Origin of the sequence: Nonomuraea sp. NPDC049486, assembly GCF_040676925.1 — a bacterium.
GTDB lineage: Bacteria > Actinomycetota > Actinomycetes > Streptosporangiales > Streptosporangiaceae > Nonomuraea > Nonomuraea ferruginea.
The window spans coordinates 337,975-392,734 of sequence record NZ_JBFAPV010000007.1 but is presented as its reverse complement, the minus strand read 5'-3'; the positions used below and the strand labels follow the sequence as shown (position 1 = coordinate 392,734).

Sequence of the window (54,760 nt, the reverse complement as noted above, 5' to 3'; positions counted from 1 at the left end):
CTGGGCATGGCCAACCGCGCCAACTCCGACTGGAACCGTACGAGCTCCCTCGTCCACCTCTACTCCGGGGCGAACTACACCGGCTGCACGGCCGTGACCCGCGCCGGCTCCAAGGGCAACTTCTTCGCCACCTACCGCGAGTTCTTCGAGTCCGTCCGCATCGGCGGCCCCAACGGCCCGTCGTGCGGCACGCCGCCCGGCGAGGACTCCCCCACCGTCTCTACGAGATGACCGGCTCTTCGAGATGACGGCCGCGCCCCCGGCCGGCGAACGGCCGGGGGCGTCGCTCAGCGGATGAAGCGGTCGACGTAGTCGGCGCCCAGCCCCACCTCGGCGTAGTGGCGGCGGGCGTTCTCGATCTTGGAGAAGACGTCCTCCACGCCGGTGGGGTTGCCGTCCGGGTCGACGTAGATGTACGCGCCCGTGACGTGGAACAGGGTCCGCATCTCCTCGACGCCCTCGGGGACTTCGAGGGTGTGGATGTCGCCCGGCGGCTCGAAGGCGTAGCTGCCCTCCTCGGCCCACCAGTCGTGCTCCAGGTAGTGCCAGCGGCCCCGGAGCGTCGTCGCGTGGACGGGGCCGGCGTGGCGGTGGCGCGACAGGATGCCGGACCTCCTGACCCGCAGGATGTTGACGAAGTAGCCCTGGGTCGCGCTGAGCAGGAGCGGCCTGAAGGTCACGTCGGGCGCCTGCGGCACCCAGAGGCGCTCGTCGCACTCGACGTCCAGCGCGCCGAGCTCGACGAGGTCGTCCACGGTGTTCGGCAGGAGGGGGCCGCGGTAGGGGATCGCGGCTTCGTCGCGGATCCTGCCGGCGTCCGGAGTGTCCGTCATGATGGTCGGTCCTTTCTCGATCGGCGCAGGCGGGAACGCCGCCGGTGCTCCCGTACGGGAGCCGGCGCCGGAAGGGTCGTGCTATCGGTGGTTGTCGGACGGCAGGGGCTTGCCCCACCAGGCGGCGGGCCGGGCCCAGCCCAGGTCTCGCGACGCCCGCTCGGCGGCCTCGACGGTGAGCTCGGCCAGCCGGTTGGCGGGGTCGAGTATGACGTCGCGCAGGCCGCTCACGGACAGGGCGCCCTCGAGTTCGTTGCGGAAGTTGAACACCGGGGCGCCGACGGCGGCGATGCCCGGGGTGACGTTCTGGTCGGAGACGGCGTAGCCGCGCTGGCGCGTGACCTTGACCTCTTCGTTGATCTCGGCCGCGGTGGGCCCGTCCTTCGAGCCGTTCTCCGCGAAGTCGAGCAGCCACTCCCGATAGACGTCCTCGGGAGAGAACGCCAGGATCGCCATCGGCCCGGCGCCCAGGTGGAGCGGCATGGAGCCGCCCAGCTGCAGGGCCAGGCTCTGCACCCGGCGGCCGTCGAGGCGCTCCACGCAGACGGCGTCGAGACCGCGCCGGATGCACAGGAAGACCGTCTCGCCGCTCTCGTCGTGGAGGTGCTGCATGTGCGGCAGGGCCGCACGGCGCACGTCCATCCGGCGGACCGCGCCGGAGCCGAGACGGAACAGGTGCAGGCCGATCCCCCACTGACCGCGGGTGCCTGACTCGACCCAGCCGAGGGAGGCGAGGTTGCGCAGCAGCCGGTGGATGGTGCTGCGCGGCTCCCCCAGGGTCTCGGCGAGCTCCGCCGCGCTGACCCACTCGCGCTGGGCGAGGATCTCCAGGATGGCGGACGCCTTGTCGAGCAGGCCGACCGGCTCCCCGTCACTGGTGGAGGGGGTGCCTGGCGAAGCCTGTCCTCTCATGGAACAACCCTATCTTGGTGGTCGCGTGACAATAGTCGGATCAACGATCGGGAAAGTCGTCCTCCCGGTGGAAGGTCCCGTCGACCGTGATGCCTCCGTCGACGGGCAGCACCACCCCGGTGACGAACGCCGCCTGAGGGGAGACCAGGAAGGCCACGGCGTCCGCGACCTCCTCCGGCCTGCCGAACCTGCCCAGCGGGGTGCGCCGCAGCAGGGTCTCCTCGTCGAGGACGCCCATGACCAGCCCGGAGCGGAACATGTCCGTGTCCATGTAGCCCGGCGCCACCGCGTTCACCCGGATGCCGCGCCGCCCCCACTCGACCGCCAGCACCCGGGTGAGCCCCGAGACGCCGGTCTTGGCCGTGGTGTAAGCGAGCCGCAGCGGCAGGCCGAAGGTCGACCCCACCGACGCCAGGTTGACGATCGCGGCCCGGGGACTGCGTTCCAGCAGCGGGAAGGCCGCGCGGGAACAGCGCATGGCGCCGCCGAGGTGGACGTCGAGCTCCTTCATGAAGCCCTCGGTCGGGAAGCTCTCGGCCGCCGCCCGCGCGATCACGCCGGCGTTGTTGACCAGCGCGTCCAGCCGCCCGAAGCGGGAGCGCACCTCCTCCAGCAGCCGCCCGACGCTGTCGTCGTCGGTGACGTCGGCGTGCACCCCGACGGCCGTGCCGCCTTCCTTCGCCACCACGTCGGCCGCCGCGGCGGCGCCTTCGCCGTTCAGGTCGGCGATCACGAGGTCGAAGCCGTCCGCGGCCAGCTTGACCGCGATGGCGGCGCCCAGCCCGCGGGCGGCGCCGGTGACGAGGGCGACGGGCCGAGCCGTCTCAGCGGACATCGGAGGTCATCCTCCCCGACTTCAGGAACGCGCGGGCCTCTTCGGCGATGCCCGGCCCGTCGAGACGGTAGTGGCGGTAGAGATGGGTCGGCGGGCCGATGGGAGCGTACTCGTCGCGGATGCCGTGCCGCAGCAGGGGCACGCCGATCCCGTGGTCGGTGAGCGTCTCGGCGACCGCGCCGCCGAGCCCGCCGTAGACGTTGTGCTCCTCGACCGTCATCAGCCCGCGTGACCCCTCGGCGGCGGCCACGACCGCGGCCTCGTCCAGCGGCTTGATCGTGTGCAGGTCGATCACGCCGACGCTGTGGCCCTCGGCGCGCAGCTCCTCCGCCGCCAGCAGCGACGGATGCACCGTCGTGCCGGTGGCGATGATGGTGAGGTCGTCGCCCGTGGCGTGCACGATCGCCTGACCCGGCCGGATCCGCTCGTCGTCCGGCTCGTACACCAGCGGCTCGCGGCCGCGGCCCATCCGGAAGTAGACCGGCAGCGGGTGGTCGGCGTACGCCTTCAGGAGCACGCCCATCGCCACGTGGTCGGCGGGCGCGACGACCGTCATGTTCGCGATCGTACGCATGATCGCGATGTCTTCCGTCGCGTGGTGCGAGGTGCCGTAGAAGCCGAAGGTGATGCCGGAGTGGTGGCCGATGAGCCGGACCGGCTGCCGGGTGTAGGCGATGTCGGTGCGGATCTGCTCGCAGCACAGCAGGGCCAGGAACGAGGCGAAGCCGGTGACGTACGGCCGCAGCCCGGTGGTGGCCAGACCGGCGGCGACGGACACCGAGTTCTGCTCGCTCACCCCGAGCTGCAGGAACCGGTCGGGATGGCGCTCGTGGAACGCCCACAGGCCGTTGGAGAACGACAGGTCCGGCGTGAGCACGACGACCGGCTCGCCGTCGTCGACCAGGGCGCCCAGCTGCTCTCCGAGCGCGAGCAGGCCCGGCGACTTGAGCAGCATGCTGGGGATGTGCCAGGAGCCCTCCGCGAGCGGCTGCCCATCGGCTCCGCGCGGGACGAGGCTGTCGGTGTTCAGGTTCACTTCTCGCCCTTCAGTTCCCGGATGACCGCGGCCTCGTCCTGCTCGGCGAGCCAGCCGAGATGCCAGCCGAAGTCGCGCTCCATGAAGCCGACGCCCTTGCCCTTGACGGTGTGCGCGATGACGGCCGTGGGCTTGGCCGGCTCGCCGTCGCGGAGCCGCAGCAGCGTGTCGAGCAGCGCCGGCACGTCGTGGCCGTCGACCTCCACGACGTCCCAGCCGAAGGCCCGCCAGCGGTCGGCGAGCGGCTCGATCGTGATGATGTCGTCGACCTTGCCGTCGAGGCAGTAGCCGTTGCGGTCGACGATCGCCACCAGGTTGCCCAGGCCGTAGTGACCGGCCGCCGCGGCGGCCTCCCAGATCTGGCCCTCGTGCAGCTCGCCGTCGCCGAGCAGGGCGTAGACGTTGAAGTCACGCCCGGTCATGCGGGCGCCCAGCGCCATGCCGAGGCCGACGGAGAGGTTGTGGCCGAGCGAGCCCGAGCTGAAGTCGCAGCCCGGGACCTTGGTCATGTCCGGGTGGTCGCCGAGCGGGTTGCCGAGGCGCGTGTAGCCGTCGAGCAGCTCGGGGTCGAAGAACCCGTGGTCGGCCAGGATCGGGTAGAGCCCGACGGCGGCATGGCCCTTGCCCATGACGAAACGGTCGCGATCCGGCCACTGAGGGTCTCCGTGGCGCAGGCGCAGCACCCCGTAGTACAAGGTCGCGAGGATCTCCGCGCACGAGAACGTCGACGAGTAGTGACCCGTCTTCGCGATCGAGATCAGGCGGACGGTCTCGAGGCGGACGAACTGGGCGCGCTCGCGGATCCGCTCGACCACCTCCGATGAGGTCGTGAGGGACGCGCCTTCACTTGCGGGCATGCAGTCGATTCCTTTTCATGAGGTCAGACCATCGGCGGCCTAGCCATCCAGAGCTGCCTGGTCCCACTATGAACGATGTACAAGGCTCAGTCAATGACACATACTCTCAAGCCATGAGAGTAGACAACAACTCTGTCTCATTCAACGAATGTGTGTCCTACTCATTGACATCGCCCGTTCTGGTTGCCACGCTGCTCGTCATCGCCCCGACCCAACGGAAGGAACGCCATGGAGGCGCTGGTCTACGCCGGTCCCGGCGCGGTCGAGATCCGCGACGTGCCCGAGCCCGAGCCGGGTCCGGGCGAGGTCCTCGTGGAAGTCGGCCACGTCGGCGTCTGCGGGACCGATCACCTCCTGGTCCGCGGCGGCCTGGCACGGGTCCGGCCGGGGGTGGTGATCGGTCACGAGATGGCCGGGCGCGCCGTCGGCGGGGACCTCGGCCGGGCGGGGCTCCGGCCCGGCGACCCGGTCGCCGTCGAGCCGCTCATCAGCTGCGGGACCTGCCGCACCTGCCGCCGCGGGCACCGGCACATCTGCGAGGCGCTCGGGCTCTACGGCATCGACCGCGACGGCGGCGCGGCGAGCCACGTGGTGGTCGCGGCCGACCGCCTGCACCGGCTGCCTGACGGCGTCCCGCCGCGGGTCGCGGCGCTCGCCGAGCCGCTCTCGGTGGCGGTCCACATGGTCTCCCGCGCCGGTGTGGCGGTCGGCGACGTCGTCATGATCTTCGGCGGCGGGCCCATCGGCGCGCTGCTGGGCCTCGTGGCCCGGCTGTCCGGCGCCTCCGCCGTGCTGGTCGCCGAGCCGCGCGCGGACCGGCGGGAGCTGCTGGCGGAGCTCGGCATGACCGTCACCGACCCGCTCGGCGCCGACGTGGCCTCCTGGTGCGAGAGCCGCGCGCCCGGCGGGGTGGACGTGAGCTTCGAGGTGTCGGGGGCCGACTCCTCCTACGCGGCCGCGGCCGAGGTCACCAGGCCCCGCGGCACCGTCCTGGTGGGCGCGCTCACCGACCGGCCGGCCCGGGTGCCCATGTCCCAGGTGATGCTCAAGGCGCAGACGCTGGTGGGCTCCCGCGTCTACACCGGCGACCACATGGCCCGCGCCGTCAACCTCATGGGTACGGCGGGGCTGCCCCTGGAAGCGCTGGTCAGCGACGTGGTGCCGGTGCGCGAGGCGCCCGGCCGCGTCTTCGGCGACGGGCCCGCGGGGCTGATGAAGACCCTGATCGCGGCGGGTGACGTGTCATGACCGTCCTGGTGGCGGGCGCCTCGGGCGTCATCGGCCAGGCCGCGGTCGAACGCTTCCTGGCCGACGGGACCGACGTCGTCGCCCTGTCGCGGCGGCCTCCCGACGTGGCTCCCCACCCCCGGCTCCGGCACGTCGCCGTGGACCTGACGGACGCCGCCGCGTGCCGGGACGTCCTGGGGCGGCTGGCGGGCGTGACGCACGTCGTCTACGCGGCGCTGTTCGAGAAGCCGGGGCTCGTGGCCGGGTGGCTGCAGGAAGACCAGATGCGCACCAACCTGGCCATGCTCACGAACCTCGTCGAAGCGCTCGTCGGCGCGCCCCGGCCGGTCCTGCGCCACGTCAGCCTCATGCAGGGCGCCAAGGCGTACGGCGGGCACGTCCATCCGCCCCGCCGGATCCCGTCACGCGAGCGGGAGCCGCGCGACCCCCATCCGAACTTCTACTGGCTGCAGGAGGACCACCTCAGGCAGGCGGCCGACCGGCACGGCTTCGACCTCACGATCTTCCGCCCCCAGATGCTGGTCGGCGGAGCCACCGGCTCGGCGATGAACGTGGTCCCCGTCATCGGCGTCTACGCGGCGCTCTGCGCGAGACTCGGCCTCCCGTTCGGCTTCCCCGGCGGGCGGTCCTACGTCTGGGAGGCGGTCGACGCGCGGATCGTGGCCTCGGCGCTGTCGTGGGCCCGCTCGTCGCCCGCCGCCCGGGGAGAGACCTTCAACATCACGAACGGCGACGTCTTCGAGTGGCGGGACCTGTGGCCCGCCATCGCGGCGGAGCTCGGCATGGAGCCGGCGGCCGACACACCCCGGGCGCTCGCGGACTTCCTGCCCCGGCACGAGCACGTGTGGAAGGAGATCGTGCGGGAGCACGGGCTGCGCCCGACGCCCCTGCCGGCCTTACTCGGCGAGTCCCACCACTACGCGGACAAGTGCTTCGCGTACGGGTCGGAGAAGCCGATGCCGCCGAAGTTCCTGAGCACCGTCAAGCTGCGCCGGGCGGGCTTCCACGACTGCCTCGACACCGAGGAGTCGTTCCGGTACTGGCTCGCTCACCTGCGCAAACGCCATATCTTGCCCTATATACACCCTTGAAATCTCATTCCCACTCTGATGTCATATGTCCACTGAGTTGGACAAACGGCTCCAGCAAACGGTCCACGTCCCGCTTAGCGCTACGTCGGGATCGAATGCGACGGCATCTCTTCGTACGACGCCATAAGACAGGAGAAGACGTGATCGCACAGTCGGCCCGTCGGTTCAGCAGGATCCGCGCGCTCGCCGCCATGGGCGCCCTGGCGGCCGTGGTCGCCGCATGCGGGTCCAGCCCTTCCACCGACCAGGCGGGCACGCCCGCGGAGGGCGACCCGTTCAAGGTGGGCATCGTCGCCCTCGACGCGACGCAGATCACCGCGCTCAACGAGCGCACCGCCGCCCAGAAGAAGATGAAGAGCATCGGCTGGGAGACCACGGAGATCAACTCCGACGGCGACCCCGCCAAGGCCATCTCCGCGATGCAGAACCTCGTGCAGAGCGGCGTGAACGCCATCATCGTGCAGACCTACACTCCCGACCAGCTGTCCGCCGGCCTCGCGGCCGCGAAGGCGGCCGACATCCCGGTCTTCTCGACCGCGGGCGGGCTGGCCGGAGGCGGGGAGGCCGGCGCGGTCGAGCTCGTCGCGGCGGCCAACGTCAACGACGAGGTGATCGCGGCGATCAAGGACAAGCCGAAGGTCGAGCTGCTCCAGCTGCGCTACACCCCCGGCGCCCCGTGCCGGTCCAGGGCCGAGGACCTCGACGCCAAGCTCGAAGGGCTGTCCAACGTCAACGTCACCCGCCAGGAAGTGAAGATCCCCGGCGGCGAGCAGTCGGCCCAGGAGGCCACCTCCGCCTGGCTGCAGGCGCACCCCGACGACGGGCAGACGACCTTCATGATCTGGCCGTGCTTCTCCGAGGCCGCCATCGGCGCGGTGTCCGCCGAGAAGCAGGCCGGCCGCGGCCCCTACCCGCTCTACACCTGGGACATCTCGAAGCCCGCGATCCAGGCCATCCAGGACGGCTACGCGACCGGCGTGCTGTGGATCCAGGTCGACAAGGCCGGCGAGCAGATCGTGGAAATGATCAAGGAGTGGCGTGACGCGGGCGGCTCGTGGCAGCCCAAGGACGTCACCGCGCCCAGCGTCCTGCTGACCAAGGACAACATCGAGCAGACGCTCCAGGAGAACCCGGATCTCCTCAGCTAGCGGTACCGGGACCCACCACCAAGGCCTGACGAGGGAGGCGAGTCATACGTGATGGCGACAGGGCATCCGGCCGCGCGGGCGGCCGGAGACGATCCGGCGCCCCTGCTGTCGGTGCGGGGCGCGGTGAAGAACTACGGCCTCGTCCAGGCCTTGCGCGGTGCCGACCTCACCGTCGGGCGCGGGGAGGTGCACGGGCTGCTCGGCGCCAACGGCGCCGGGAAGTCCACCCTGGTGAAGATCCTCGCCGGCCTCGCCAAGCCGGACGAGGGAGACTTCGCCATCGACGGCGCCCCGTTCCGCCCCGGCAGCATCCGCGAGGCGGCGGCGGCCGGCGTGCGCCTGGCCCACCAGGAGCTCGCCATCGTCCCGGCGCTCAGCGTGCGCCAGAACCTCCACCTCGGCCGCTACCTCCATCCCGAACTGGCCGGCGCCAAGGAACGCGAGCGCGCGTACACGGAGCTGTTCGAGGAATGGGGGCTGGACATCTCGCTGGACGCCGTCATGCGCGAGCTGTCCCCCGCCCACCAGGCGACCGTGGCGCTGGCCAAGACGCTGGTCGGCAGCGGACGCCTGCTCATCCTCGACGAGCCGACCGCCTCGCTCGGCCCGAAGGAGGTGAGCGGGCTGTTCTCCATCATCCGCCGCCGCGTCGAGGCCGGCGCGGGCGTCATCTTCGTGAGTCACCGGCTTGGCGAGGTCAGCCGGCTGTGCGACGCCATCACCGTGCTGCGCAACGGCCAGCGGGTGCACGACGGCCCGATGGAGGGCGTCGACGAGCACGCGCTCGCCGATCTCATCGCCCACGACGCGGGCGGTGACCGGCGCCGCGCCGAACGCACCACGACGGCCCCGGCCGCCTCGGTCAAGAAGAGCGCGAGCCCTGACGGGCCGCTGCTCACGGTCAGCGGTCTCCGGCTGCAGAACCGCGTGGACGACGTCTCGTTCGAGGTGAACCCCGGCGAGATCGTCGGCATCGCGGGCCTCGTCGGCGCCGGCCGGACCGAGGTGCTGGAGGCGCTGGTAGGGCTCCGCCGGGTCGTGTCCGGCGAGATCAGCCTCGGCGGCCGGGCCTACCAGCCCCGCGACCCGGCCAGGGCGCTGAAGCAGGGCGTCGTCCTGGTGCCGGAGGAACGCCTGGCCCAGGCGATCTTCACCCAGCGGGACATCGTGTTCAACTTCTCCAGCTCCCGTTTCCGCACGCTGGGCGGCGGGCCGGGAGGCATCCTGAGCAGGCGGTCCCGCTACCGGGAGTCGGCCCAGCGGCTCGCCGAGTCGCTGCGGCTCAAGGCGCGGTCGCTGAACGACTCGATCATGTCGCTCAGCGGCGGCAACCAGCAGAAGGTGGTGCTCGGCCGGGCGACCGTCGACGGGCTGCGCCTGCTCCTGCTGGACGAGCCCACCCGGGGCGTGGACGTCGGCGCCCGTTACGACTTCCAGCAGATGGTGCGCGGCCTCGCCGACCAGGGCGTCGGCGTCGTCTACGTCTCCTCCGAGCTGGCCGAGCTGGAGTACTGCGATCGCATCGTGGTCATGGTCGAGGGCCGCGCCACGGTGCAGTTCGACAACGACGACGGTTTCGACGAGGACGAGCTGACCCGCCTCTGCTTCCTGCGCGCCGGCGCGGCCGCCGTCGAGCAGGCATAGAAAGACGATCCAGGAGAGTTCCATGAACACCGTCCGTCACACCGCGGCTGGCCAGCAGCCCGCCGCGCCGCCACCTGGCTCGCATCGGGCTGAGCAGGCGGGCGCGAGCTCGATGACGCTGAAGGCCGTCAAGTTCCTCGGCCGTTACGGCACGCTGCTCGTCCTCATCCTGCTCGTCCTCGTCTTCTCCTTCCTGGACGGCAGCCGCTTCCTGTCGTTCACCAACTTCCAGAACATCCTCCTGCAGTCGACGATCTCGGTCGTGATCGCGCTCGGCCTCACGGTGGTCCTGGTGGTGGGCGAGTTCGACCTGAGCATCGGCTACACGGCCAGCCTCGCCGGCGTGCTCACGGCGGGCCTGTACGCGGGCTCCGCCGGGGGCAAACTCGGCGCCATCGGGCTGGTCATCGCCGTGGGGGCGCTGGTCGGCCTGGTGAACGGCCTCATCGTGACCAAACTGGGCGTCAACGCGCTGGTCGGCACCTTGGGCATAGGCAGCGTCGTCATGGGCGCCACCTACATCGTCACCGCCGGCGTGCCGCAGAGCCTGGACGCCTCCGGGATGGACCTGATCCAGGTCTACCTGGGCAAGCTGGGCCCGATCCCGTGGCCGATCGTCATCCTCTTCGTGGTCGCCGGGGTGCTCTGGCTGCTGCTCAACCGCACCTCGCTCGGCCTGGAGTGGCAGGCCGTCGGCGGCAACAGGACCGCCGCCGAACTGAGCGGCATCCGCGTGCACCGGGTGGTCATCTTCGCGTTCGTCGTGTGCGGCGTCCTCGCCGCCGCCGGCGGCGTGCTGATCACGGCGAACGTCGGCAGCGGGCAGATCGCGGGCGGCCAGGGCTACCTGCTGTCCTCGTTCGCGGCGGCCTTCCTCGGCTCCGCGTGCCTGCGCGACGGCGAGTTCCACGTCGTCGGCACCGTGATCGGCGTGGTCACCGTGGCCGTCGGCTTCAACGGCATGGCGATCCACGGCGTGTCCACGTCCGCGCAGTTCATCTTCCAGGGCCTGCTGCTCATCGCGGCCGTCGGCATGAGCACCAGCGCCCGGCGCATGGTGTCCGGAAGGAGAGCAGGCCACTGATGAGCGTTCCCGAAGGCCGCAGGCTGATCGTCGGCATCGACAAGGGGACCACCGTCACCAAGGCGGCGGTCTTCGACGAGACCGGCAACGAGCTGGCCCGCGCGGCCCGCTTCATCGAGGTGCTCAGCCCTCGGCGGGGCTGGCACGAGGAAGATCCCGCGGTGAGCCTGCGCAGCACGATGGACGCCGTGGCCGAGGCGGTCGCCGCGCTGCCCGGCCGCGCCTCCGACATCGCCGCGGTGAGCGTGTCCGGTCACATGACCGGCGCCTGGCTGCTCGACGAGACCGGCCGGCCGGTGCGCAACGCGATCGCCTGGCCGGACGCGCGCACGCTGGACACGCTGACGGCTTTCGAGGCGAGCCCGCCGTACGAGGAGTACCTCGACATCTCGGCCACCAGCGCGCTGCCCGGCATGACGATGCTCCTGCTCGGGCATCTGGCCAGGCACGAGCCGGACGTGATCGCCAGGACCCGCTACTTCGCCTGCGCCAAGGACTACGTCCAGTCGTTCCTGACCGGGCGCGTCGTCACCGACCCGACCGACGTGTCCCTGATGCCCGGCGACATCGCCACGGGCCGGATCTCGCCGCGGCTCATGGAGCTGGTCGGGGCGGAGGCGTTCCTCTCCCGGGCGCCGGAGGTGCGCCCGTCCGGGGAGATCATCGGTACGGTCACCCGCGAGGCGTCGCTGGCCACCGGCATCCCCGAGGGCACGCCGGTCGCCAACGGACTCGGCGACGCCATCTCCGCCATGCTCGGCACCGGGGTCGTCATGCCCGGCCAGGCAGTCTCGGTCCTGGGCACGAGCTGGCTGAACCAGATGGTCAACCGCTACCTGGACGACGACCTGCGCGGGGTCGGCTGGGTGTACCCGTCGCCCGACGGCGAGCACTGGATCCGGTGCCTGGCCCACACCGCGGGCGCGGGCACGTTCGACTGGGCCGTGCGCACGTTCTGCCGCGACCTCGCCGGCGGCGCCGAGTCCGACTTCGCCGCCGTCGAGGCCGAGGCGCTGGCGTCGGAGGAGGCCGGCCACGGCCTCACGTTCCTGCCGTACCTCTCTCCCGCCGGCGTCCAGGCGCCCTTCAAGGACGGGAACGTGCGCGGGGTGATGCTCGGCCTGGAGCACGGGACGACCCGCGGCGACATCCTCCGCGCCGTCTACGAGGGCCAGGTGTACGCCGCCATGGACTGCTACCGGCGGCAGGGCGACGACCTGAGCCTGCTCAGGCTGACCGGCGGCGGCGCGCGCAGCCGGGTCTGGCGGCAGACCTTCAGCAACGCGCTCCAGGTGCCGGTCGAGCTGGTGACCACCAGCGAGTCGGCCGCGCTCGGCGTCGCCATCCTCGCGTCCGTGAGCGTCGGCATCTGGAAGGACCTGGAGACCGCGGTGTCGGAGATGGTCCGCACCGTCGGCCGGGTCGAGCCGGACCCCGGGCTGGCCGAGCCCCACCGGGAGGCGTTCGACCGCTTCCTCCGCGCGCAGGCGGCGGCGCGCGAGCTGTTCGCCGGCTTCGGCCGCGCAGGCAACCAAGGAAAGGACTGATCGTGTACACCGCAGAACCGGCAGGGCTGGTCCGCACGGTGCTCGGTGACGTGTCACCCGAGTCCCTGGGAGCGATGCTCATCCACGAGCACCTGCTGACGGCGCCGCCGGCCTACGCCGTTCACCGGGATCCCGACCTGGAGTTCGGCACCGCGGAGGGCGCCGCCGCCGAGGTCTCCGACTTCGTCGAGGCCGGCGGCGGCGGGCTGGTCGAGCTCACCACGGTCGACTACGGCCGCGACGTCACGGCCGCGCTGTCCGCCGCCAGGGCCACCGGCGCCCACATCGTCCAGGGCACCGGCCTGCAGAAGGGCATCTACTACCCGGCCGGCACGTCCAGGCGGACCAGCGAGGAGCTGGCCGCCGGCTTCGTCACCGACATCCTGACGGGGTTCGGCCCGGAGAACACCCGGGCCGGCGCCATCAAGGCCGGGACCTGCTCCACCGAGGAGATGTGGGACGTCGAGCGCAAGGTCCTCACGGCGGCGGCCATCGCCGCCAAGGAGACCGGGGCGCCGATCCTGACCCACACCCAGGCGGGCCGCCTGGGCCACGAGCAGCTCGACGTCTTCGAGGCCGCCGGGCTCGACCTGGGTCAGGTGTGCGTCGGCCACCTCGACCGCAACCTCGAAGCCGACTACCTCCTCTCGCTGGCCCGCCGCGGCGCCTGGCTCGGGCTCGACCAGTGGACCAAGGACAAGTACGGCCACGACACCGACCGGGCCGCGATGGTCCGGCGCCTCGTGGACGCCGGCCACACCCGGGTGATGGTCTCCGGCGACCTCGGCCGCGGCTCCTACCAGCGCGCCTACGGCGGCTCGCCGGGGCTCGGCCCCTGCCTCGACGCCATCAGGAAGGCCCTGGGCGACGAGCTGGCCGAGCTGACCCTGGTCGCCAACCCGGCCGGGTTCCTCGCCTTCAGGGAGGTCACGCGATGACGCGGGCAGTGCTCTTCGACCTCGACGGGACGCTCGTCGACTCCCGTCCCGCGATCCTGGACTGCTACCGGGCGGCACTCGCGCCCGTCCCCCAGGGCTGGGAGTCCCTGCTGGAGCTCGGTCTCGGCCGGGTGATGCGCTGGCGGATGCGCGAGGTGATGGCCGAGGTCGCGGGCGAGCGCGCCCCCGAGTGCGTGTCCCGGTACGAGCGCCACTACCTGGAGGACGGTCACCGGAAGGTCGTCCTCTACCGGGGGGCGGCCGACATGCTCGACGCGCTGCGCGGGCAGGGGCTGCGGCTCGGCATCGTGACGAACAAGGGCCGGGAGCGGACCGAGCACGACCTGCGCCACGTGCACGGCGCGCGTGACCTGCTGCCGCTGTTCGACGTGGTGGTCACCACCGAGGACACCGTCGAGCGCAAGCCGTCGCCCGAGCCGATCCTGCACGGGCTGCGCCGCGCCGGATGGTCGGCCGGCGACTGCGCCTACGTGGGTGACGGCCCGCACGACGCCGAGGCGGCCATCGCCGCCGGGACCGCGTTCGTCGGCGCCGGCTGGGGCTACTACCCGGATGAGCTCGCGTCGGCCCGGCCCGCGCTGGCCGTCGCCGCCGCCCCGGGTGATCTCGCCGGACTCCTGCCCGGCGGCCGGTGAGCGCCGCCATGGCGTCGTTCACGTTCACCCCGCTCACGCCGTCCGCCTTCCTGGAGCGGTCCGGGGCCGTCTTCCGCGACCGGATCGCGGTGATCGACGGCGCCAGGCGGCTCACGTACGGTGAGTTCCTCGATCGGGCGCGGCGGCTCACCGGGGCGCTGGCGGATCTCGGCGTCGAGCCCGGCGACCGGGTGGCGGCGCTCTGCGTCAACAGCCACGTGATGCTGGAGCTGCACAACGGGGTGCCGATGCGCGGCGCGGTGCTGGTGCCGCTCAACATCCGGCTGTCGGCCGGGGAGCTGGCGCACATCGTCGAACACTCCGGCGCGCGCGTCCTGGTCGCCACGGACGAGCTGGCCGGGCGTGCCCGCGAGGTCGCCGCCGCGACCGGGGTCCGGCTCGTCCTGGCGGGCGGCCCCGGTGACGAGTACGAAGAGCTGCTCGCCGCCGCCGAGCCCCGTCTCGCGGCCTGCGAGGACGAGCGCGGGCTGCTGGCGATCAACTACACGAGCGGCACCACGGGGCGCCCGAAGGGGGTCATGTACCACCACCGGGGCGCCTACCTGCAGACGCTGGCCATGGCGTTCCACGCCGGGCTCGGCCCCGCCAGCGCCTACCTGTGGACGCTGCCCATGTTCCACTGCGACGGCTGGTGCTTCACCTGGGCCGTCACCGCGGCCGGCGGCACCCACGTCTGCCTGCGGGCCGTGGACCCGGCCGAGATCTGGCGGCTGCTGCGCGAGGAGGACGTCTCCCATTTCAGCGCCGCGCCGACCGTACTCACCATGATCGCGAACGCGCCCGAGGCGCGGGCGGGCGCCCCGCTCGGCCGGACCGTGCGCGTGCAGACGGGCGGCGCGCCGCCGACCCCGGCCCTGCTCGCCCGCATGGCCGGGCTGCGCATGGAGGTCACCCATCTGTACGGGCTCACCGAGACGTTCGGACCGGTGGCCGTCAACCAGTGGCAGCCGCAATGGGACGCCCTCTCCGCCGGCGGGCAGGCCGAGCTCAAGGCCCGCCAGGGCGTGGGCAACGTGATCGCGGAACAGGTGCGCGTCGTCGACGGGTCCGGCGCGGACGTGCCGGCCGACGGCGAGACGGTGGGCGAGATCGTGGTCCGCGGCAACGACGTGATGCTCGGCTACTACCGCGACGAGCAGGCCACCGCCGAGGTGGACGCCGGCGGCTGGCTGCGCACCGGGGACCTGGCCGTGCGGCACCCCGACGGCTATCTGGAGATCCGCGACCGGTCCAAGGACATCATCATCTCCGGCGGCGAGAACATCGCCTCCGTCGAGGTGGAGCGGGTCCTCGACGGTCACCCGTCCGTGCTGGAGTCGGCCGTGGTCGGCGTGCCCGACGAGAAGTGGGGCCAGGTGCCCGTGGCCTTCGTCGCGCTCCGGCCGGAGGCGCCCCCGGTGACCGAGGACGACGTCATCGCGTACGTCCGCGAGCGGATCGCCCGCTTCAAGGCGCCCAGGAAGGTGGTCTTCGGGGAACTGCCCAAGACCTCGACGGGGAAGATCCAGAAGAACGTGCTCCGCGCGGGCGGGGAGCATCCATGAGTTCCTGCACGCCACTCCTCGTCGCGGCGGGGCCGCACACGCTCAAGGAGGGCATCCGCACATGACCACGACCAGGCCCGCGGCGCTGGTGACCGGCGCCTCCCGGGGCATCGGCCTCGCCATCGCCGAGCGCCTCGCCGCCGCCGGGCATGACCTGACCATCTGCGCTCGCGGCGGCGACGCGCTCTCCGCCGCGGGCGTCAGGCTCGCCGCGCTCGGGGCGGCCGTCCGCGCCGAGCCCGCGGACATGGCGGCCGAGGACGACGTGCGACGGCTCGCCAGGGCGCACGAGGACGCGTACGGGCGGCTCGACGTGCTGGTGGTGGCGGCGGGGGTCGGCACGGCGGGGCCGGTGGACACCGCGCCCCTGCACCGGTTCGACAAGCAGTTCGCCGTCAACGTCCGGGCCCCGTACACGCTGGTGCAGGCGCTGCTGCCGACGCTCAGGGCGACCGCGGCGGCACGGCCGGACCACGGCGTGAAGATCATCATGCTGTCGTCGCTCACCGGGGCCTTCCCCGAGCCGGGCCTGGCCGCGTACGGGGCTTCGAAGGCGGCGCTCATCTCGCTGTGCCGGTCGCTGAACGCGGAGCTCTCCGCCGACGGCGTCACGGCCACCGCCATCTGCCCCGGTTACGTCGACACCGACATGTCCGCGTGGGTGCACGACCGGATCGACCCCGCCGACATGATCCGCACGGCGGACGTGGCCGAGCTGGCGATGAGCCTGACGCGGCTCTCCTCCAGGGCCGTCGTGTCGGAGCTGGTGGTCACCAGGCCCGGAGGGCAGCTCCACCGGGCCTGAAAGGATCACGCCCATGAGAGGATTTCTCCGGTTATATGGGCATGGAGGGCGAAATGTTCGCAGTTTCCTTGGGTGACGGCGCGGAACTGCGGCCGCTGGAGCCCTGGCACGCCGGGGAGTTCCTGAGCCACATCGACCGGGGCCGGGAGTTCATCGGGCGGTACGTCGGGCTCCCCGACTCCGTCACGGACCTGGATTCCAGCCTGGCGTTCCTGCGGGCGTACGCGGAGAAGGCCGCCTCCGACACCGGGCGGGTCTACGGCATCTGGGTGGACGGCCAACTGGCCGGCGGCGTCCTGTTCAGGACGATGGACGTCCCGAAGGGCACCGCCGAGGCGGGCTGCTGGCTGGAGCCGTCGGCGGCCGGCCGGGGGCTGGTGACCAAGGCGGTGCGGGCGATCATCGACTGGGCCGTCGAGGAGCGCGGCATCCACCGCGTGGAGTGGGTGGTCTCGTCGGAGAACGCGGCCAGCATCGCCGTCGCCCGGCGGCTCGGCATGACCAAGGACGGCGTGCTGCGCGAGAGCTACCCCTACCGCGGCCGGCGGCACGACATGGAGGTCTGGTCGGTGCTGGCGCCGGAGTGGCGGGCCGGCTGGAGCGACTGATCGGCCCCGGTGGCGACGCCCTGTCCGGGATCGGCGCGGAAGTGGATCGATTCCGTTCGAGTCCGTCCGCGCCCCTGTTGGACACCTCGGCCGGGCGGCTTCTCTGGTTCCCGTCCGGCGGAACGGCCGCCGGACACCGAGGGAGGAATCCAGAGATGAACACCCGTACCCGCACCGCGTCCTCCGCCGCCAAGGGGCTCCTCGCGGGAGCGATGCTCCTGACGGGGCTGCTCGCCGGGACCCCCGCCGCGCACGCCGACCACCAGTCGTGCAGCAACCGGACCGACGTCCCCGGGGTCTGCCTGAAAGTGGTGAACGAAGGGCTGCGCGTCACCTACGCCGAGGCCTACCACGACGGCCGCACCGGCGCCTGGACCGGGCACATCGACCTGCATCGCGAAGGCCGGCACACGATCCAGCGGGGCGACCACACCCCGCCCCAGGCGGCGATCTGGAGCGGGGTGGACGACTACACCGCCGGGTCGAGGATCTGCGCGCAGGGCTGGGAGAAGGTCGGATCCGGCTGGCGTCCCAAGGGCCGCACCTGCTTCGAAGTGCGCTGATCACCGCACCTGCTTCCAAGTGCGCTGATCACCGCACCTGCTTCCAAGTGCGCTGATCACCGCACACCGCCCTGAGCCCGCCCGGGTCCGGCCACGGCCGGACCCGGGCTGGGCAGGCGAAAACCCCACGAAAGTGGATCAGTTCGCCGATAAAGTGCAGCGGTGAGCGACTTGGAGGCCCTCGTCATCGCCCGGCGCCTGCGCGTCCCCGTCGACGCCCCCGCCGGCGCCGCCCCGGGCTGGGGAGAGGCCGCCGCCCGGCAGCTCGACGCCGCGCTGCTGACCGTCGGCTTCACCTGCTCGCCCGCCCTGCTCGGACGACTGTCGCAACTGCCCGGCGAGGCCGTACTGGATCTGGGCGTACGGGTCCTCGCCGCGGTCAGGACCCTGGCCGGCGACCACGTCCTCCACAACGCCTACTTCGTCGACTTCCCCGGGAACGTGCCCGACACCCTGGAGTTCTGGGCCGGCCTGCTCCGCCAGGCGCTGCTCGACCCGGTGACCGCCGAGCGCGCGCGGCCGGAGATCGTCGACCTGCTGGACTTCCCCGCGTACGGCCGCTACCAGCACACCTACGCCGACCTGCTGGCCGCGCACGCCGAGCTGGTCCCGCTGGCCTCCGACCGGGTGACGGTGCGGCCTGGAGGAGGAGACCCGCGCGCTGTTCCTCTCGATGGCCGGCTCCGAGACCCCTCTCGCCGAGGAGGACCTGGCGGCGCTGCGCCTGCTGGCCGCGAGCTGCGCCGACGAGCCGGAGCGCATCCCGGTGCGCGAGAACCGCGCCGTGCTCAACGAGGCGCGGCCGGCCGCCGGGCGACCGCCGCTGGTGGACACGGTGACCGACGTGCTCCGGCTGGCCTGCGCCCTTTCCGGCGGGGACGTCACGCTGGCCACCCCCACGCGGTTCCGGTCCTTCCGCCGCGCCGAGCGCCGCGCGCTGCTGCGGGCCCTGGACGCGGTGGCCACCCCCGCCAAGCTCGGCGACGTGCCACGCCACCGGGAGCGGTGGAAGCGGCTCGGCGAGCGGCTGCACCCGCACGAGTACCCGCTGCTGCCGCGCGCCGCCCAGGTCTTCGAGGTGGCCAGGGGTACGCGCGAGGCCGCGAGCCTTGACAGCCGGGTCGAGGCCGCCCTGGCGGAGGGCCGCCCCGCCGAGGCCGTCACGCTGCTCGCCAACGCGCCCGGCGCGCTGCTGCGCCGCCTGGACCACCTGCTGCGCCTCAGCCCGTCCGCGCGGGACGTGCTGGACGCGGCGGCGCGGGCCGCGGCGCACGCGTCCGGCCGCGTGCTGCTGTCGCTGCGCGAGCACGTGCAGAACCGCCTGTCCCCCACCCCCGGCCGCGTCTTCACCAACCGGCACGGCCGGGCCTTCACCACGCCCGACTCCCGCCCGCCGCTGGACCGGAAGGTGCTGGCGCACGCGCTGGCCCTCCTGGACGAGGAGATCACCCGCCGCCTCCCGGACCCCGGCGCGCTGATCGTCGACCCCGACATGCTCGGCGTGGCCCTGCCCCTGTCGGGCAAGGCCGTCGCGCCCGGTCTCGGCATGCTGCCCCGCGGCTCGATCTCACCGGTGGACGGCGAGCTGCTCCGGTTCTTCGTGCACTGGCGCCAGGCCGCGCGCCGCACCGACTACGACCTGTCCGCGCTCATGCTGGACGACTCGTACGGCGACGAGATCCACGTGTCGTGGACCAACTACAGCAGTGGCTTCGCGCGGTATTCCGGCGACCTCACGGAGGCGCCGGAAGGCGCGTCGGAGTTCGTCGACATCCGGCTCGCCGCCGCCACCCGGTCGATCATCATCCCCCAGGTCCACGTCTACGCGGGGGAACCGTTCGACGAGGCCGCCGAGGCGTTCTTCGGCTACATGACGAGGAACGACGAGCAGCGGGGCCTCCCTTTCGAGCCGCGCACCGTACGGATGAAGTCCGATCTGCGCGGCTCCGGCCGGGTCGCGCTGCCCCTGGCCTTCCTGCGCGACGGCGACGGCGCCTGGCGGGTGAAGTGGCTGCACCTCTACCTGAAGGGATATCCGGACTTCAACCAGGTGGAGGGCAACCGGGTCACCGCCTCGCTGCTGGTGCGCTCGATCGTGGAGCGCGAGTATCTGACGGTCCGCTACCTGGCCGACCGGCTGCGCGCCAAGGGCTCTTCGGCGGCGCACACCACCTATCTCGGGCCGGCGGCGCCGGCGGAGCTGCCGGAGGGGACGCGCGTGGTCACGCCCGCGACCCTGCACGAGCTGATCCCCGCCTGATCCCCGCCTGGTACTGTGAAGATCGCGAGGCCATGGGAGGGCTTCCTTCTCAAAACTCTTTTGGATCCAGCCTTCCCGCTCTCCTCGCCCGTACGTCGTCAGCGCGCGATGTCCCGCCGCAGCGGCGCCGCCACGGCGACGGCGGCCGCGACCAGGGCGTAGGCGACCAGCACGGCGCCGCCCGCCGCGGCCGGAAGCAGGGCCGTGGCGGAGGTGCCGGTCTGGGTGGCGACGGCCTCCGACAGATAGGTGAATCCGGTCAGCGCCGCCGTGGCGCCGCCCGGCAGGAAGGGGTAGAGCTCCTTGACGCCCGGGACGAGCATCAGCGCGGTCTCGACCATGTAGAAGTACGCCCCGACGGCGAGGAGCGCGAGCACCTGGTTGCGCAGGAGCGCGCCCACCGCCACCCCCAGCAGGGTGTAGACCGCCATGGTCAGGGCGATGCGGCCGAGCAGGACCGCGACGGTGCCTACGGGCAGCCCGAGGGTGACCCCCTTGAGCGCCGCCGCCCCGAGGAGCGCGCCGCCCGCCACGGCCGTGGCCAGCAAGCCGTAGGCGAGCCCCGCGACGGTGTAGGCCGCCAGCTTGGCGGCGAGCCACGTCCAGCGCCTGGGCGCGAACAGCGCCGTGGCGGTGATGGTCCCGTGACGGTACTCGGCGGCCACGGCGTTGGTGCCGAGCAGAGCGGGGGCGAACACGGTGAAGCCCAGCAGGCCGAGCAGGACGCGGGTGCCCTCCTCGGTTTCGAGGCCGGGCAGCGGCGGGGTGAAGTTCTCCGGGCCGACGAGCGCGGCCAGGCCGATGAGCGCCCCGCTGCCCAGCGCCGCCAGCAGGCCCCACAGCCAGAGCCTGGTGCTCGTCAGGCGCGTCCACTCCGCCGCGACCAGCGTCATCATGGGGAACCTCCGGTGAGATGCAGGAACGTCTGTTCGAGGGTGGGGCGCTCGGGGGTGATCTCGTGCAGGACCACCCCGTACGAGGCCGCCAAGGTGGCGATCTCGGCGGTGGTCAGGCCGTGGACACGCAGGACACCGGGACGCGGCTGGCCCACCTGGGTCCCGCGCTCCGCCAGCCGGGCCGCGAACAGCTCCGCCTGCGGGGAGTGGATCACCACCGCCGCGCTCCCGTACAGCTCGGCCATGGGCCGGTCGAGGACCAGCCGGCCGTCGCGGATCACCACGACGTGGTCGGCCAGATGCTCGACCTCGCCGAGCACGTGGCTGGAGACCAGGACGGTGCGGCCCTCAGCGGCCATGGCGCGCAGGAACCCGCGCAGCCAGGCGATGCCCTCGGGGTCGAGACCGTTGCCCGGCTCGTCGAGCAGCAGCACCCCGGGGTCGCCGAGCAGCGCGGTGGCGAGGTTGAGCCGCTGCCGCATGCCGGTGGACAGGGTGCGCGTGGCGCGGTCGCCGAACGCCGACACCCCGGTCAGGTCGGCGACCTCCGCGACCCGGGCCGCGCCGTGGCGGCCCATGCGGGCGTAGATCCGCAGGTGGTCGCGGGCGGTGCAGGCCGGGTGGAAGCCCGCGCCGTCCAGCACGGCGCCGACGGTCGCCGACGGCCTGGCCAGGTCGGAGTAGCGCCTGCCTGCGTAGGTGACGGTGCCGGAGCCGGGCGCGACCAGGTCGAGCATCATCCGCATGGTGGTGGTCTTGCCGGCGCCGTTGGGCCCGAGGAAGCCCGTCACGGCGCCGGGCGCGACGTCGAAGCTGAGGCCGGTGACGGCGGCGACCGGCCCGAACGTCTTCGTCAGGCCGCGCACCTCGACCTTCATGCCCGCGCCGCCGTCAGGTCGTGGTGGAGCCGCCGGGCGTCGGGGACGCCGAGGATCAGCTCGTCATAGCCGGCCACCCGGTCCTTGAGCACGACGCGCACGCCGGGGACCTCGCGCCGGGCGGCGGCCAGGCGCCGGACGCCGCCGGGGGACGTCCACGTGCCGAGCTTGACGACGCCGGAGACGAGCAGGCCCGAGTGGAAGCCGGTGAGGGCGGCGAGCGGCCGGTCGAGGTGGTGCACCTCGGCGATGGCCGCCAGCGGCACGCTCACGACGCCGGTCCTGGTGAACAGCCGCGCCCACGGGGCGAAACGCAGGGTCAGCGTGCCCTGGCCGATTTCTACGTGCATCATCTTTGTGCCTCCTCAACTATCTGTTCTATAAGTTGTATATCAGATAGACTGCGGATGTGCACCTGACCCTCGACCTCGACAGCGAGGTCCCGATCTACCAGCAGATCCGCGACCGGATCGTGGAGGCCATCGCCCGCAGGCAGGCCGGGGAAGGCGACCCGCTGCCCTCCACCCGCCAGCTCGCCGCCGACTTCGGCGTCAACTTCCATACGGTGAACAAGGCGTACGACCTGCTGCGGCAGCAGGGCGTCATCCGGATCAACCGCAAGAGCGGCGCGGTCGTACGGCGGGACGCCGGCAGCGGCCCGCCCGAGGCCCCCTTCACCGAAGACTGGGAGGAACGCATGCGTGTGCTACTGGCCGAGGCCACCGTCCACGGCATGGACCGTCAGGACGTGCTGCGCCGGTGCGCGGCCATGCTGGACGGCTTCGGAGAGCCGGCATGACCCCGTTCATCGTCACCGCGCTCGTCTCCGTGCTCGTCTCCGTCGCCCTGATCACCTGCCTCATGCTGGCGCTGCCCGCGCTGGCCAGGCCGGCCCTGCCCTTCGGCGTGCGGGTGCCCGCCGACCGCGCGGGCGATCCGGCCGTGGTCGGCCAGCGGCGCCGCTTCGCCCGCCTGGTGATCGTGGTGGGCGTGGTCGCCGCCGTGATGGCCGTCCCCGTGCTGCTCGTCACGGGCTACGCGGCCGGGGTCACCGTCACGGTGTCGGCGGTGATCGTCGCGGACCTGCTGCTCTACTACCTCGCCCACCGCCGGGTCAGCGCCGCCAAGCGGGCCGGCGCGTGGTCGGCCGGGCGCCGCCAGGGCGTCACCGTCGACACCACCTTCCGCACCGATCCCGTCCGGGTGCCGTGGAAGCACGGGCTGCCCGCGCTGGGGGTCTTGCTGATCACCGGAGGCATCGGCTGGTCACGCCTGGGCGGGCTGCCCGCCACGCTGCCGCTCTACCTCGGGTTCGCCATCGACCCCGGGGAGCGCGTGGCCACGACCCCGCTGCGGGTCTTCGAGCCGCTGCTCTACCAGGTCGCGGTCCTCGTGGTCGTCGTCGCGCTGGTCGTGGTCGTGCTGCGCGCCCGTCCCGACCTCGACGCCGCCCGCCCTCGGGGGTCGGCCCGCCGCTACCGCCTCTACCTGCGCGGCGTCGCGTCGATGTCGCTGCTGGCCGCCGCCTGCCTCAACCTGAGCCTGCTCGTCGGGGCGCTCCAGCTGTGGGACGTGGTCACGCCGGGCATCGGCTGGCAGGTGGCCGCGTACGTGCCGCTCGTCGCGCTCCTGGCCGGCTGGGTCGGCTGGGAGATCAAGGCCGGGCAGGCCGGGCACCGCCTGCCCGCCCTGCCCGGCGAGGAGGACGAGGATTCCGGGATCGAGCAGCGCGACGACGACCGCCACTGGTTCCTGGCCGGCGCGGTCTACGCCAACCGCCGCGACCCCGCCCTGCTGGTGCACGCCCGCCTGGGGACCGGCTCGTGGACGCTCAACCTCGGGCACCCGATCGCCTGGCTCCTGCTCGGCGTCCTCGCGGTCGCTCTCCTCGTGCTCGGCGCGCTCTCGCTGTCCGGCGTCGTCGACCTGCCCCGGCGGCACAGCCTGTGGTGACGGTTTCCCCTTGGCCGGGCTGGGCAGGCGGCCAGAAAGGACCACCTGCCCAGAGAACGAACGGCACGGACACGCCCGGTCCCGACGAGCGCGTCCTGTCCCAACAGGATCTGGCCGAGGAAGGCGAGCGCAAGGGCTGGGCGCCGGCCCGTGGATGGGGGGCCACGCTTCCTGCTCGCCGGGAGCACGTTGCATACTGCAAGGAGACGCGAGGGCGGGGGTGACCGCCATGGGCCTTTCACACGAGGAACGCCAGACGCTTCAGGAGATCGAGGAGCGGCTGGCCTTCGACGATCCGGACCTCGACGCCCTCCTGTCCGGGTCCCAGCAGGGGCACGCGAAGGAGGTGCCGGTGGCCTTCTGGTGGGTGCTCGCCATCGTGGCCTACGTCGTGTTCCTGATCGGCGTGGTCATGACCGTGGCCGCCCCGCAGAACGCCTGCCAGGGCGGCGGGAGCGGCTGCGATCATCCGGCGGTCCGCACGTCCCAGACCGGCCCGTAGTCGCCGCGCGGGCAACCGTCCGGTTGCCAGGCCACGAGGAGGCAGTCATGAGGGTGAGGACGGCGGCCTGGCTCGCGGCGCTGGCCCTGGGCCTCGCAGGCTGCGGGGCCTCAACCGCCGGTGGGCCGACCACGGCCGCCACGCCACCGCCGCCGACGGCCGAACCGTCTCCCGCGCCGTGCCGCACCGCCGAGCCCGTGGTCGCCCTCGGCGACGCCGTCGATCCCCTGCCGGTCGCCTGGACGTCGGCCGAGCCGGTGAGCGACGGCCACGGCCTGCTGGTCACGTGGACGTCCGGCGTGGCGCCGTGCCGGGTGCTCGACCGGGTGGACGTCTCGTACGGGACGGACACGGTCGAGGTGACGCTGTACGAGGGCTCGGACCCGGACGTGCGCGACCCGGTGTGCGTGGAGATCGCGATCGAGAAGCAGACGCTGGTCAAGCTGCGTGAGCCCGTCGCGGGGCGCGAGATCGTCGACGGGGCGGGCCCGAGCCCTTCGTAGCGGTGAACCGCCGCTCCGGGGGCAGGGGGCGGGGATGAACAGGAAGGACGACGATCCCGACGACGAGTTCTTCGCGCCCGTGCTCCGCGAGCCGCCGCCTCCCGAGGAGGTCAGCCGCTCCGGCGTGGTGAGCGACACCGGCGTGCCCGAGGTCCCCGGCGGCGGCCGGGGAGACCGGGACGAGAGCCCGCCGCCCTCGAACGCGTCGAGCTACCGCCTGCTCGGCGCGGCGCTCGTGCTGCTCGCCGGGGTCGTGCTGGCCGTGCTGGCCCTGCTGGCCGGGATGCCGTGGCCGGCGCTCGTCCCGGCCGCCGTGGCGCTGGTAGCGGCGGGCTACCTGATCCGGGTGAGCGTACGCCGCTCCCGGTCGGGAGGCGGCCCGCCCGCCTTCGGGTAGTCAGCGGGGTTGATCGCCGGGATTTCCGCGCACAGGAGGTACGACAGGCCGCAGACCTCCCTCCCACGGTTGTCAGCGGGGTTCGTCGCCGGGGTTTCCGCGCACCGGCTGGTACGTGGCCGCGCGGAACAGGAACGAGGCCCACGAGCGGTAGGGCCGCCAGTGGTCGGCCAGCTTCCGGTAGGCCGCGGCGGGCGCGTCCTCGGGCAGGCCGTACACCTCGCGGAGGATCGCGAACAGGCGGGGCTCGTCGCCGGGGAAGGCGTCGGGGGCGCCGGCGCCGCGGATCAGGATCAGCCCGGCGGAGAACGGGCCCACGCCGGGCAGGGCGCGCAGCTCGGCCAGGGCCTGCTCCGGGGCGAGGGAGCGCAGGTGCTCGGCGGTGAGGACGCCGTCGAGCGCGGCGCGGGCCAGGCCGCGGATCCGCTCCTCCTTCTGCGCGGGCAGGCCGAGGCCGCCGGCCTCCAGGAGCGTCACGGGCGGCGGGAAGACGGCGTGCTCGCGGCCGTCCACGGCGACCGTCGCCCCGTACCGCTCGGCGATGCGCTGCTTGATGCGGGCGGCGATGAGCATCGACGAGCGCTGCACGATCACCGCCCAGCACGCCGCCTCCCACGGACTCCAGAAGCACACCGGCCGCAGGCCGGGGCTGCGGCGCTGCAGGTCGCCCAGCACCGGGTCGGCCTCGCCGAGCGCGGCGAACCCCGAGCCGTCCACGTCGAGGGAGAGGATGCGCGCGACCTCGCCCCGGATCCCCGCGCCGACCGGCCGCGTCGTGGCCACGGCGACCCCGCCCGGCGCGGCGGTCACGGACACGCCGATCGGCAGCCAGTCGGTCTCCGGGCAGAACCCGAACCGCAGCGCCCGCCCGTCGGAGGGCAGGGCGCTGGTCGCCGGCCAGTCCTCGACGAAGCGCAGCGAGGCGCCGAAGTCGAACGGTCCGCCGGCGATGATCGTGAATCCGAACGAGGTCATGCGCCGTATCGTAGGAGCTCGCCCGGACAGCGCCGTTAATCCGCCCTCCGAGCGCAGGTCCACCTAACAGATTTTCACCGCGCCCGGGTTTGCCCGCTCCGGTCCACGGAAGGGGCTACACGTGGCACGCATAGCGATCGTGGGCACCGGCTTCGGCGGGTACACCTGCGCGAAACTTCTGGAGCGCTGGCTCAGGCCTGGCGAGGCGGAGATCGTACTGATCACGCCGAAGGACTACACGCTGTACCTCCCGCTGCTGCCACAGGTGGCCGGCGGGGTGCTGCAGCCCCGCTCGATCGTGACGCCGCTGCACACGCGGCTGCGGCGCAGCAAGCTGCTGCCGGGCGTGGCGCACCAGGTGGACCTGGACGCCCGCGCCGTGGACGTCCTCAGGATCGACGGCGAGCCGGTGCGGGTGCCGTACGACGTGCTCGTGCTGGCCCCCGGCAGCATGACGCGGACGTTCGACATCCCGGGCCTGCAGGAGTACGCGCGCGGCATGAAGACGCTGGCCGAGGCGGTCTACCTGCGCGACCACTCGATCGCCCAGCTCGAACTGGCCGCCTCCTCCAATGACCCGGAGGAGCGGGCCGCGCGGTGCGGGTTCGTGGTGGTGGGCGCCGGCTACTCGGGCGTCGAGACGGCGGCCACGCTCCAGCTCGTCACCCGCCGGGCGATGGCCCGCTTCCCGCGGCTCGACCCCGGGCTGCTGCGCTGGACGCTGATCGACATCGCGCCCAAGGTGATGCCCGAGCTGGGCCCCGAGCTGGGCGCGGCGGCGACGCGGCTGCTGGAGGAGCGCGGGGTCGAGGTGCGACTCGGCGTCACGCTCGACCGGATCACCGTGGACACCGCGAAGCTGACCGACGGCACCACGCTGCCCTCCCGCACGGTCATCTGGACGGCGGGGGTGACGCCCAGGCCGGTGGTGTCCAGCCTCGGCACCGAGACGGTCAAGGGCCGCCTGGTCGTGGGCGCCGATCTGAGGGTGCCGGGCTGCGACGGCGTGTTCGGGCTGGGCGACGCCGCGGCGGTGCCCGACCTGACGGCCGAGCCGGGGACGCCCTGCGCGCCGACCGCGCAGCACGCCCACCGGCAGGCGAGGACCGCGGCGCGGAACGTGCTGGCGGCCCTGCGCGGCGGCAAGCTGCGTGAGTATCGTCACCGCGACCTCGGCCTGGTGGTCGACCTCGGCGGCTCGGACGCGGTGGCCAGGCCGTTCGGGATCGACCTCAAGGGGCCGCTGGCGCAGCTCGTCACCCGCGGCTATCACCTGCTGACGACGCCGTCGGGCCGCTCTCGGCTGCGCGTGAGCGGCGACTGGCTGCTCAACATGATGGCCCCCGACGACCTGATCAGGCTCGACTTCCTCAAGGACACCCCCGGCACGCTGGAGGACCTGGAGCACATGCCGATCACGCCGCGCGCGCGCCGGATCAGCGTGACCGAGGAGCCAGCGGGATCCCGACCGTGATCTCCTTGCCGAGCTTGTGGTCGCCGAGCAGGTCGAGGTCGTCGCCGCTCCAGAACCGGCCCGGGTCGTACCAGTTGGGCCTGCGGCCCGGCGGCAGCAGCCCCATCTCCTGGTAGGTGACGGCCACCACCTCGGCGCAGTAGGCGTTCTCCAGCGCCCGCTCCCCCGCGACCCGGCGCGGGCGCGGCAGCCGGCCGCCCACCCAGCGGGCCGCCAGCCTGGCGGTCGACGGGAACGGGGTGCCGTCGAGCCGGGCCACCGCGCGCAGCGCGGCGTCCTCCATCTCGCGGGTCGCCTGCGGCTCCAGCTGGCGCAGCCACGCGCGCTGGCCGTAGCGGTCGGCCCAGACCGTCACCGCGTCGCGCAGGTCGTGCAGCTGCACGCCGCGGTGGTGGGTGCCCGACCACAGGTCGAGCAGCGACTTGCCGAGCTCGGCGTGGAACATCATGGGCGGCAGGTCCTCGATGACGATCGCCATGCCCACGTGGTTGACCGGGCTGTTGGTCATGGTCTGGATGGCCCGGTCGGGGACGGTCCGGCCGCGGAAGATCCACAGGTCGCCCGTCCGGGTGAGCTCAACCGCCTCGTCGAGAGTCAGCATGGGGCTAGCCTAGGCACATGCGCTGGTGGAAGATACTCGGCCTGGCGGGGGTCGCGGGCGTCGCGGCCACGGGAGTGGCGATCGCGCGCGCCGAGCGCCGCCGCCGCGCCTACACGCCGGAGGAGATCAGGGTACGGCTGCGCGAGCGGGTCGAGGGTCAGCCCGAGGGCCGCAGGTCGTAGACGAAGACCACGTCCGGATAGGCCGGGTTGTCCACGTATCCCTGCACGCTGCCCAGGTAGGCCCGCCGGTAGTTGACCACCCACGGCATGGCCGCCGCGGCCTGCTGGTCCAGCACCCTCCTGGTGGCCCTGGCGAACGCCTGCTGCGCCGTCCGCTGGTCCGTCACGGTCAGCTCGGGCAGCGAGTCCAGCAGTTTGTCGGTGGTCGGGTCGTTCAGGTAGGAGAGGTTGAACACGGGCGGCTCGGCGCTGTGGAAGACGTTGCCGAACCACGAGTAGCCGTCGGCGTAGTCCGGCCACCAGTACATCGCGAAGATGTCCTGGCCGCCCTTCTTGCCCAGCTCCCACTGGTCGATCCAGGGCATCGCCCGGACCCTGAGCGTGACGTTCAGCGTCTTGAGGTCGCGGCGCAGCCGTTTGACCAGGACCTGCTGGTCGCTGTCACCCTCGGTGTAGGTGAGGGTGAGCCGCAGCGGCCTGCCCTGCGGCCCGTACCCCGCCTGCCGGAGCAGCTCGCCCGCGCCCGCGAGGTCCTGCCGGGGCACCCGGCCCGGCACGTGGCCGAGCAGTCCTTCCGGCACCACGCCGCTGTGCGGGCTGACGCCGCCGCGCAGCGCCCGGACCGCCCCCCGGTAGTCGACGGCCTTCTGCACCGCGCGCCGCACCCGCTGGTCGGACATGGGCCCCTCGGCGGTGTTGAACAGCAGCATTGCAGTCTGGAACGAGGGCCGCTCGGAGGTGCGCAGCCCCGGCGCGGCCTCCGCCCGGGCGAACAGCCTCGGCTCCAGCCGGCGCAGGAAGCTGACCTCGCCCTGCAGCAGGAGCTGCCAGGCGCGCCGCTGGTCGGGTATCACGCGGAACTTGACCGTGCGGTAGTGCGGCTGGTCCCAGCCTCCCCAGTAGTCGTCGTACGCCTTGAGCGTCAGCTCGGTCTCGGCCCCGTCCTTCCAGGTGTCCACCTTGTACGGCCCGGTCCCGGCGTCCCGGCCGGCCTGGAACCACTTCCCCAGGTCGGGGGCCGCCTCGGTGTCGTAGATGTAGGCCGCGTAGGCGGAGGAGGCCGCCAGGTCGAGCGGCACCGGGTAGCGCAGCGCGAACGTGAGCGTATGAGGGTCCTCGACTCTGATGGAGGAGACCGCGTCCCAGATGTAGTAGGCGCCGGCCTTGGTGGACATGGTCCGCTCGATGGACTGCTTGACGGCGGTGGCGTCCATGGGCCGCCCGGTGTGGAAGGTGACGTCCTGGCGCAGCGTGAACGTCCAGGAGCGGCCGTCGGCGGTGGTCCGCCACGAGGTGGCCAGGCGGGGTGAGCTCTTCTTGGTGACCGGGTTCCAGAGGGTGAGCGTCTCGTAGACGTTCTGCAGGGCGACGACCTCGTTGGAGTAGGACGTGCCGGGATCCAGATCCGTGACCACGTCGCCGTGCTGGACGTAGACGAACGCCGATTCCCCCAGCCGCGGCTGCCGCACCACTGCCGGTGCCGAGCACGCCGTGAGGAGCAGCACCAGCGTGGCGACCGCTGCGAGACGACGGCGCAACGCATCTCCCTCTATGACCGATCTCCTGGGAGAACCTACTAGACGATCATGGCCCGATGGCCGAAACCACCGAAAAATTGGGCAATCCGGAGATCGAATTGCTATTCTCGTGCCTTGTCCCGTCCGGGGTTGCCAGCAGGGGACCGACCGGAGTGAGGTGCCATGGGTCGTAGCCGAACGATCCGCCTGAAGATCATCGGCCTACTGCTGGTTCCGCTGGCCTCGATGGTGGTGTTGTGGGGGGTTATCACCGCCGTCACGGCGGGCGAGAGTCTGGAGCTGAGGCAGTATCAGACGCTCTGGACGAACCTGCGACACCCGGCGTACAAGCTCGGCAACGAGCTGCAGCGCGAGCGCCTCGCCTCCGTTCAGCTCCTGGGCGCCGGCGTGTCGGCCGACAGGTCGGCGCTCATCGAGCAGCGCTCACGCAGCGACAGGGCGAAGGAGGAGTTCAAGAAGTCCTCGGGCAAGTCCCGGGATACCTCGGAGGCGATCCGCAAGCAGGTGGACGCGGTGTACACGCAGCTCGACAGGCTCGACGCGGTCAGGGGAGAGATCGACACGGGCCTGTCCGACCGTCTGCGCACGGTGGAGGGGTACAACACGATCCTCGACGCCCTCTTCGACCTGCACCGGCGGGTCGGCTACATCGACGACCTGCCGATCTACGAGCAGTCCAGGATCGTCATCGACCTCGGCTACGCCAAGGAGCTGCTCACCCGCGAGCAGGCACTGGGCCTGGGCACCACCACGGTGGCCGAGCGCAGGCTGTTCACCCGGCTGGTGGGCAACCGGCGCTTCCTCATCGACCACTCGCTCGGCCAGCTGGACCCGAGCCTGCGCGAGACTCAGGTGTCGATCATCACCTCGCCCGTCTACCAGCGGATGCGGCTGATGGAGGACCAGATCGTCGCGGGCGGCTCGCCGCGCGGATGGCTGGACACCACCGAGTCTCTGGCGAAGTCTTTCCAAGAGGCCCAGATGCGCGCGAGCATGATCCTGCAGGAGCGCTCAGAGCCGGTGGCCGACGCCGGGCTCACCCGGGCGCTGCTGCTGGCCGGGACATGCTTCGCGCTGATCCTGGTCTCGATCGCGTTCTCGCTGCGGATGGGCAACCGCCTGTCCAAGGAACTGGCCAATCTCCGCGGGGCGGCGCTGGAGGTGGCCCAGGAGCGGCTGCCCGAGGTCGTCGCCAAGCTGCGGAAGGGGGAGACGGTTGACGTGCCCGAGCTCTCCGTCGCCAGCACGACCGTCGAGATCGACGACGTCGGCCAGGCCTTCTCCACGGTCCAGCAGACCGCGGTCGAGGCGGCCGTCGGCCAGGCGCAGCTGCGTGACGGCGTCGGCCACGTGTTCCGCAACCTCGCCAGGCGCAGCCAGGCGCTGCTGCACCGCCAGCGCATCCAGCTGGAGGGCATGCAGCACCGCGCCACCGACCCCGACGACCTCGACGACCTGTTCCGGCTCGACCACCTGGCCACCCGGATGCGCCGGCACGCCGAGGGCCTGATCATCCTGTCGGGCGCCACCCCCGGCCGCGGCTGGAGCAAGCCCGTGCCGATGCTGGACGTGGCCCGCGGCGCCGCCGCCGAGGTGGAGGACTACCAGCGGGTGATCGTCGACCCGATGCCGGCCCAGCGTCTGGCCGGGCCCGTGGTCGGCGACGTGATCCACCTGGTGGCCGAGCTCATCGAGAACGCCACCGTCTACTCTCCCCCGCACACCTCGGTGATCGTGCGAGGCGAGGTGGCGGCCCGCGGCTTCGCCTTCCACGTGGAGGACCGGGGGCTCGGGATGAGTGACGAGCAGCTGGCCGAGTACAACGAGCGGCTGGCCAGCCCGCCCGAGTTCGACCTGGCCGACAGCGAGCGGCTCGGTCTCTTCGTCGTTTCCCGCCTGGCCGCCAGGCATGACATTCGCGTGATGTTGCGCGATTCACCATATGGAGGGACCACCGCCATCGTGCTGATCCCGGCAGAACACGTAACAGATCCTCCGGACGAGCCGGAGGAGCCCACCGCGGCCCCGGCCCGCCCGATCCGGGTGGTGCAAGGTGAGTAGAGACGAGCGCTGGCTGGACGAGGACGCCGGTCCGATCGTCCCCGCCTACTTACTCACCCGGGGCCGGACGGTGCCCGCGAGCGAGGCCATCGACCTCATCGCCGTCATCATCACCTCCGGCGGCCTGACGCCGCCGGTCGGGCTCGGTCCCGAGCATCTGATCATCCTGCAGAAGTGCACCAAGCCGACGCGGCTGGTGGACGTCGCCGCGGAGCTGAACCTGCCCATCGGCGTGGTCCGGGTCCTCGTCGGCGACCTGCACCAGCAGAAGCTCGTCCAGGTGGAGTCGCCGCCTCCGGCGCCCGACGCCACGGTGCTCCTGGAGGTCATCGACGGGCTGAAGGCTCTCTGAGCACGTCCTCGGCCCGGTGGCAGGCGACCCGGCGCCCGTCCTGTCCCTCCTGATGCCCTCCTAGGTCCCGCAGCGCGGGCGCGCGATCGCACTCCGTCACCGCCATCGGGCAACGCGGCCGGAACGGGCAGCCCGTCTCCGCCGGCCTCACCTCCGCGCGCCCCCGCGCCACGGGCGGCTCTCCCCCCAGCTTCGGGACGGCGTCGCGCAGCGCCAGCGTGTACGGGTGAGCGGGCCTGGCGAGCAGGTCGGCCGTGGGGCCCGACTCGACCACGCGGCCCGCGAAGAGCACGTGCGAGGTGCGGCACAGCTTCCCCACCACGGCCAGGTTGTGCGTGATCAGCAGGCGTTCCGCCGCCAGCCCCGCGATCAGGTCGAGGATCCTGGCCTGGACCGTCACGTCCAGGGCGCTGGTGGGCTCGTCGAGGATGAGCAGTTTCGGGTTCACGGCGAGCGCGCGGGCGATGACCACCCGCTGGCGCTGGCCGCCGGAGAGCTGGTGCGGCCTGCGGCTCGCCAGCGCGGGGTCGAGGCCGACCTGTTCGAGCAGCTCGGGGACGCGGTGGCGGGCGTCCCGGGGCAGCGCCTCGGCTATGGAGTTGCCGACGCGCATGCGGGGGTCCAGGGCCTCGGCCTGGAAGACGGGCTGGACGTCGCCGCGGAAGCGCCTCATGTCCACTTTTTTCAGGTTCTGGTCCCCGTACAGGATATTTCCGGACATGGGGGTGAGGAGGCCGAGGAAGGCGCGCGCCAGCGTCGACTTGCCCGACCCGCTCTCTCCGATCAGGCCGACCCCGCCCCCGGTGATGTCCAGGGTGACGTCGTGGACCACGGGGGTGCGGCCGTACCCGAGCGTCACCCGCTCCGCCCTCAGCAGGCTCCCCGACGATGTCACGGCAGCGCCTCCAGCAGTTCGCGGGTGTAGGGGTGGGCCGGCTCGGCCAGCACGCGGGCGGCGGGGCCGCTCTCCACGACCTCGCCGGCGCGCATGACCAGCACCCGGTGGGCGATGGTGGAGACCAGGGCCAGGTCGTGCGAGACCAGCAGCAGCGCCAGCCCGCGCTCGGCGCAGAGCGTGCGCAGCACGGCGACCACCTCGGCCTGCACGGTCACGTCCAGCGCGCTGGTCGGCTCGTCGGCCAGGATCGCCTCCGCGCCCAGCGCGATGGCCAGCGCGATCGCGAACCGCTGCGCCTGCCCGCCGGAGACCTCGTGCGGGTAGCGGCGCAGGATGGCCGGGTCGAGCAGGACGGCCTCGACCGCCTCGGCCATGACCCGCTCCGCGTCGCCGACGCCGTGCAGCCTGAGCGCCCGGCGCATCAGCGTGCCGAGCCGGAGGGTGGGGCTGAGCGCGGCCTGCGGCGACTGCATGACGAGCGCCACCCTGGCTCCCCTGATCGCGCGCAGCTCGGCCGGCGAGGCGCTCGTCACGTCCACCCCGGCCACCCGGATCCGCCCGCCGACCTCGGCGCCCTCGGTGAGCCCGAGCAGCGCCAGCAGCGTGGTGGACTTGCCGGAGCCGCTCTCCCCCACGATCGCCACGCACTCGCCGGGGGCCACGTCCAGCTCCGGCACCCTAGCTACGACCCGCCCGCCGTAGCTCACCCGGAGGTCGCGTACCTCGATCACTTCACGATCCTCCGCGGGTCCAGCGCGTTGCGCAGCCCTTCGCCCAGCACGTTGAACGCGAACGCGGTCAGCAGGATCGCCAGCCCGGGGAAGGTGACGACCCACCAGTTCGTGGTGAACAGCGACTGCCCCTGCTCCACCATCAGCCCCCACTCCGCCGTCGGCTCCTGGGCGCCCAGCCCCAGGTACGACAGCGCCGCGGCGGTGAGGATGACCCCGCCGCCGTCGAGCGAGACCTGGACCAGGACAGGCGTCAGCGAGTTCGGCAGCACGTGCCGCAGGATGATCATGGGCGCGGGCACGCCCAGGCAGCGCGCGGCGTCCACGTACGGGCGGGTGGCGATGGAGGCGGCCATCGACGCCGACAGTCGCGCGTACCACGGCCACCAGGTGACCGCGATGGCCACGATCACGGTGGTGACGCTCGGCTGCAGCACGACCGCCAGGGCCACCGACAGCAGCAGCGCGGGGAAGGCCAGGAACACGTCCGTGATCCGCATGATCACGTCTCTGACCCAGCCGCCCGCGTACCCGGCCACGACGCCCAGCAGGACGCCCGTGGTGGCCGAGACCGCCAGCACGGTCACGGCGATGAACAGCGACGTCCGCCCGCCGTACAGCACCCGGGTGAGCACGTCGCGGCCGGCGGCGTCGGTGCCGAACCAGTGCGCGGCGTCCGGCGCCCGCAGCGCGGCGAACGGGTCCACCTCGTCCGGCGGGTAGGGGGCGAGCCAGGGCGCGAGCAGGGCGGCCAGCGCGATGAGCGCGATCAGCACCGCCCCGGCGAGTGCGAACCGGTCGGTGACCCTCGGCAGGGTGCGGCGCAGCGGCGCCGCCTCGGGCAGCGCGCTCACCGGGCCCTCGCCCTCGGGTCGACGACGCCCTGCAGCAGGTCCACCACGAGGTTGGCGAGCACGTACATCAGCGCGACCAGCAGGGTGACGCCCGCGACCGCCGGGGTGTCGGAGCTGGAGATGGCGTTGACCGCGTAGCGGCCCAGGCCGGGCCAGTTGAAGACGGCCTCGACCAGGAACCCGTTCACGATCGCGTACGCGAACACCAGCGCGATCAGCGACAGCACCGGGTTGAGCGCGGGCCGCAGCGCGAACCGGGTCAGGATGGTCGTCTCGCGGAAGCCGAGCGCCCGCTCCAGCCGGGCGTGGTCCTGCGACGCCTCCTCGATGAGCGTGGCGCGCACCATCTGCGCGATCACCCCCGCCGGGTACGCGGCCACGACCAGGGCCGGGAGCACCAGATGCGCCAGCGTGCTGGTGAGGATCGGCCAGTTGCCGGTGATGAGCGCGTCCACGACGGTGATGTTCGTCCAGAGCGTCAGCGGGCTGGTGGTGTCGAGCGCGCTGTCGTACTCCCCGGCGACCGGGAACCAGCCCAGGTTGCTGGCGAAGACCGTCTGCAGGGCCAGCGCCAGCCAGAACACCGGCAGCGACACCGCGAGCATGCTGGTCAGCCGGACCGAGAAGTCAGGGAAGCGGCCCCTGAACCGGGCGGCCAGCACGCCGACGGGGATGCCTGCCACGACGGCGATCACCAGGCCGGCCCCGACCAGCTCCAGGCTGGCCGGGAAGGCGTGGTACAGATCCTCCAGCACCGGCCGCCGGGTGTGCAGGCTGGTCTGCCAGTCGCCCGTCACCAGATCCCTGACGTAGTTGCCGAGCTGCACCCAGAGCGGGTCGTCCAGCCCGAAGCGGGCGCGCACCTCGGCGAGCTGCTCGGGCGTGGCCTTGGGCCCGGCGTAGGCGACCGCCGGATCGCCGGGCACCATCCTCGTGATCACGAAGGTGAGGGCGACCACGCCGGCCATGACCAGGAGTGCCTGGCCCAGCCGGCGGATCAGGTAGCGCGGCATCGGTCAGCTGGCGGGCTTGAGGTCGTAGAAGGAGACCACGTTCGGGTAGGCCGGGTTGTCGACGTACCCGAGCACGTCTGCGGTGAGCGCGCGCTGGTAGGTCTGCACGTACGGCACCGCGACCGCCGCCTCGTCCTGGATGATCTTCTTCTGCAGGTCGGCGTAGGCCTGGTCGGCCGCCAGCTGGTCGGTGGCGGTGAGCTGCGGCAGGCCGTCGATCGCCTTGTCGATCGCCTCGTCCTTCAGGTACGACAGGTTGAACGAGACCTCGTCCGCGCTGCGGAAGACGTTGAGGAACCACGAGTACGGGTCGGCGTAGTCGGGGAACCAGTACATGACGAAGATGTCCTGGTCGCCCTTCTTGCCCCGGTCCCACTGCGCGTTCCAGGCCATCGCCCGCGCTTCGATGGTGACGTTGACCTTCTTCAGCGCCGCGGTGAGCAGGGTGACCAGCAGCTTCTGGTCCTCGTCGCCCTGGGCGTAGGTGAGCGTGAGCTTCAGCTCGGCGTTGTCCGGGCCGTACCCGGCGTCCTGCAGCAGCTCCTGCGCCTTGGCCAGGTCCTGCTTGGGCTCCATGCCCGTGGTGTGGCCGAGCAGCCCGGGCGGCACCAGACCGCCGGCCTTCTGCGCGGAGCCCTTGAGCGCCGCCACCAGGCCGTCGTAGTCGATGGCGTGCTGCAGAGCCTGCCGGACGCGCACGTCCTTCGTCGGCCCCTCCGCCGTGTTGAACAGCACCAGCAGGTTCTGGAACGACGGCGTCTGCTTGGCCTGCACGCCCTCGGTCATGCCCGCCTGCTCGAACAGCTGCGGGTTGAGCCGCTGCACGAAGTTGACCTCGCCGCGCTGGAGGAGCTGCCACGCCGTGGTGATCTCCGGCGTGACGCGGAAGGCGACCTTCTTGTACTGCTCCGGCCGCCAGCCGCCCCAGTAGTCGTCGAACGCCTTCAGCGTCAGCTCGGTCTCCTGGCCCTTCTGCCACGAGTCGATCGTGTACGGGCCGGTGCCGGCGTCCAGCTTGCCGTTCTTGACGTCGTCCTCGTTCTTCTCCAGCGCCTCGGCGTCGTAGATGTGGGCGGCGTACCCGGAGGAGGTGATGAGGTCCATCGGGGCCGCGTACTTGAGCGTGAACTTCAGCGTCGAGGCGTCCGGCGTCTCGATCTTGTCGACCGCGCTCCAGATGTAGGCGGCGCCGCCGCCGGACTTCATCGTGCGCTCGATGGCCTTCTTGGCGGCCTCGGCGTCGAGCGTGGCGCCGGTGTGGAACTTCACGCCCTGGCGCAGCTTGAACGTCCACTCCTTGCCCTCGTCCGCCGAGGACCACTCGGTGGCCAGGCGCGGCCGGACCTCCTTGGCCTCGGCGTCGTAGCGGGTGAGGCCCTCGTAGATGCTGGTCATGGCGATGATCTCGTTGGAGTACGAGGTCGCCGGGTCCCAGTCGGTCACCACGTCCAGGTTGGGGGCGTAGACGAAGGTGGCGTCGTTCTCGGTGGACTGGGTGGCCTGCGTTCCGCCGGTGCTCGGCTGGGGGGTGCCGCCGGCGCCGCGTACCTGGCCGCCCGCGCACGCGGATGCGGCCAGGGCGACGACACCGGCGATCCCGGCTACGAGCAGACGCTTGTGCCAGCGCATGGGGGGATCCTTTCGAATTGTCACCGGGTGAGGGGTCCGGCGGCTTTGGCGTGTATCCGCACGGCGGGCTCCGCGAGGTAGCTGAGCGGCACCTCCAGGAGGTCGACGATCTGGACCCGGTCAGGGTCCGCGCCCGCCGCCACGGCACGTGCTGCGGCCTCCCGCCTCACCCTTTCGATCGCCTTTGTCCGGCTTTCACCCGCAGGCATGATCGTATCGACTCTGCCGCTCGCCAGGGCGATGGCGGCGCCGACGGCGTTGGCCACCTCGGCGTGCTCCGGGCGGATGACGCGGCTCACGCCGGGGATCCGCTCGGGCAGCAGGAAAGCGCCGCCACCCACCGCCACCAGGGGACGGCCGGTGCGGCCGAGCGTCATGCGGTCCACGGCGTCAGCGGCCAGCGCGTCGGTGGCGGCGATCGCCCTTTGCAGAGTGTCGCGGAAATCTTCCGATATGTCGCCCAGGTCCCAGGTGACGCCCGGCGGCCGCCGCCCGGCCGCGACCGCCGCGTCCGTGAGCGTCGCCGTGCCGCCGCCGAACACCAGCGCCTCCTCCGCGATCCGGTAGCCCACCGAGTCGGGACCGGCCTTCGCGCCGCGCACGACGGTGCCGCCGCCCAGCGCGATGGCCAGGATGTCCGGCATGCGGAAGTTGGTGAGCACGCCGCCGATCTCCACGGCCGCCGCCGACTCGCGCGGGAACCCTCCGGTCAGCACCCCGAGGTCGGTGGAGGTGCCGCCGACGTCCGCGACGACCGCGTCCGGCACGCCCGACAGGAACGCGGCGCCGCGCAGCGAGTTCGCCGGGCCGGAGCCGATGGTCGACACCGGCAGCCGCGCCGCGTGCTCCAGGGTCATCAGCGTGCCGTCGTTCTGCGCCAGGTAGGGGGTGGCCGCCAGCCCGCGTTCGGCCAGCGCGGCCGTCAGCGCATTCGTGACGTGCCCGGCGACCTCGTACAGGGCGGCGTTGAGCACGGTCGCGTTCTCGCGCTCCAGCAGCCCGAGCGAGCCGATCTCGTGGCTGACCGAGACCGGCAGCCCGTACTCGCTCCTGATCAGCTCCTCGGCGGCCCGCTCGTGGTCGGCCGTGGCCGGGCTGAACACGGCGGTGACCGCCACCGCGTCGGCCTCCACCCCGTCCAGGAAGCGGCGGATCGAGCCGGGGTCGAGCCGGCCGATCTCGCGCCCGTCCACGTAGTGACCGCCGGGCACCACGGCCTCGCCGGCCGAGACGACCTCGCGCAGGCCGTCGGGCCAGTCGGAGAGCGGCGGGACGGCCGTGGTGGCGGGGGCGCCCAGCCGCAGCACGGCCACCCGGCCCAGGTTCCTGCGCTCCAGGATCGCGTTGGTGGCGTGGGTGGTGCCGAGCATCACCCGGCCGATCCGGCCGTGGGCGTGCGGGCCCAGCTCGTCCAGCACCGCGTCCAGCGCGGCGCGCAGCCCTTCGGTGACGTCCCGGCTGGTCGGCCGCTTGGCCTTGGCGATCACCCGGTCGCCGGAGTCGAGCACCACCGCGTCGGTGTTGGTGCCGCCGACGTCGATGCCGATCCGCAGGTCCGGCTCAGCCATGCGCCAGCTCCTCCACGGGAACGTAGTCCAGGTCGTAGCCGAACGCCCGCGGCCCGGCCGTGTCCAGCCCCTTCCGGGTGCGCCACAGCGGGTCGCACGGCCAGGCGAGCACGGTGACCCGCTGGCCGTAACGCAGGCCCTCGGTCTGGATCGCGGCCGCGGTCTCGGTGTCGACCACCGTGATCAGATCCGGCACCATCGCCCTGACCTGGTTGTCCTCGACGGCGACCAGGTTCTCGTTCTGCAGCTCCAGGACGAGCGTGCGGCCGCGGTCGTCGCCGGTGCCCTCGATCGTGGCGGTGCCCCTGACGAACCCGCCGGTGGTGCGCCGCTCCACGTCGTTCAGCTTGCCGGTGATCAGCCTGACCGCGCCCAGCTCGGCGGCCAGGGCGGTCAGCGGGTCCGTCGCGTCCTCGGTGGCCCAGCCGATCTCCAGCGCGCGCGTGACCGTGCCCTCGACGACCGCGCCCCGCGCCCGCCCGGCGGTGAGTACGTAGTCGGCCATCAGCGCCGAGGAGCCCGCGGCCACGCAGACCGCCCGCGCCAGCCGCTCCGACCACAGGCCGTCCACCGGCCGGATCGTCACCACGTTGCCCGCCACGTCCGACATGATCACCAGGTCGGCGGGCAGCCCCGCGACGTACATGGAGACCATCTGGACCTCGGGGAACGCCCGGCCCATGCCGTCGGCGTCGAGCAGCGGCAGCCCGAGCTGGGCGGCCCAGGCCACCGGCGCGACCCCGTTGGAGCCGCCGATCTCCGACGACATCACGGCCGCGGGCGGCCTGCCGAAGAGCCGTTCGACCTCCTCGGCGATGCGCTTCGGCTCGTCCTCGCCGTGGATCATCTCGTGGCTCACGGTCGGCGCCCCGATCCCGGACAGCGGCACCACCAGCGCGTCGGGGGGTAACTCGGCCAGCCGCACGAGCGGCACCGGCCCGTACGCCCTGATGGCCCGTACGGCGGCCAGCGAGCCGGCGCGCACGTCACCGCCGCCGCCGGTGCCGAGCACGGCGCATCCCCGCGCCAGGGCCGGAATGTCAGTTTCGCGGATGCTCATATGGGGCCCCAACCAAGCACATACACCGGCATTGCGCCAGTCACGCTCTCGCATCGGGCCCTTCACTGGTAGACCTGAGAACAGGTTCCCGGCCGGAGGAGGGCAGGATGCGGATCTCGGTGGCGGCCGACAGCCTGGACGGGGTCGCGGAGCGGCTGGTGGCCGTTTTGCGGCGGCGCGGCCACGAGGTGGTCACGCACGGCGCGCTCAACGGCGACGAGCGCGACGGCTGGGCCTGGGCGTCCGAGGCGGCGGCCCGCGACGTCGCCGAGGGCCGCGCCGACCAGGCGGTGGTGTGCTGCTGGACCGGCACCGGCGCGTCCATCGCGGCCAACAAGGTGCCCGGCGTCAGGGCCGCGCTCTGCGTCGACTCCTACACGGCCGACGGCGCCCGCAAGTGGAACGACGCCAACGTGCTCGCCCTCAGCCTCCGCCTCACCTCGGACGTCCTCCTCGACGAGATCCTCGACGCCTGGCTGCGCGGCACCCCGAGCACCGACGAAACCGACCAGGCCAACGTCGCCCACCTCGACCACATCTGACCCCCTCACCCCCGGACGGCGGCGCCCCGCAAAACGTCGGTGCCGCGCGAACCACCCCAAAATCACCCCACCGAACCCGGACGGTGAGGGCCGCAAAACGTCGGTGCCGCGCTTTAGGGTGCAGGGCATGACAGACGTCCTGCTGCGCGGCGGCCGGCCCTGGGGGGTCGGCGGCCCCGCCGACGTCCTCGTCCGCGACGGCGTGATCGAGGTCGTCGCGCCGTCCGTCGACGCCCCCGGCGCGCGGGTCGTCGACGTCGCGGGGCAGCTCGTGCTGCCCGGCCTGGTCGACGCCCACTGCCATCTCGACAAGACCCTCTACGGCGGCCCCTGGGTGCCCCACTCGGCCGATGACACCCTCGCCGGCCGCATCGGCAACGACCTGGCCCGCCGCGGCGAGCTGGGCGTCCCGAGCGTGCCGCGCATGGTGTCCCTGCTGCGGGCGATGAGCTCGTACGGCACCACCAGCGTGCGCAGCCACACCGACATCGACCCGCAGACCGGGTTGCGCGGCGTGGAGGCGGTCAGGGAGGCGGCCGCGCAGGTGCCGGTCGACGTGACCCAGGTGGCGTTCCCGCAACACGGCCTGCTCACCAACCCCGGCACCGCCGAGCTGCTGGAGGAGGCGCTCAAGAGCGGCGTGGAGGCGGTCGGCGGCCTCGACCCGGCGGGCATCGACCGCGACCCGGTGCGCCACCTCGACCTGATCTTCGGCCTGGCCGACCGCTACGGCGCCCACGTCGACATCCACCTGCACGACGGCGGCTCGCTGGGCGCGTGGGAGGTGGAGCTGATCACCGAGCGCACCCGCGTGCTCGGCCTGGCGGGCCGGGTCACGATCAGCCACGCGTACGCGCTCGGCCAGGTCGACGCCGCCCAGGCGGGCAAGCTGGCGGAGGGACTCGCCGGGGCGGGCGTGGCGGTCTGCACCGCCGCCGTCTACAGCTTCCCGGTGCCGCCGGTCAAGACGCTGCGGGCGGCCGGCGTCACGGTGGCGTGCGGCCACGACGGCATCCGCGACCTGTGGGGCCCGTTCGGCAGCGGCGACATGCTGGAGCGGGCCATGCATCTGGCCTACCGCAGCACGTTCCGCCGTGACGACGACATCGAGCTGGCCCTGGAGGCCGCCACCCACGGCGGCGCCCGCGCGCTCGGCCTGCGCCGCTACGGGCTCGCGCCGGGCGATCGGGCCGACCTCGTCGTGGTCGGGGCGAGCACCCCGGCCGAGGCCGTGGTCGTTCGCCCCGGGCGCACTCTTGTCATGAAAGACGGCATCGTCCTGCACAATTGACCGGCGGGACCATCGAAAGGCAGGGCAAGTGCTCTCTATTCACCAGCGGATCGCCGAAGAGCTCGGGGTGCGCGAGGGGCAGGTGCGGTCCGCGGTAGAGCTGCTCGACGGCGGCTCGACCGTGCCGTTCATCGCGCGCTACCGCAAGGAGGTCACCGGCGCGCTCGACGACGCCCAGCTGCGCACGCTCGAAGAGCGGCTGCGCTACCTCCGTGAGCTCGACGAGCGGCGGGCCGCGATCCTGGAGTCGATCGAGTCTCAGGGCAAGCTCGACGACGAGCTGCGCGCCCAGATCTCGGCGGCCGAGACCAAGGCCCGCCTCGAAGACATCTACCTGCCCTACAAGCCGAAGCGGCGCACCAAAGCGCAGATCGCCCGTGAGCTGGGGCTGGAGCCGCTGGCCGACCAGCTGCTCGGCGACCCGTCGCTCGACCCCGCCGCGACGGCCGCGGGCTTCGTCACCGAGGGCGTGGCCGACGCCGGGGCGGCGCTGGAGGGCGCCAGGGCGATCCTCATCGAGCGGTTCGCCGAGGACGCCGACCTGATCGGCGCGCTGCGCGAGCAGCTGTGGGAGCGGGGCAGGCTGACCTCCAGGGTGCGCGACGGCAAGGAGGAGGCGGGCGCCAAGTTCTCCGACTACTTCGACTTCGCCGAGCCGTTCACCAAGCTTCCCTCCCACCGCGTCCTCGCCATCTTCCGCGGCGAGAAGGAGGAGGTCCTCACCGTCGCGCTGGAGCCCGAGGAGACCGCCGCCTACGAGCTGCGGGTCGCCGCCCGCTACGGGATCTCCGACCGGGGCAGGCCCGCCGACGGGTGGCTGTGGGAGACGGTCCGCTGGGCGTGGCGCACCCGCATCCTCGTCCACCTGGGCATCGACCTGCGGATGCGGCTGTGGCAGGCGGCGGAGGACGAAGCGGTGCGGGTGTTCGCGACCAACCTGCGTGACCTGCTGCTCGCCGCGCCCGCCGGCAGCCGCCCCACCATGGGCCTCGACCCCGGCCTGCGCACCGGCGTCAAGGTGGCCGTGGTCGACGCCACCGGCAAGGTCGTCGAGACCGCGACCGTCTACCCCCACGAGCCCAAGCGGCAGTGGGACCAGTCGCTGGCCGTGCTGGGCGCGCTGGCGCAGCGCCACGGCGTCGAGCTGATCGCCATCGGCAACGGCACCGCCTCCCGCGAGACCGACAAGCTGGCCGGCGAGCTGGTCAAGCTCATGCCGTCGATGACCAAGGTGGTGGTGTCGGAGGCGGGCGCGTCCGTCTACTCCGCGTCCGCCTACGCCTCGCAGGAGCTGCCCGAGCTCGACGTGTCGCTGCGCGGCGCGGTGTCGATCGCCCGCCGCCTGCAGGACCCGCTGGCCGAGCTGGTCAAGATCGACCCGAAGTCCATCGGCGTCGGCCAGTACCAGCACGACCTCGCCGAGTCCAAGCTGTCCCGGTCGCTCGACGCGGTGGTCGAAGACTGCGTCAACGGCGTGGGCGTCGACGTCAACACCGCCTCCGCGCCGCTGCTGACCCGCGTGTCGGGCATCGGCGCCACGCTCGCCGAGAGCATCGTCCGCCACCGCGACGCCAACGGCCCGTTCCGCGGCCGCACGGCGCTGAAGGACGTGCCGCGGCTGGGGCCGAAGGCGTTCGAGCAGTGCGCGGGCTTCCTGCGCATCCAGGACGGCGACGACCCGCTCGACGCCTCCAGCGTGCACCCCGAGTCCTATCCCGTGGTCCGCCGCATCCTCGACGCGGTCGGCACCGACCTCAAGTCGCTGATCGGCAACACGGCCACGCTGCGGTCCCTCGACCCGCCGAAGTTCACCGACGACACGTTCGGCCTGCCGACGGTCACCGACATCCTGCGCGAGCTGGAGAAGCCCGGCCGCGACCCTCGGCCCGCCTTCCGCACGGCGGCCTTCAAGGAGGGCGTGGAGAAGCTGTCCGACCTGGAGCCGGGGATGATCCTGGAGGGCGTGGTCACCAACGTGGCCGCGTTCGGCGCCTTCGTCGACGTCGGCGTCCACCAGGACGGCCTGGTCCACGTGTCGGCCATGTCGCGCACCTTCGTCAAGGACCCGCGCGACGTCGCCAAGCCGGGCGACATCGTGCGCGTCAAGGTGCTGGACGTCGACATCCCGCGCAAGCGCATCTCCCTCACGCTCCGCCTCGACGACGACGCCGCCCAGCCGGCGGCCTCCGGCGGCCGGGGCGAAGGCAGAGGCGGCGGCCCCCGCCGCGACGGCGCGCGCGGCGACGGCGCTCGCGGCGACGGTGCTCGCGGCGACGGTGCTCGCGGTAACGCCGCCCGGGGAGACGGCTCTCGCGGCAACGGCACCCGCGGCGACGGAGCCCGCAGCGGGGCCGCCCGAGGAGACGGGTCTCGCGGTAACGGCACCCGGGGCGACGGTGCTCGCGGAGACGCCCGCCGCGACGCCAAGGGCGACCGGCGCGGCGGAGGCGAGGGCAACCAGCGCGGCAACGCCCAGCGCGACCGCCGCGGCCAGTCCCAGCGCCGCGCCGAGCCCACGGGCGCCATGGCCGAGGCCCTCCGCAAGGCCGGCCTCACCGGCAACGACAAGTAACCACCCGGCCTCCCGGACACCCGGTCCGGGAGGCCGGAGGTGTGGTCAATCCCGCCTACGTCGGACGCCGTGACCATCGTCGCCAAGTGCACGCGCGCGTCATGGCAGTCCACAACCCCAACCCCAAGCCCGGTCAGTACAGCGTGCCGGCCCCCCAAAACCTGATCGGCACTACACGGCCTAGTCCTGTCGCACATCCTCAAGATCGCCCATGGGCGCAGGTCCGCTGACCGGCTTTCCAGACGCCGCGCTCCGCCCGGATGAGGAGACGTTCTCCGTCTCCACGTACCGCTTGTGAGGATCCGGCGGCTAAGAGAGAGGACGTTCTCGGTTCCCGCGTACCCGCGCCGAAGGATTCGGCGGCTCAGGGATGGGACGTTGTGCCGCCCGTGAGGACCGGGCGACTCCAGAAGAGGACGTTCTCCGTTCCCCCGCCGCGCGGGATGATCAGCCAGCCCGGGAAGAGGACGTTCTCGCTTTCCACGTACCGCCCGTGAGGATCCAGCGGCTCAGGAAGACGACGTTCTAGATTCCCCCGTGCTCGCGCACAGGGATTCGGCGGCTCAGGGAGGGGACATTGTGCCGCGCGTGAGGATCCTGCGACTCCAGAAAGAGGACGTTCTCCATTCCTCTGCCGCGCGGGAGGGTCAGGCTGCCCGACCTCTCGGTTCTCGCGTGACGCGCGGTGGGACTGTGGATGGACATCGCCAGGGACGAGCGGCGACCCGGACCGGCGGTGACGGCTGTCATGACCGGTGGGACGATACGGTCGGAAGGTGACCACGTACGACCGCGCGATCGAGCAGGCCCGTGACCTCCTCCGGTGGCGTTCGCCGCTGCGCACCGAGCTCTGGGCGGCCCGCCTGGTGTCCGAGGGCGACCCTGACCTGCTGGGCGAACTGGCCGGTTCCGAGCGTCCCGAGGCGAGACTCGCGATAGCGGCCCTGGCCACGCTCGAACTCCCGGACGACCTCACCACGACCGCCCGCGCGACGCCGTACGACACCGAGGCCGTCCAGGAGACACCGACCTCGGACGAAGAACGCGACGATCTCACCGCCGCCCGGGAGGACGAAGAACCCGACGATCTCACGGCGACCGTCCCACGGACACCTCCCCCGTACGGTGTCGATCTCGCCGTGGCAGGGCGGGAGGCGTTGGAGTGGTTGCCCAGGTGGGCGGCCCGGATGGGGGAGGTGGTGTGCGAGGGGGCGTGGTACGGCAGGGGCGATCGGCACGGCGAGCAGGTGCTGGCCGCGCTCGCGTTCCGTTACGCCGACGGCCGGGAGCCGCATCTGCTGGTGGTGGGCATCGACCAGGCGCACGGCGGGCTGGCGGTGGACGCGGTGGTGGAGGAGCCGAAGTTCCTCGACGACCTCGACCTGGCGCGGGCGCCGGCGGACGTCGTGGCGGGGCGGGTGCTGGACGCGTTCGAGGTGACCGACCTGCTCATGGGCGCGGAGGTGGCCGACACCCTGCCCGCCGTCCGCCCGCTGGCGCTGGCACGCGCCCGGTCCGTCCCCGATCCGGTACGTCACGCGCCCGACGAGACGTTCACCGCTTTCGACGCCCTGCCCGACACGCTCGGGGCGGACGAGGCGTTCGGCGCGCTGGCCGAGTTCCTGGGCGCGCGGCCGCTGTGGTGGAGCCCGGCCAGGGTGTCGGCGTTCCTCACCTCGTGGCTGCCCCGCGAGGCGATCCTGAGCGACGCGGCGATCGCCGCGATGCCGGAGGTCCTGCGGGCCTGGACCCGCCACCTGGGCGACCACGAGGAGATCCACGACCGGATCGCCGCGGAGGCCCCCCGGTTGCCCGCGCTGATGGCCGACGAGTCGCTCGCCGGCCTCGCCAAGCGCATCGCCGCGAGCCGGACGGAGGAGCCGGGGGCCGATCCACCGGCGGGAGGCGGCTATGGTGTGCAGTGACGTTCACGCTGCCCCCGCCCGGGCGTTGAGAGGGAGATCTACACGATGTACAAGGAGTTCGCTGCCGAGGCGGTCGTCTGGCTCGTGCCGGTCGTGGTTCTCATCGGCCTGGCCCTGCTGGTCACCTCCTGACAGCCAGGGGCGTTTCGCCCCTGGCCCTCACCCTCAACGCGCGCAGGTCGAAGCGGATCTCTCCGTCGAGCCAGCGTCTCCAGAGCCTCGACAGCGTCGTGGCGCGATTTCCGGCATGGCGTCTGCGCACTGGTGCCCCCATGACTGACCGGCCGCCGCCTCCCCCTGTTGAAAGCGGCATCCTGATTAACCACCAGATCGGGAGCAAGGTCAACGTCCACATTTGCCGATATTTCGGCTCATGATGCCCAGGCGAGCAGCGGTCCGCCTTCCCGCAGGCGTTTGAACGCCTGCTTCTCCAACTGCCGGATGCGCTCCCTGGTCAGCCCCATCTGCGCGGCGATCTCCGTATAAGTCATGATCTCGCGCCCGGCCAGCCCGAACCGCAGCCTGATGATGTACGCCTCGCGCGGCGGCAGCGACGTGACGAGCCGGTTCAGCTCGGCGCCGAGCGCGCGGCGTTCGGTGAGCTCCTGCACCTCCAGGCCGTCCTCGTCGGCGATCAGGTCGCCGATCCTGCCCTCGCCCCGGTCTCCGACGGGCATGTCCAGGCTGACCGTCTCCTGGGCCAGCATCCGTAACCTGGCCACCTGCCGTATCGAGCGTCCGGCGGCCTCGGCCAGCTCGTCGAGGCCCGGGTCGCGGCCGAGCTCGACGGCGAGCCGCCGCTCCACCGTGAGCAGCCGCGCGAGCTCCTCGGCCACGTGGATCGGCAGCCGGACCGTACGGCTCTTGTCGTGGATGCCGCGCTCGATGGCCTGCCGGATCCACCACATGCCGTAGGTGGAGAACTTGTATCCGCGCCGGTAGTCGAACTTCTCCACGGCCCTCATGAGCCCGAGGTTGCCCTCCTGGACGACGTCCGTCATGGGCAGCCCGCGATGGGCGAACTTGCGCGCCGCGGCCACGACGAGCCGCAGGTTGGACCTGATGAGCAGCTCCTTGGCACGCTCGCCGTCGCGGCGGACGTCTTCGAGCTCCGGGGAGCCCGCGCCCCGGCCGATCAGGTGACCCGCGTACAGGCCCGCCTCGATCCGTTTGGCCAGGTCGACCTCGTCCGCGGCGGAGAGCAGGGGGATCACGCCGATCTGCTGCAGGTAGAGGCCGAGCAGATCGGGCTCTTCAGCCGACATGCCAGGCGACTACCCGGTAAAGGGCGGCGAATTCCCCTCTTCGCTCAGCTCGGCGATGGCCAGCTCGGCGGTCGTCCTGATGTCGAAGAACTTGTCGAGCGCGGTGATCGCGAACAGGTGCTTGCACCGGCCGTTGAGCCCGGACAGCAGCAGCTTGCCGCCGGAGGCGGTGACGGCCTTGTGCAGGTAGACCAGCACGGACAGGCCGGAGGAGTCGCAGACGCTGACCGCCTGCATGTCGATCACGAGCATCGGCGGTTGGGTGAGGTCGAGAGCCTTGGTGACTCGGTCGCGTACTTCAGCGGCGGAGCCGAAGTCGAAGTCGCCCGTCAGCCTCGCGATGACGCACGGCCCCTGGAGACCGAGACTGATCGACAAGGCTTGGTCCGAAGTCACCCAGCTCCACCTACCTGCGTTGCGTCTGACTTCCCCTTACTTTACGAGAAGTATCGACGGGGGTTGAACACCAGCATCTGCTCGATCTGCCCATCCGTCACGCCTGCCTCACGCAGAGCGGGCAGCACATCATCGTGAATGTGGTCATAGCGCCAGTTGGGAGCGATGACGCCGACCATGTCCCACTCGTTGGGGAAGTAGTCCATGAAGCAGGACGCGTCGTGGCTGAGCACCATGCGGTCGGTGTAGCCGCGCTCGCACAGCGCCGCGATCGTGGCCACGCGCTGCGGCGTCGGGTTGTAGAGGTCGAGCCCGAACCGGTCCATGCCGAGCGTCGCCCCGGTGTCGGCGAGCCGCCGCAAGTAGTCCAGATCGTTACTGTCGCCGGCGTGGCCGACCACCACCTTGGTCAGGTCCACCCCCTCCTTGGCGAACAGGTCGAGCGCGACGATCCCGCTCTGGGCGGGCGAGTTGGTGTGCACGGTGATCGGCGCCCCGGTGCGCACGTGCGCCTGGGCGACGGCGCGGCAGATGCGCTCCACGCCGGGGGTGAGCCCCTTCTCGTCGACCACGCACTTGAGGAAGGCCGCCTTGACCCCGGTGTCGGCGATCCCCTCGGTGAGGTCGCGGACGAAGTCGTCGATCATCGGGTCGGGCATGTCGAGGAGGAGCCCCGGGCCGCGGTGCTCGTACTGGTGAGGCAGCTCCTCGAAGCTGTAGATGCCGGTGGCGACGACGATGTTGAGGTCCGGAACCCCGGCGGCGACCCGCTGGATGCGGGGGATGTAGCGGCCGAGCCCCCACACGGTCGGGTCGACGATCGTCCGCACCCCCTTGGCCGCCACCGCGTTCAGCTTGGTGATCGCGTCGGCGACCCTGACCTCCTCGTCCCACCAGGCGCCCCTGCCATAGTTCTCCAGGTGCTCGGCGGCGGCCACGAAGATGTGTTCGTGCATGAGGGTCTGGCCGAGTTCGGCGACGTCGACCGGGCCTCGGACGGTGCTGACGACGGGCATGGCCACCTCCGTGCCGGCGGATCTTCCCGCGCCACCGTAAGCGGCCCCTGACTCCCCGTCAACCGCCGCCCAGCCGGGGGAAGAGCGGCGCCGGCCGCGGCAGCCGCCCGTCCTCCTCGCGCACCGCCGCGGCCACCCGGCGCGCCGCCGTGGGCAAGAAGGGCTCCAGCTGTACGGCGAGCTCACGGCAGGCGTGCACCAGCGTCGCCAGGGAGGTGTCGCGCCCGCCGGGATCCTGCTTCCACGGCCGCGTCCGCTCCACGTACTGGTTGGCCTCCTCGACGATCGCCTGCACGGCGGCCGCCGCCCGCCGGAAGTCGAACGCCTCCAGCGCCTCGTGCACCCGCTCCCCCGCGCGGCCGGCCGCCTCCAGCGGCTCCGGCCGGGCGTCGGGCACCCGCCCGTCGCGGAACCTGTGCACCATCGTGACGACCCGGTTGACCAGGTTGCCGGCGCCGTTGGCGAGGTCCTCGTCGGCGCGCGCGATCAGCCGCTCCTCGGTGAAGTCGGCGTCGCCGACGCGCGGCACCTCGCGCAGCAGCCACCACCGCACCGCGTCCACCCCGTACGCGGCCGACAGCGCCACCGGGTCGGCCGTCGCGCCCCCGGACTTGCTGATCTTGCGCCCGCCCGCGGTGACGTAGTCGTGCACGAAGATCCGCGTGGGCAGCGGCAGCCCGGCCGAGAGCAGCATGGCCGGCCAGTACACGGCGTGGAAGCGGATCACGCCCTTGCCCATGAGGTGGAGCTTGCGGGGCTCGCGCTCCCACCAGCGTCCGTAGTCGTCGCCGTCCAGCGCGGTGATGTAGTTGGCCAGCGCGTCCCACCACACGTACACCACCTGGCCGGGGTCGCCGGGCACCGGGATGCCCCAGCCGCGCGAGCGCTCCGCCGACCGCGAGACGCTGATGTCCTCCAGGCCGGACTCCAGGAACGCCAGCACCTCGTTCCTGCGGCTGACCGGCTCGATCGCCGGGGTGCCGCTCCTGATCAGGTCCAGCAGCGGTTCGCGGTAGCGGGACAGCCGGAAGAACCAGTTCTCCTCCGACACCCGCCGCAGCGGTTCCGGGTGCCCCTCAGCGCAGGGTTCCTCCGGGTAGAACGCCTCGCAGCCGACGCAGTAGAGCCCTTCGTAGTGCCTGCGGTAGAGGTCGTGCGCGGTCGCCCGCCACAGGCGCTCCACCCCGGCCCGGTGTCCCGGGTGGGAGCTGGTGCGGACGAACGCGTCGAACGACAGGTCCAGCGGCCCGCGCAGGCCCTCGAACGCGGCGGCGTTGCGGTCGACCAGCTCGCGCACCGGCACGCCCGCCGCCTCCGCCGCCAGCACGTTCTTCAGCGAGTTGTCGTCGGTGCCGGTCTGGAACCGCACCGGCTCGCCGCGCCGCCGATGGTGGCGGGCCAGCACGTCGGCCTGCACGATCTCCAGCGCGAACCCGAGATGCGGGCGGGCGTTCACATAGGGAATGGTCGTCGTGATGTACATCGGGTGCCTCCCGGGGACCCCTGACACGACGAGAGGCCCCGCTCGCAGGGCCTCGTGAAGGACGTCGTCCGGTGAACCCCGCTAGAGGGCCGTCATCACCGCGAACGCCGTCATGCCTCCCATCGTACCGATCGGCCCCACGCGTCTCCCGCCATTTTTTGCGTACGAGGAAGCAGGCGTACGAGGAAGCGGGCGGCTCAGGCCCGGCGGCGGCGCAGGGCCCACAGTGCCGTGCCGACGGCGAACATGACCAGCCCGGCCACCACCGACGCCACCGGCAGGGTGGCGGCGAGCAGGAGGCAGAGCGCCAGCCCGAGCACCGGCACCGCCTTCGGCGGCGCGCCCTCGTCGGGGCGCAGGGTCAGGGCGGCGGCGTTCGCGATCGCGTAGTAGACGAGCACCCCGAAGGACGAGAACCCGATCGCCTCCCGCAGGTCGGCGACGAGCACGAGCACCACCACGGCCGCACCCACCGCCAGTTCGGCCCGGCGCGGCGCCTGGTGGACGGGGTCGACGGCGGCGAGAGCGCCGGGCAGGTCGCGCCCGCGGGCCATGGCGAGCACCGTGCGCGAGACGCCGAGCAGCAGCGCGAGCAGCGCGCCGAGCGCCGCCACCGCCGCGCCGGCCCGCACCACCGGCTCCAGCCACAGCGCACCGGCCATCTTCACCACGTCCACCAGCGGCTCGGCGGACTGGGCGAGCATCCCCGGCCCGAGCGTGTCCAGCGCGGCCACGGCGACCAGCGCGTACACCACCAGCGTGAGGCCGAGCGCGACGCCGATGGCGCGCGGGATCGTCCGGCCGGGGTCGCGGACCTCCTCCCCCAGCGTGGCGATGCGGGCATACCCGGCGAACGCGAAGAACAGCAGACCGGCCCCCTGGAGCACGCCCCACCCGGTCACCTCGGGATCGAGGAACATGCGGAGGCCCGGCGGCTGGTCGTACGCGGGAGCGGCGAGCAGGTCCGGCAGGAACGCCGCCGCCACGACGGCGGCCAGCACCAGCAGCACGAACCCGACCATGATCCGCGCCGCGCCCGCCGACCGCCGCACCCCGAACAGGTTGAGCGCCGTCAGCACGACGACCGCGCCGACGGCCAGCGGCCTGGCCAGGCCGGGCGCGGCGTACGCGCCGAAGGTCAGCGCCATGGCCGCGCAGGAGGCCGTCTTGCCGACGGTGAACCCCCAGCCCGCGAGGTAGCCCCAGAAGGGTCCCAGCCTGCGCCGCCCGTACACGTAGGTCCCGCCCGACTCCGGGTGGCGGGCCGCCAGGCGGGCGGAGGAGGTGGCGTTGCAGTAGGCCACGACGGCGGCCAGCCCGAGCGCGGCGAGCAGCCACGACCCGGCGGCCCCGGCCGCCGGCGCGAACACGGCGAACACCCCGGCCCCGACCATCGCGCTCAATCCCACGACGACCGCGTCACCGGTGCCCAGTCGCCTGGCCAGCCCTTCGCCCACGCACCCCTCCCTCACCGTCCGGCGCACTCTGCCGCATCGGACCGGCGCGATCAACCCACGGCGGGAGAACAGCGGCTGAACAGCGTGCTATTCGGCGGGTCTCGGGCCAGGCACGACCAGCACCGGCCGGCCCGCGTGGTGCAGCACCCGGTCCGAGGTGCTGCCGAGCAGCAGCGACCTCACCCCGCCGAGCCCGCGCGTGCCGGTCACGATCAGCTCGGCGTCGAGCTCGTCGGCCACGTCCACGATGGTCGCCCACACGGCCGGCGCGTCCGGCTCACAGCGCGGCCGTGCCTCCAGCCCCGCCGCGCGCGCCCGCTCGGTCCCCTGTCCGGCCAGCTCGGTCATGGCCCGCTGGATCGCCTCCTCCTCGGCGGGCGAGGTGTCCACGACCATCACCAGGCCGGCGGAGGCCCGCGCGGTGGTCATCGCCAGCCGCTCCCACACGGTCAGCACCACGGCGTCCCGGCCGGGGAACATCTTCCCGCAGAACTCGATGGCCGCCTTGGCGTCGTCGGATCCGTCGTACGCGATCAGAATCGTCATGCCCGTCCTCTACCGAAAGGCGGGGCGATTACGCCAGGGCCGGGGCCGTCGAGCGGCGGGCGGGCCGCCCCGGCATCGACAGGCCGGCCAGCGCCAGCACGCCCAGCTCGGTGATCACCACGGTGCGCTGGATCAGCCCGGCGGGGAAGTCCTCGTTCTCCAGCGGGATGCCGAACATCCGCACCGCGTACGGGATCACGACCATCACCAGCGCGCCCAGGGCCACCATGCTGAGCACCCGCACCCATCCGGCGTACCGGATCCGCGCCCTGGCCAGCAGCAGTCCGGCCAGCGGCATCACCAGGAACGCGACGAAGGCGGCATAGCGGTGGACGGCCCCCGAGAAGGACAGCGGCAGCCCGGGCGCGTCGGTCGGGAAGGCGCCGACCAGGAACATGCTCGCTCCCCACACGGCCAGCAGCGCCACCACCCACCGGTCCGCGCCGGACCGGCGCAGCGCCTCGGCGATCAGGGCCGCGCCCGCCGCGAAGAGAGTCAGCGACAGCGGCAGCAGCCAGCCGGCCGCCTGGAAGGCGTACTCGCTGATGACGGTGTGCATCGGGTCGAGCCCCGCCTCGGCGTGCAGGGCGACCATGGTGCCGGTGCCGGTGCCGATGGCCGTGAATCCGCTGGCAAGCAATCCCTTCATGCTTCCAACGTCGTGGCACGCGGCCTCGCGGAGTATCGGAGAAGAGCCCCAGCGCTCCCTGGTCGATCCCTTAGTACTTAGGTCGGATCATCCCCTAAGACCCTCCCCTGACCTGCGCGGACTCGACCCTGGGTAGGGCTGGCCCGATCAGGGAGGGTGGGGCGGGCGTCAGCGCGGCGCGTCGAAGTAGACGCGGACGACGGTCGCTCCCGCGCGGGTGTGGACCCGGACCAGATCGCTGAGCAGGTTGACGATGAGCAGCCCGCGCGAGCCCGCCACCTGCGGGTCGACCGGCCTGCGCCCGGCCAGCGGGTCGGCGATGTGGCCGGCGTCGCTGACCTCGCAGACCAGGCGGCCGCCCTCGCGCCACACCCGGATGAGGCCGGCGCCGCCGCCGTGGTCGAGGCTGTTGGCGCCCAGCTCGGCGACCACCAGGCGGACGTCGTCGAGCCGGTGGCCGCCGAACCCCATCTCGGCCGCCGCGGTGGCGGCGAGGCCGCGGGCGGCGGCCAGGTTGTCGTGGTCGAAGCGGAGCGAGACGAAGTCGTCGGGGTCGGCGAGCGGCCGGTTGTGGCCGTCGACGACGAGCCGGGGGGCGTAGCTGCCGCTCGGCCGCTCGCCGGCGGCGTCGAGCAGCACCGGGTGGGTGAGCTCCGCCTCGCGGAGCACCTCGGCGGTGAGCCCCTCGGCGTCGTACGGGCACAGGATCGTGACGTCGCGGCCCTCGAACGCGAAGTTGATCAGCGCCTCGTGCTGGGCGCACGCGGGGTATTCGGTGTCGGTGCGGTCGGGCCAGATCGGCTCGCCGACGATGCGGACGTGGGCGTCGCGGTGGCGGTCGGCGAAGTCGAGCAGCACGCCGGGGATGATGCGGCCGGGGTTGCGGCCCTCCCGGTTCATGTCGAGCATGAGGACGCGGGCGGCGTCGGCGCCCAGCTCCCGCTCCAGCAGCTCCAGCTTGGGACCGGGCACCGCCACGGCGACGGGCTCACCGGCCGCCAGGCCCTCGCGCACGAAGGCCGTGACGGCAGCCGTGTATTCCCGGTCGCCTCTGTAGAAGAGGGCCGGATGTGAGAAGGAGAAGGACTCGGCCAGCATCGTGATTCAAGCTACCCGGAATTGACGACTTCAAGGCACCTCGTTGGGGGTACCCCCTCAGTGTGAAGAGATACCGGGTCGTCCGGCGACCCCGCCTGCCGCGTCCAGCGTTCTCCCTGGATCTGCGCACCCCATCCGGCCGTCAACTCCCGTTCTAGGTTTCCGATCCCTATGCTCGGAGTATGTCGGAATTGCGGATGCGCGCCTCGGACGCGGACCGGGAGCGCATCACCCAGCAGCTGCAGCAGGCGTTCACCGAGGGTCGGCTCGACCAGTTCGAGCTGGAGGAACGCCTGGAGAGGGCGTTGAGCGCCAAGGTCTACGGAGATCTGGTCGCCCTGGTCGACGACCTGCCCGCGGCTGCGGCCGGGCCGGCGCGCGACGAGGTGACCCTGGAGAGCACGCACGACAGCATCCGGCGCACCGGCGACTGGGCGGTCCCGCGACGGCTGCGGATCGCCTCCAAGCACGGCGCCGTCCACCTCGACTTCACCGAGGCCGTGGTTCCGCACCGGGTGGTCGAGGTCGCGTTCGACCTGAAGTACGGAGCGGCCAAGATCGTGCTGCCGCCGGGCGCGTCGGCGGACATCGACGGGTTCCGCAGCGACTGGGGCAGCACGAGCGTCGCGGACGTGCCGGGCCGCCAGCAGCCCGGCGCCCTTCACCTGGTGATCGTCGGGCAGAGCAAGTACGGCGGCCTGACCGTACGCTATCCGCGCAAGCGCTGGTTCACCCAGTCGTGAAAGGCGGAGATGTGGTGCTCGCTCGGCACCAGCACGCCGCCTGACCGGTAGGCCCGCGAGTACATCCCGGGCTGGGTCCGCT

General features: G+C 72.4%; 56 protein-coding genes (2 of these 56 running past the window's edge). 28 read left to right on the top strand and 28 right to left on the bottom strand.

Going from position 1 to position 54,760, the window contains the following annotated elements; translation table 11 throughout:
• Positions 1-231: the 3' portion of a peptidase inhibitor family I36 protein gene (locus AB0K05_RS22775; RefSeq protein WP_364231373.1), read on the top strand. 189 nt of this gene lie to the left of the window's left edge; 231 of the gene's 420 nt are visible here — the last part of the coding sequence; the start codon falls outside the window, past its left edge; the stop codon is at positions 229-231.
• A gap of 56 nt (positions 232-287) precedes the next feature.
• Here AB0K05_RS22775 and AB0K05_RS22770 read toward each other — a convergent pair whose 3' ends face one another.
• From AB0K05_RS22770 to AB0K05_RS22750, 5 genes are all read right to left on the bottom strand, one after another.
• Entirely contained in the window at positions 288-833 is a 546-nt protein-coding gene (locus AB0K05_RS22770; protein ID WP_148029722.1) for a 2,4'-dihydroxyacetophenone dioxygenase family protein, read from the bottom strand.
• 81 nt (positions 834-914) lie between these two features.
• Positions 915-1,745 carry an IclR family transcriptional regulator gene (locus tag AB0K05_RS22765; RefSeq protein ID WP_148029721.1) on the bottom strand — a complete coding sequence of 277 codons (831 nt, stop codon included), beginning with the start codon at positions 1,743-1,745 and terminating at the stop codon, positions 915-917.
• Positions 1,746-1,785: 40 nt separating this feature from the next.
• Positions 1,786-2,580 (bottom strand): SDR family oxidoreductase, encoded by a 795-nt coding sequence (locus AB0K05_RS22760; RefSeq protein WP_148029720.1) that lies wholly within the window; start codon positions 2,578-2,580, stop codon positions 1,786-1,788.
• Positions 2,570-3,616, bottom strand: a complete 1,047-nt coding sequence (locus AB0K05_RS22755) for a transketolase C-terminal domain-containing protein (RefSeq protein WP_222708835.1) — start codon at positions 3,614-3,616, stop codon at positions 2,570-2,572. The genes AB0K05_RS22760 and AB0K05_RS22755 overlap by 11 nt, the downstream gene beginning before the upstream one ends.
• Positions 3,613-4,473 carry a transketolase gene (locus AB0K05_RS22750; protein WP_364231368.1) on the bottom strand — a complete coding sequence of 287 codons (861 nt, stop codon included), beginning with the start codon at positions 4,471-4,473 and terminating at the stop codon, positions 3,613-3,615. The genes AB0K05_RS22755 and AB0K05_RS22750 overlap by 4 nt, the downstream gene beginning before the upstream one ends.
• A gap of 228 nt (positions 4,474-4,701) precedes the next feature.
• Between AB0K05_RS22750 and AB0K05_RS22745 the strand changes: the two genes are divergently transcribed.
• The 12 genes from AB0K05_RS22745 (at position 4,702) to AB0K05_RS22690 (ending at position 17,370) form a co-directional block, all read left to right on the top strand.
• Positions 4,702-5,721 (top strand): alcohol dehydrogenase catalytic domain-containing protein, encoded by a 1,020-nt coding sequence (locus AB0K05_RS22745; protein ID WP_364231365.1) that lies wholly within the window; start codon positions 4,702-4,704, stop codon positions 5,719-5,721.
• Positions 5,718-6,812, top strand: a complete 1,095-nt coding sequence (locus AB0K05_RS22740) for an SDR family oxidoreductase (RefSeq protein WP_364231362.1) — start codon at positions 5,718-5,720, stop codon at positions 6,810-6,812. The genes AB0K05_RS22745 and AB0K05_RS22740 overlap by 4 nt, the downstream gene beginning before the upstream one ends.
• A 140-nt stretch (positions 6,813-6,952) precedes the next feature.
• Positions 6,953-7,960 (top strand): substrate-binding domain-containing protein, encoded by a 1,008-nt coding sequence (locus tag AB0K05_RS22735; protein ID WP_187280984.1) that lies wholly within the window; start codon positions 6,953-6,955, stop codon positions 7,958-7,960.
• Between the two features lie 51 nt (positions 7,961-8,011).
• On the top strand, positions 8,012-9,604 hold the full coding sequence (locus tag AB0K05_RS22730) for a sugar ABC transporter ATP-binding protein (protein WP_364231360.1): 1,593 nt from the start codon (positions 8,012-8,014) through the stop codon (positions 9,602-9,604).
• A 22-nt stretch (positions 9,605-9,626) separates the two neighbouring features.
• Positions 9,627-10,688: an ABC transporter permease gene (locus tag AB0K05_RS22725; RefSeq protein ID WP_364231358.1), complete on the top strand. Its 1,062-nt coding sequence runs from the start codon at positions 9,627-9,629 to the stop codon at positions 10,686-10,688.
• Positions 10,688-12,235, top strand: coding sequence for an FGGY family carbohydrate kinase (locus AB0K05_RS22720; protein ID WP_364231356.1), 1,548 nt, complete (start codon positions 10,688-10,690; stop codon positions 12,233-12,235). Before AB0K05_RS22725 ends, AB0K05_RS22720 begins: the two co-directional genes overlap by 1 nt.
• 2 nt (positions 12,236-12,237) lie before the next feature.
• Positions 12,238-13,173: a hypothetical protein gene (locus AB0K05_RS22715; protein WP_364231354.1), complete on the top strand. Its 936-nt coding sequence runs from the start codon at positions 12,238-12,240 to the stop codon at positions 13,171-13,173.
• Positions 13,170-13,829 (top strand): HAD-IA family hydrolase, encoded by a 660-nt coding sequence (locus AB0K05_RS22710; RefSeq protein WP_364231352.1) that lies wholly within the window; start codon positions 13,170-13,172, stop codon positions 13,827-13,829. The genes AB0K05_RS22715 and AB0K05_RS22710 overlap by 4 nt, the downstream gene beginning before the upstream one ends.
• Positions 13,830-13,837: 8 nt before the next feature.
• On the top strand, positions 13,838-15,394 hold the full coding sequence (locus tag AB0K05_RS22705; RefSeq protein ID WP_364231350.1) for an acyl--CoA ligase family protein: 1,557 nt from the start codon (positions 13,838-13,840) through the stop codon (positions 15,392-15,394).
• A gap of 61 nt (positions 15,395-15,455) precedes the next feature.
• Entirely contained in the window at positions 15,456-16,199 is a 744-nt protein-coding gene (locus AB0K05_RS22700; RefSeq protein WP_364231348.1) for an SDR family oxidoreductase, read from the top strand.
• Between the two features lie 53 nt (positions 16,200-16,252).
• Positions 16,253-16,807, top strand: coding sequence for a GNAT family protein (locus AB0K05_RS22695; RefSeq protein WP_364231345.1), 555 nt, complete (start codon positions 16,253-16,255; stop codon positions 16,805-16,807).
• A 155-nt stretch (positions 16,808-16,962) separates the two neighbouring features.
• The gene (locus tag AB0K05_RS22690) at positions 16,963-17,370 is read left to right on the top strand and encodes a hypothetical protein (protein ID WP_271278617.1); all 408 of its coding nucleotides are present in this window, start codon (positions 16,963-16,965) and stop codon (positions 17,368-17,370) included.
• Between the two features lie 138 nt (positions 17,371-17,508).
• Here the strand turns inward: AB0K05_RS22690 and AB0K05_RS22685 are convergent, their stop codons facing one another.
• Positions 17,509-17,940, bottom strand: coding sequence for a hypothetical protein (locus AB0K05_RS22685; RefSeq protein ID WP_271278616.1), 432 nt, complete (start codon positions 17,938-17,940; stop codon positions 17,509-17,511).
• A 103-nt stretch (positions 17,941-18,043) separates the two neighbouring features.
• Between AB0K05_RS22685 and AB0K05_RS22680 the strand changes: the two genes are divergently transcribed.
• Positions 18,044-19,630 carry a hypothetical protein gene (locus AB0K05_RS22680; protein WP_364231342.1) on the top strand — a complete coding sequence of 529 codons (1,587 nt, stop codon included), beginning with the start codon at positions 18,044-18,046 and terminating at the stop codon, positions 19,628-19,630.
• Between the two features lie 98 nt (positions 19,631-19,728).
• Here the strand turns inward: AB0K05_RS22680 and AB0K05_RS22675 are convergent, their stop codons facing one another.
• Genes AB0K05_RS22675 through AB0K05_RS22665 form a run of 3 tightly spaced genes read right to left on the bottom strand, consistent with a single transcriptional unit; the run spans position 19,729 to position 21,757 of the window.
• Positions 19,729-20,526: an ABC transporter permease gene (locus AB0K05_RS22675; RefSeq protein ID WP_271278614.1), complete on the bottom strand. Its 798-nt coding sequence runs from the start codon at positions 20,524-20,526 to the stop codon at positions 19,729-19,731.
• A complete protein-coding gene (locus AB0K05_RS22670; RefSeq protein WP_271278613.1) occupies positions 20,523-21,404 on the bottom strand; it encodes an ATP-binding cassette domain-containing protein in 882 nt (293 codons plus the stop codon). The genes AB0K05_RS22675 and AB0K05_RS22670 overlap by 4 nt, the downstream gene beginning before the upstream one ends.
• Positions 21,401-21,757 (bottom strand): hypothetical protein, encoded by a 357-nt coding sequence (locus AB0K05_RS22665; protein WP_271278612.1) that lies wholly within the window; start codon positions 21,755-21,757, stop codon positions 21,401-21,403. Before AB0K05_RS22665 ends, AB0K05_RS22670 begins: the two co-directional genes overlap by 4 nt.
• 56 nt (positions 21,758-21,813) lie before the next feature.
• On the opposite strand from AB0K05_RS22665, the gene AB0K05_RS22660 reads away from it, so the two are divergent.
• The 5 genes from AB0K05_RS22660 to AB0K05_RS22640 all read left to right on the top strand — a co-directional run bounded on the left by AB0K05_RS22660 (position 21,814) and on the right by AB0K05_RS22640 (position 24,759).
• Positions 21,814-22,203, top strand: coding sequence for a GntR family transcriptional regulator (locus tag AB0K05_RS22660; RefSeq protein WP_148029703.1), 390 nt, complete (start codon positions 21,814-21,816; stop codon positions 22,201-22,203).
• Positions 22,200-23,357, top strand: a complete 1,158-nt coding sequence (locus AB0K05_RS22655) for a hypothetical protein (protein ID WP_364231338.1) — start codon at positions 22,200-22,202, stop codon at positions 23,355-23,357. The genes AB0K05_RS22660 and AB0K05_RS22655 overlap by 4 nt, the downstream gene beginning before the upstream one ends.
• A gap of 229 nt (positions 23,358-23,586) precedes the next feature.
• On the top strand, positions 23,587-23,859 hold the full coding sequence (locus tag AB0K05_RS22650; protein WP_187280983.1) for a DUF3040 domain-containing protein: 273 nt from the start codon (positions 23,587-23,589) through the stop codon (positions 23,857-23,859).
• Positions 23,860-23,906: 47 nt separating this feature from the next.
• Positions 23,907-24,362 (top strand): hypothetical protein, encoded by a 456-nt coding sequence (locus AB0K05_RS22645; RefSeq protein ID WP_271278610.1) that lies wholly within the window; start codon positions 23,907-23,909, stop codon positions 24,360-24,362.
• 34 nt (positions 24,363-24,396) lie between these two features.
• The gene (locus AB0K05_RS22640) at positions 24,397-24,759 is read left to right on the top strand and encodes a hypothetical protein (protein WP_271278609.1); all 363 of its coding nucleotides are present in this window, start codon (positions 24,397-24,399) and stop codon (positions 24,757-24,759) included.
• Positions 24,760-24,831: 72 nt separating this feature from the next.
• Here AB0K05_RS22640 and AB0K05_RS22635 read toward each other — a convergent pair whose 3' ends face one another.
• Complete coding sequence (locus tag AB0K05_RS22635; RefSeq protein ID WP_271278608.1) at positions 24,832-25,734, bottom strand: hypothetical protein; 903 nt, start codon at positions 25,732-25,734, stop codon at positions 24,832-24,834.
• Between the two features lie 121 nt (positions 25,735-25,855).
• Between AB0K05_RS22635 and AB0K05_RS22630 the strand changes: the two genes are divergently transcribed.
• Positions 25,856-27,208, top strand: a complete 1,353-nt coding sequence (locus tag AB0K05_RS22630) for an NAD(P)/FAD-dependent oxidoreductase (protein ID WP_271278607.1) — start codon at positions 25,856-25,858, stop codon at positions 27,206-27,208.
• On the opposite strand, the gene AB0K05_RS22625 is transcribed toward AB0K05_RS22630, so the two are convergent.
• Positions 27,171-27,809, bottom strand: a complete 639-nt coding sequence (locus AB0K05_RS22625) for a hypothetical protein (protein ID WP_219543847.1) — start codon at positions 27,807-27,809, stop codon at positions 27,171-27,173. The genes AB0K05_RS22630 and AB0K05_RS22625 overlap by 38 nt on opposite strands.
• A gap of 17 nt (positions 27,810-27,826) precedes the next feature.
• Between AB0K05_RS22625 and AB0K05_RS22620 the strand changes: the two genes are divergently transcribed.
• Positions 27,827-27,991 carry a hypothetical protein gene (locus AB0K05_RS22620; RefSeq protein WP_187280982.1) on the top strand — a complete coding sequence of 55 codons (165 nt, stop codon included), beginning with the start codon at positions 27,827-27,829 and terminating at the stop codon, positions 27,989-27,991.
• Here the strand turns inward: AB0K05_RS22620 and AB0K05_RS22615 are convergent.
• A complete protein-coding gene (locus AB0K05_RS22615; protein WP_271278606.1) occupies positions 27,967-29,529 on the bottom strand; it encodes an ABC transporter substrate-binding protein in 1,563 nt (520 codons plus the stop codon). The genes AB0K05_RS22620 and AB0K05_RS22615 overlap by 25 nt on opposite strands.
• Before the next feature lie 162 nt (positions 29,530-29,691).
• Between AB0K05_RS22615 and AB0K05_RS22610 the strand changes: the two genes are divergently transcribed.
• Both AB0K05_RS22610 and AB0K05_RS22605 read left to right on the top strand, forming a co-directional pair.
• A complete protein-coding gene (locus tag AB0K05_RS22610; RefSeq protein ID WP_261808352.1) occupies positions 29,692-31,590 on the top strand; it encodes a nitrate- and nitrite sensing domain-containing protein in 1,899 nt (632 codons plus the stop codon).
• On the top strand, positions 31,583-31,942 hold the full coding sequence (locus tag AB0K05_RS22605) for a DUF742 domain-containing protein (RefSeq protein WP_148029695.1): 360 nt from the start codon (positions 31,583-31,585) through the stop codon (positions 31,940-31,942). The genes AB0K05_RS22610 and AB0K05_RS22605 overlap by 8 nt, the downstream gene beginning before the upstream one ends.
• Here the strand turns inward: AB0K05_RS22605 and AB0K05_RS22600 are convergent.
• From AB0K05_RS22600 to AB0K05_RS22570, 7 genes are read right to left on the bottom strand one after another with little or no spacing between them, the layout of a single operon-like run.
• Positions 31,917-32,837 (bottom strand): ABC transporter ATP-binding protein, encoded by a 921-nt coding sequence (locus AB0K05_RS22600; RefSeq protein ID WP_271278605.1) that lies wholly within the window; start codon positions 32,835-32,837, stop codon positions 31,917-31,919. The genes AB0K05_RS22605 and AB0K05_RS22600 overlap by 26 nt on opposite strands.
• Entirely contained in the window at positions 32,834-33,571 is a 738-nt protein-coding gene (locus AB0K05_RS22595; RefSeq protein ID WP_271278604.1) for an ABC transporter ATP-binding protein, read from the bottom strand. Before AB0K05_RS22595 ends, AB0K05_RS22600 begins: the two co-directional genes overlap by 4 nt.
• Positions 33,568-34,425, bottom strand: a complete 858-nt coding sequence (locus AB0K05_RS22590) for an ABC transporter permease (protein ID WP_271278603.1) — start codon at positions 34,423-34,425, stop codon at positions 33,568-33,570. The genes AB0K05_RS22595 and AB0K05_RS22590 overlap by 4 nt, the downstream gene beginning before the upstream one ends.
• Positions 34,422-35,438, bottom strand: coding sequence for an ABC transporter permease (locus tag AB0K05_RS22585; RefSeq protein WP_148029692.1), 1,017 nt, complete (start codon positions 35,436-35,438; stop codon positions 34,422-34,424). The genes AB0K05_RS22590 and AB0K05_RS22585 overlap by 4 nt, the downstream gene beginning before the upstream one ends.
• 3 nt (positions 35,439-35,441) lie before the next feature.
• The gene (locus AB0K05_RS22580; protein WP_364231329.1) at positions 35,442-37,067 is read right to left on the bottom strand and encodes an ABC transporter substrate-binding protein; all 1,626 of its coding nucleotides are present in this window, start codon (positions 37,065-37,067) and stop codon (positions 35,442-35,444) included.
• Positions 37,068-37,087: 20 nt separating this feature from the next.
• A complete protein-coding gene (locus tag AB0K05_RS22575) occupies positions 37,088-38,635 on the bottom strand; it encodes a hydantoinase/oxoprolinase family protein (RefSeq protein WP_364231327.1) in 1,548 nt (515 codons plus the stop codon).
• Positions 38,628-39,695 (bottom strand): DUF917 domain-containing protein, encoded by a 1,068-nt coding sequence (locus AB0K05_RS22570; protein ID WP_364231325.1) that lies wholly within the window; start codon positions 39,693-39,695, stop codon positions 38,628-38,630. Before AB0K05_RS22570 ends, AB0K05_RS22575 begins: the two co-directional genes overlap by 8 nt.
• Before the next feature lie 107 nt (positions 39,696-39,802).
• Here AB0K05_RS22570 and AB0K05_RS22565 point away from each other — a divergent pair, with 107 nt between their 5' ends.
• The 4 genes from AB0K05_RS22565 (at position 39,803) to AB0K05_RS22550 (ending at position 46,025) form a co-directional block, all read left to right on the top strand.
• Positions 39,803-40,237 (top strand): RpiB/LacA/LacB family sugar-phosphate isomerase, encoded by a 435-nt coding sequence (locus AB0K05_RS22565; RefSeq protein WP_364231322.1) that lies wholly within the window; start codon positions 39,803-39,805, stop codon positions 40,235-40,237.
• Positions 40,238-40,364: 127 nt separating this feature from the next.
• On the top strand, positions 40,365-41,528 hold the full coding sequence (locus AB0K05_RS22560; protein ID WP_271278601.1) for an amidohydrolase: 1,164 nt from the start codon (positions 40,365-40,367) through the stop codon (positions 41,526-41,528).
• A 28-nt stretch (positions 41,529-41,556) separates the two neighbouring features.
• Positions 41,557-44,100 carry a Tex-like N-terminal domain-containing protein gene (locus AB0K05_RS22555; protein ID WP_364231320.1) on the top strand — a complete coding sequence of 848 codons (2,544 nt, stop codon included), beginning with the start codon at positions 41,557-41,559 and terminating at the stop codon, positions 44,098-44,100.
• Positions 44,101-44,876: 776 nt separating this feature from the next.
• A complete protein-coding gene (locus AB0K05_RS22550) occupies positions 44,877-46,025 on the top strand; it encodes a hypothetical protein (RefSeq protein ID WP_364231318.1) in 1,149 nt (382 codons plus the stop codon).
• 371 nt (positions 46,026-46,396) lie between these two features.
• Here AB0K05_RS22550 and AB0K05_RS22545 read toward each other — a convergent pair whose 3' ends face one another.
• From AB0K05_RS22545 to AB0K05_RS22510, 8 genes are all read right to left on the bottom strand, one after another.
• A complete protein-coding gene (locus AB0K05_RS22545; protein WP_271277627.1) occupies positions 46,397-47,290 on the bottom strand; it encodes a sigma-70 family RNA polymerase sigma factor in 894 nt (297 codons plus the stop codon).
• Positions 47,291-47,299: 9 nt separating this feature from the next.
• Complete coding sequence (locus AB0K05_RS22540) at positions 47,300-47,686, bottom strand: STAS domain-containing protein (protein WP_148029683.1); 387 nt, start codon at positions 47,684-47,686, stop codon at positions 47,300-47,302.
• Between the two features lie 41 nt (positions 47,687-47,727).
• Entirely contained in the window at positions 47,728-48,702 is a 975-nt protein-coding gene (locus AB0K05_RS22535; protein ID WP_148029682.1) for a phosphotriesterase, read from the bottom strand.
• 58 nt (positions 48,703-48,760) lie between these two features.
• A complete protein-coding gene (locus AB0K05_RS22530) occupies positions 48,761-50,185 on the bottom strand; it encodes a methionine--tRNA ligase (RefSeq protein WP_271277628.1) in 1,425 nt (474 codons plus the stop codon).
• A 197-nt stretch (positions 50,186-50,382) separates the two neighbouring features.
• Positions 50,383-51,642: an APC family permease gene (locus AB0K05_RS22525; protein ID WP_364231314.1), complete on the bottom strand. Its 1,260-nt coding sequence runs from the start codon at positions 51,640-51,642 to the stop codon at positions 50,383-50,385.
• Between the two features lie 87 nt (positions 51,643-51,729).
• A complete protein-coding gene (locus tag AB0K05_RS22520) occupies positions 51,730-52,188 on the bottom strand; it encodes a universal stress protein (protein ID WP_271277630.1) in 459 nt (152 codons plus the stop codon).
• Positions 52,189-52,216: 28 nt separating this feature from the next.
• Positions 52,217-52,837 (bottom strand): DUF998 domain-containing protein, encoded by a 621-nt coding sequence (locus AB0K05_RS22515; protein ID WP_271277631.1) that lies wholly within the window; start codon positions 52,835-52,837, stop codon positions 52,217-52,219.
• A gap of 168 nt (positions 52,838-53,005) precedes the next feature.
• Complete coding sequence (locus AB0K05_RS22510) at positions 53,006-53,935, bottom strand: anti-sigma factor RsbA family regulatory protein (protein ID WP_364231310.1); 930 nt, start codon at positions 53,933-53,935, stop codon at positions 53,006-53,008.
• Positions 53,936-54,117: 182 nt separating this feature from the next.
• Here AB0K05_RS22510 and AB0K05_RS22505 point away from each other — a divergent pair, with 182 nt between their 5' ends.
• Positions 54,118-54,678 carry a DUF1707 domain-containing protein gene (locus tag AB0K05_RS22505; RefSeq protein ID WP_246639423.1) on the top strand — a complete coding sequence of 187 codons (561 nt, stop codon included), beginning with the start codon at positions 54,118-54,120 and terminating at the stop codon, positions 54,676-54,678.
• Here AB0K05_RS22505 and AB0K05_RS22500 read toward each other — a convergent pair.
• Positions 54,645-54,760: the 3' portion of an aromatic ring-hydroxylating dioxygenase subunit alpha gene (locus AB0K05_RS22500; protein WP_271277633.1), read on the bottom strand. The gene runs 997 nt beyond the window's last position; only the last 116 of its 1,113 coding nucleotides appear in the window; the start codon falls outside the window, past its right edge — the gene reads right to left on this strand; the stop codon is at positions 54,645-54,647. The two genes, AB0K05_RS22505 and AB0K05_RS22500, sit on opposite strands and share 34 nt — an antisense overlap.

What these genes read in the sequence shown, in the direction of transcription:
- AB0K05_RS22510 (WP_364231310.1), bottom strand. Translation starts at nt 53,935, where the DNA reads ATGCTGGCCGAGTCCTTCTCCTTCTCACATCCGGCCCTCTTCTACAGA.
- AB0K05_RS22730 (WP_364231360.1), top strand. Translation starts at nt 8,012, where the DNA reads ATGGCGACAGGGCATCCGGCCGCGCGGGCGGCCGGAGACGATCCGGCG.
- AB0K05_RS22570 (WP_364231325.1), bottom strand. Translation starts at nt 39,695, where the DNA reads ATGAGCATCCGCGAAACTGACATTCCGGCCCTGGCGCGGGGATGCGCC.
- AB0K05_RS22680 (WP_364231342.1), top strand. Translation starts at nt 18,044, where the DNA reads ATGGCCGGCTCCGAGACCCCTCTCGCCGAGGAGGACCTGGCGGCGCTG.
- AB0K05_RS22745 (WP_364231365.1), top strand. Translation starts at nt 4,702, where the DNA reads ATGGAGGCGCTGGTCTACGCCGGTCCCGGCGCGGTCGAGATCCGCGAC.
- AB0K05_RS22650 (WP_187280983.1), top strand. Translation starts at nt 23,587, where the DNA reads ATGGGCCTTTCACACGAGGAACGCCAGACGCTTCAGGAGATCGAGGAG.
- AB0K05_RS22640 (WP_271278609.1), top strand. Translation starts at nt 24,397, where the DNA reads ATGAACAGGAAGGACGACGATCCCGACGACGAGTTCTTCGCGCCCGTG.
- AB0K05_RS22725 (WP_364231358.1), top strand. Translation starts at nt 9,627, where the DNA reads ATGAACACCGTCCGTCACACCGCGGCTGGCCAGCAGCCCGCCGCGCCG.
- AB0K05_RS22645 (WP_271278610.1), top strand. Translation starts at nt 23,907, where the DNA reads ATGAGGGTGAGGACGGCGGCCTGGCTCGCGGCGCTGGCCCTGGGCCTC.
- AB0K05_RS22665 (WP_271278612.1), bottom strand. Translation starts at nt 21,757, where the DNA reads ATGATGCACGTAGAAATCGGCCAGGGCACGCTGACCCTGCGTTTCGCC.
- AB0K05_RS22760 (WP_148029720.1), bottom strand. Translation starts at nt 2,580, where the DNA reads ATGTCCGCTGAGACGGCTCGGCCCGTCGCCCTCGTCACCGGCGCCGCC.
- AB0K05_RS22670 (WP_271278613.1), bottom strand. Translation starts at nt 21,404, where the DNA reads ATGAAGGTCGAGGTGCGCGGCCTGACGAAGACGTTCGGGCCGGTCGCC.
- AB0K05_RS22535 (WP_148029682.1), bottom strand. Translation starts at nt 48,702, where the DNA reads ATGCCCGTCGTCAGCACCGTCCGAGGCCCGGTCGACGTCGCCGAACTC.
- AB0K05_RS22585 (WP_148029692.1), bottom strand. Translation starts at nt 35,438, where the DNA reads ATGCCGCGCTACCTGATCCGCCGGCTGGGCCAGGCACTCCTGGTCATG.
- AB0K05_RS22700 (WP_364231348.1), top strand. Translation starts at nt 15,456, where the DNA reads ATGACCACGACCAGGCCCGCGGCGCTGGTGACCGGCGCCTCCCGGGGC.
- AB0K05_RS22690 (WP_271278617.1), top strand. Translation starts at nt 16,963, where the DNA reads ATGAACACCCGTACCCGCACCGCGTCCTCCGCCGCCAAGGGGCTCCTC.
- AB0K05_RS22505 (WP_246639423.1), top strand. Translation starts at nt 54,118, where the DNA reads ATGTCGGAATTGCGGATGCGCGCCTCGGACGCGGACCGGGAGCGCATC.
- AB0K05_RS22695 (WP_364231345.1), top strand. Translation starts at nt 16,253, where the DNA reads ATGTTCGCAGTTTCCTTGGGTGACGGCGCGGAACTGCGGCCGCTGGAG.
- AB0K05_RS22675 (WP_271278614.1), bottom strand. Translation starts at nt 20,526, where the DNA reads ATGATGACGCTGGTCGCGGCGGAGTGGACGCGCCTGACGAGCACCAGG.
- AB0K05_RS22575 (WP_364231327.1), bottom strand. Translation starts at nt 38,635, where the DNA reads ATGGCTGAGCCGGACCTGCGGATCGGCATCGACGTCGGCGGCACCAAC.
- AB0K05_RS22565 (WP_364231322.1), top strand. Translation starts at nt 39,803, where the DNA reads ATGCGGATCTCGGTGGCGGCCGACAGCCTGGACGGGGTCGCGGAGCGG.
- AB0K05_RS22740 (WP_364231362.1), top strand. Translation starts at nt 5,718, where the DNA reads ATGACCGTCCTGGTGGCGGGCGCCTCGGGCGTCATCGGCCAGGCCGCG.
- AB0K05_RS22515 (WP_271277631.1), bottom strand. Translation starts at nt 52,837, where the DNA reads ATGAAGGGATTGCTTGCCAGCGGATTCACGGCCATCGGCACCGGCACC.
- AB0K05_RS22520 (WP_271277630.1), bottom strand. Translation starts at nt 52,188, where the DNA reads ATGACGATTCTGATCGCGTACGACGGATCCGACGACGCCAAGGCGGCC.
- AB0K05_RS22530 (WP_271277628.1), bottom strand. Translation starts at nt 50,185, where the DNA reads ATGTACATCACGACGACCATTCCCTATGTGAACGCCCGCCCGCATCTC.
- AB0K05_RS22720 (WP_364231356.1), top strand. Translation starts at nt 10,688, where the DNA reads ATGAGCGTTCCCGAAGGCCGCAGGCTGATCGTCGGCATCGACAAGGGG.
- AB0K05_RS22635 (WP_271278608.1), bottom strand. Translation starts at nt 25,734, where the DNA reads ATGACCTCGTTCGGATTCACGATCATCGCCGGCGGACCGTTCGACTTC.
- AB0K05_RS22705 (WP_364231350.1), top strand. Translation starts at nt 13,838, where the DNA reads ATGGCGTCGTTCACGTTCACCCCGCTCACGCCGTCCGCCTTCCTGGAG.
- AB0K05_RS22770 (WP_148029722.1), bottom strand. Translation starts at nt 833, where the DNA reads ATGACGGACACTCCGGACGCCGGCAGGATCCGCGACGAAGCCGCGATC.
- AB0K05_RS22620 (WP_187280982.1), top strand. Translation starts at nt 27,827, where the DNA reads ATGCGCTGGTGGAAGATACTCGGCCTGGCGGGGGTCGCGGGCGTCGCG.
- AB0K05_RS22750 (WP_364231368.1), bottom strand. Translation starts at nt 4,473, where the DNA reads ATGCCCGCAAGTGAAGGCGCGTCCCTCACGACCTCATCGGAGGTGGTC.
- AB0K05_RS22655 (WP_364231338.1), top strand. Translation starts at nt 22,200, where the DNA reads ATGACCCCGTTCATCGTCACCGCGCTCGTCTCCGTGCTCGTCTCCGTC.
- AB0K05_RS22765 (WP_148029721.1), bottom strand. Translation starts at nt 1,745, where the DNA reads ATGAGAGGACAGGCTTCGCCAGGCACCCCCTCCACCAGTGACGGGGAG.
- AB0K05_RS22560 (WP_271278601.1), top strand. Translation starts at nt 40,365, where the DNA reads ATGACAGACGTCCTGCTGCGCGGCGGCCGGCCCTGGGGGGTCGGCGGC.
- AB0K05_RS22545 (WP_271277627.1), bottom strand. Translation starts at nt 47,290, where the DNA reads ATGTCGGCTGAAGAGCCCGATCTGCTCGGCCTCTACCTGCAGCAGATC.
- AB0K05_RS22625 (WP_219543847.1), bottom strand. Translation starts at nt 27,809, where the DNA reads ATGCTGACTCTCGACGAGGCGGTTGAGCTCACCCGGACGGGCGACCTG.
- AB0K05_RS22610 (WP_261808352.1), top strand. Translation starts at nt 29,692, where the DNA reads ATGGGTCGTAGCCGAACGATCCGCCTGAAGATCATCGGCCTACTGCTG.
- AB0K05_RS22580 (WP_364231329.1), bottom strand. Translation starts at nt 37,067, where the DNA reads ATGCGCTGGCACAAGCGTCTGCTCGTAGCCGGGATCGCCGGTGTCGTC.
- AB0K05_RS22710 (WP_364231352.1), top strand. Translation starts at nt 13,170, where the DNA reads ATGACGCGGGCAGTGCTCTTCGACCTCGACGGGACGCTCGTCGACTCC.